Source organism: Pseudomonas veronii, assembly GCF_002028325.1.
In the GTDB taxonomy this organism is placed as follows: Bacteria; Pseudomonadota; Gammaproteobacteria; order Pseudomonadales; family Pseudomonadaceae; genus Aquipseudomonas; species Aquipseudomonas veronii.
In genome coordinates, this window is record NZ_CP018420.1 from 2,391,342 (window position 1) to 2,446,224 (window position 54,883).

Here is a 54,883-nt window from a genome sequence, read left to right on the forward strand (position 1 = left end):
ATGGCGTTCAGGCCATGTACGTCGAGAACTTCATCGATTCTAACTGGGGGTCTGGTTGCGGCCTGGGACAATGTGCCAGGTACTATGCTCAGAAATCCTGGATCAGGTTGGCCTTTGGCCTCAAGCTGGCAGAGCCTAGACAGCTCCTTGATTTCCCATTCGTTCAGTTGGCGCTTCGCATCGATCATCATGCGCGCAGCAGTCTGCAGCCACTTCGGACGACCATTTAGCCAAGACTCAAAGTCATCCAACACTACCGGTTCTTGTTCAATCGTCGACATGCTTCCTACCCCATGGCTAAATTTGTGAGTGTAGGTGTCGGATAGCTAATTGCCAGCATTCGGCTAGGGGCTTGGCAGCAAAATGTAACCTGGAGTATCGGGCCTTAAATTAAAGGGATATGTAAAGGGCCGATAGTCGCTACTTTAGCTCTGGCAGCAAGCCAACGTGCCCCCATGAAATTACTCCAGAGAGAGGCTCGGCCAACCCGCCTTGCATGATTAGGCTTGGTACCATTTCTGTCGCTGCAGCGCCTTAATCGCACGAGCCAGTTGCGTCGGCAGACGCCTCAGTATGTTTTGACATAGGCATACGGCTCGTGCCAATTGTTGCGAACTGACGCTTTCATTTTTGTGTTGAGTGGATCGATATCCTGGATATTGATGTCCTTGAAAAGACATTCGATATGGTTGCCTGTCAGGCCCTGGTTGGTATCTGCCAGCACGCAGCACGCAGCACGCAGCACGCAGCTTCGAGCTCCTGTGAACTGAAGGGGGGATCTGATTACTCATAGTTCTCTCCATCAACGGTTCTGTTAAGGCAATCCATGAGTCTGGACAGGACGGTAATTTTTAACCTGCGCGGCTGTCACCTTCGTCGCGTGTGTTCTACCCGTTTGGTGGTGGGGCATCAGTACAGCACCGGCCACTCCACAGCTTCCAGTCTTGCTTTTACCTCTCTGCCGTAGTCAGGCTCGATCTGAATGGCGTAGGCAGCGAGCCCCATCAGATGATTGCGCATGCCAGCAACTGCTGAAAAGCCTCGACGCTCTGCATGTTTCAAAGGCCCGACGTCCTTGCGCTCTAGGTAATGTAGGTGCATCCGGATTTTCATTCTGAATGCGCGGGTCAGCCTCGGTGTTTCCTGATGCACGTGTAGCCCCAGGACGATTTTTCGACTCCGTGGTGAGGCGATCGTAGTCTTGGCGAGATTCGGGTTGAGCCCAAATCGCTGGAGGATCCTGTAGACCTCATTCACTGTCCGACGAGCCTGCTCCCGATCGAATGTAACGTCGGTTGTAGAGAGGGTCAGGTCATCCGCGTAGCGCGTGTAGGTCAGCCCAAGCCGCTCGGCTAGCTCGGTCAGTAAAATGTCGGCTTCTCTCATCGCAAGGTTTGCGAGCATGGGACTCGTTGCGGCGCCTTGTGGCAGATGACCAATGTCGCGCGATGCGTAGTTGGGAATCTTTGACTTGGACAAGGATACTTTTCGGCGCCATTTGACCGTGCGGCGTATACGACTGAAGTTACCGGTGCGGGTGCAGAGGCGTGACAATTCAAAGGATACCAAGGGCTGGTAGCCGAGGCTGCGGAAGACCCGGTAACAGTCAATTTCAGAGATCGACTCGAAAAAGCGTTTCACATCGACCTTGATCAGCCAACGACTCGTGCAGTGAGGCGAGGCCGCGTCAATTAGCCGACAGTTCGGTGCAAAGGCTGTGCTGGCCGCATGAGGCTTGGCTTTAGCCAATACGTGTTGCGCGATCCACTGTTGGGCTACCGACAGGCTTGGAGGTGGAACGCAGATCACACGGAATGAAGTGGGCTGGCCCAGCCGGCCGCGCTTTCTAACGCGAAAAACCTTGTAGGACTCAACTTCGCGAGTAACGTAATCTCGCAGGTGCTTATAGGGCACTTGGGTAAGGTGGGCGAGGTGCTTGAGGGTCAATATTGGGGGCAGTGATGGGTGAACAGCGACCGTCTTCTGAGAGGTCACGATCGCAGCGTCCATCACCAGAGGGGCAATGCTACTTGCGCCTTGGGCTCGGCGGTAGTGTTGAGGCGTCCAATCCTTCATCTACTTTGACACCCGCAGGGTGAGTGCTCGCGCCGCGGGCAGAAGGCTACGCCACTAGGCTGTGGCGTGAGCGCTTAACCGTAAGCAGGAGCTAAGACATAGGGCAGCAGTATTCTGCGCCCGGTGATGAGTTGAGAATCCAACCCATCATGGCAGCAACATTCTAGGAACGTGCGCCGGAGCTAGAATCTAGATTGGATGCCTCAACGAGGAGGGATAGTACGGTTCTGGTATCGGATTGCCAACAGGTGTGGTTTTTTTAGCAAGATGCTCTTGTTTTCTGGCATGCGCGAGCTGGCCGTAACCCTGGTCGGTCAGTCTGCGTTGTGAGTCGATCCAGCCATATTGAGTCATTTTTCGGAGAAGATTCGTCAGCTCGTACGTTTTCAGGCCGGTTCGAGTGGCGAGTGCCCGGTCGTTCAAGCGGGAACGCTGCAACAGCGCACACAGCACCAGAAAAGCTTGTCCTGTGCCTATATCTGATTTCAAGATCGCCTTCGACTTGGCCAGGCTCTTATCGCCGAGGTTAGCCAAGCGAGCGCTGATGCTCTCGGCCGTCAAGTCAATCCCGAACACTTCCTTGCTGATACCGGCTGAAACCCGAGCAGGGAATAAAGGCGTCCAGGTTTTTTTCTTGTCTTTTGAGGCTTTGTGAAACATGAGTGGTACGTTGTTTGGCGCACCGTGTGCGAACACAAGCAGAGCTCCAGTGTTGCCGTAGCCAAGGCTTGGACCGCTCCAAAACCAAGGGCCGTGGCCTGGCTCTCCATCAGTGGGATCATAAATGGTGCAGAGCGTCTTCATCTGCTCGGCTTCTTTAAGGGAAAAACAGGTGTCGATGGTGGGGCAGGGCAGAACAATATGTATCGTCGGTTTGGACGGATGTCTGGCTACCGAGCGCTCGCCAGAATCAGTGGCGGAATACGCCATGACTGCAAACCTCATCAGTTTTCCTGACCACCAGCTGCGGACGGATCTGACAAGCCACGCCGCTTCAAGATAGTTCGATGCTCGATCACCGCTTCCAATCAGGTCCGTAACGACCCAGAAAGCCCGTGCACGTTTTCTGCGTATCTGCTCTGGGCCTGGATGGTTTAAGAATTTTTTTGGATACTCCTGGCAAAGCTGAGAAATCATCTGCGCGACTATGCCTTCGCTGCCAACCGAGGGGTCATAGGCTTTCGTTGGCTTCACCGCGTCAGGCCCTTTTGCGCCGGTGGCACGCTTGACGGAGCGTCGGGTTTCGCTGAATAAACGGTTCGGCTTACCTAGGCGATGCCTAAGCTCGCGCTCGGCATACACAGCAACGGTACCCTGTGTAGCTTCTGCTTCCCGCAGAAGCATGGCACGCATTTGATCGATGAAGTCATCTCGAGATACGAAGGCAAACGCCTCTAGCAGTTTTTGGGCGCGCGAGCGATCGCCAAGATTGAACTGCTCCAGCCAGGCGCGGGCGCGAGCATCACTGGCTATGGCGGTTGGCTTGTCCATTGTTCAATGTGATCCTATCGGCCGGCGTGGTCTGCACTGGTATGCGGGGTGTCACAGGTTTTGATCGAGTGAGAACATGGTGCTAAGCCCGTAGGCTGAAGCCCATCCGCACAAAGTGCATGCAGAACGCCGTCCTTCCTGTGGTTCACCATATCCGGCCTTGGTTGGAGAGTCGAGATCACTCCTGACAAACCTCGCGGTACTCTGTTCCTTCCACCACAGCGAGGCGCACACTCGACGCGACGCTCTCAGCAGAGCGGTTACAGGCCTTCAAGGCCGCCTGGGAGAGCACCGTCGAGAATCTTGACCGGCTGAGCGTCCATATACCCACCCAGGGGCATGGATGTCATTGGTGGTGCTTCAACCAACTCAGGCTGTTTGAAGTTGCACAGGATGTCGGGGTTGAGTTTGATCGGCTGGTGGAATTCGAGCAAGATCGAAGGTCTGGGTTTGTGCAGAGGATGGCCGGCAGGATAGCGCCGGTGCACGTTAGCTCTACCTTCACATGACTCAAATGCTGAGTGCTGTGATCGATGTGAGCAAGGTCAGACACTCACAGATGAGCTGGATCGGGCAAGCTGTCCAGCTGGATTGTTGAAGGGATTTCATTTTTGTACCAGGGTGGTTCAATCCAGTTATCAAGAAGCGTATGTATGATGTCAGACCTTACAAGGCGGGGCCGGTAGATGCGTTCTGTGACGACTCGGAAGAAAATTTGGAGGAGATCGTGCAGCCACCAGATTGATCGGTCGCAGCTACCTGGGTTTGTTGCCAATCAGGTGGCTGCGAGCATTTGGGACGATGCAATCCGGACTTAGTGCGAGCTTGATCGCAGGAACTGGGCGATGCTCCCCATGGCAGCGCCCATCCTTTTGATCCAGCGATAGGTAACAGCTGGGCTTGTGACCAGATGGTAGCGATCGTTGAGATCCTGGATGCGATTCAGGACAAGCTCGCGCTCCGAGGCACTCAGATCCTGCTTCAGTAGACGTGCTTGCAGGGGAGCCAGCTTGGCTTCGTACTCGCGAGCCCACTCTGGGCGTACGTAGTCCTGAATCCTCTCCAAATTGAGCAGAAGGACTGCAGAGGCGGACAATGTCATCGCGCTGGACACTATAGTCAAGTCACCTTGCTTCCATAACACGCCCAGTACCAGGCAAGGGGATATCGCTACCAATGACAAGTATAAAACGCGCTTGGGTGGGTCTTTGCGATCTATCGGAGCAGTACGGCTTAGAGCTGCAATCATGGGGGGCACCCGCCAATTAGTTCGACGCGGATCGTCTCACAGTGGATCATGGGCTGGGCTTAGAATTCGTTACCAGATTTGTAGATGCCAGGGGGGATGGGGTAACTACCCGGGTAGGCCTTACTGGACTCGACCTCGACCTGCGGAGAGGATTCGATATAAAAAGTGAAGAGTTTGATTAGTCTCGTTACCCATCACCAAGCGCGAGAAAAGGGTTATCTGACGGTATCGATTCTAAAAGTGACGTCGGCACCTCAATCAGATACCCCTTCAAGGTGGTTTTCCTCCTCGGGCCTTGCACTTGGCATACTCAGATGTTCTGCCCGTTGTCTCGCCTTTTGTGAACCTTCAGTTTCTCAAACTGCTTCTGCACTCGACGCCATTCTTCAATTTCGTGATCGGTACTCTGTGGGATACCAGGAAACTCCTGTGCGCAGCGTTGGAAGAGACCAGGCGTGACTAGAAATATGCTGCCACTCACCGTGTGGATTTTGGCTTTGCTGTCATTGATGATCAGCTTGTGGCTCAAGATGCCTTCCTTGACCCAATTCAGAAATGCCTGACCAGGGTTATCCGAAGGGAGCGTTGAAGTTTCGAGAGCGCTTTCTGACGGAGCATCACTGACGTCAGGTTCTTCCAATGTCCAGCAACGTGCCGAGGTAGTCGGCATGCTCCATCGCCCTGGGATCTGGCTGTGATGGGTTTTGAGTTGATCTTGTATTAACAGCCTTGAGAGCGGGTGGTGATACCGAAGCGTTGGTCTGGTTGTCAGGCCCGCGCTACAAACGCAGCTTGCGGCGGATTTTTTCTACTCGATCACTGTTCAGACTCTGTGACTCCTGACGCTCAAGCAAGGTTACGATGTAACTCTCGCGGGTTCGCAGAATATGCTGGCTAAGCAGCGTCGCCAGCGCACGATATTTTCCCGTCTCAGCCAGTTCGATCATCCGCCAATGATCTTTGAACGAGCGGTCCGGCTCGTGCCTGGCGCGCCGGGCTAAGTGCGTACGCAAGGCCGCGACACGCCCAAGATTACGTTCGTAAGCATCCACAAGATAACGATTGGCGCTGAACTTGAAAAAGCTCAAGTGAAACTCAGTGTCGGCGGCGCCATAGCTCAGCCTGTCATCCTGCTCTAAGGCACTGATCATCTGAGTCAGGGCGTCACGCAAAGCCTGCAAAGTGGCTTCAGGGTTGCGCTCAAGCGAACGGCGTGAAGCTTCGACTTCGAGCGTCACACGATGCTCGCAAAGCTCGACAATATCGTCTTCGGTAGGACTAAACACGTAGCTGCCGGACTTGGCCACCACGTTCACCAGCCCCTCGGTCTGCAGCAGTGCCAACGCCTCGCGCACGGGCGTGCGACTGACTTTAAAGGCGGCGGCCAAGCTTTCTTCGGAAAGCGCCTCGCCCAAATCCAGACGAGCCGAGACGATGGCCTCTCGGATGTTATTGGCCAAGCGCACGGCGAGGGATTTCTCTACGGATTTGCTCATCGGATCTACGCAGGTTTTCTTCGCCGAGGCATGGCTCAAGGCTGTGGGGCCGTCATGATAACGGAACGGTAGCTTTAAACTAGTATGCTAGTTGTTGTACCTTAGATTTCCCCCTAACAATAATATGGACGTTTTAATGGCCACTCACCATGCGCTTCAGTCCATGCCCACCCTGCTCGATGCCTTGCGCGAGTTGCTCGGTGAGCGATTAAGTACCAGCCGTGCCGAATGCGAGCAACACGGGCGCGGAGAGTCTTACCACCCGACTCTACCGCCGGACGCGGTGTGTTATGCCGAGTCCACGGCGGAGGTCGCGACCATCGTCAAATTATGCGTCGTACAGCGGGTGCCGATCATTGCTTTTGGAGGTGGCACGTCGCTGGAAGGGCATGTGGGCGCCACTCAGGGGGGCATCTGTATCGACCTGAGTCGTATGCAGCGAATCATCTCTGTGCGTCCCGACGATCTGGATGTGACTGTCGAGGCGGGCGTCACCCGCATGCAACTCAATGCCGAACTGCGCATCACGGGCTTGTTCTTTCCGGTCGATCCGGGGGGTGAAAGCACCTTAGGCGGCATGGCAGCAACCCGGGCTTCAGGCACCAATGCGGTGCGCTACGGGACGATGCGCGAGAACGTGTTGAACCTGACGGTAGTACTCGCCGATGGTCAGGTGATTAAGACCGGCGGGCGGGCGCGTAAGTCTGCCGCCGGCTACGACCTCACGCGTTTGTTCGTCGGATCGGAAGGCACACTAGGAATCATCACTGAAGTGACTCTGCGTCTATGTGGCATCCCGGAAATCACCTCGGCGGCAGTGTGTACGTTTGCGACGATTGCAGCGGCGGTAAGTTCGGTGGTGTCGATCATTCAATACGGTATTCCGGTATCGCGCGTTGAGTTGCTCGATTCGCGCACGATACAGGCGGTAAATCGCTTCTCGCACATGGGGCTAACGGAGACTCCGACTCTGTTTTTCGAGTTCGCCGGCTCCCCGGCCAGCGTTGCGGAACAGGTTGAGCTGACGCAGGAAATTGTCGAAAGCAACGGCGCACTGGGGTTTCAGGCGGCAGCCAATGCGGATGCCCGAAGTGCGCTATGGCGTGCCCGACACAATGTCCACTATGCGATGCAGTCCATGCGCCCGAATGCGCGGATCTGGAGTACCGACGTGTGCGTCCCGATTTCGGCATTGACCCAATGCATCACCGAAACCGCTGAAGATGTCGCCAAGGTCTCTTTTTTTGTTGGCGTAGTCGGGCATGTGGGCGATGGTAATTTCCACTTGGGGCTTGTGGTCGATCCGGATAACGACGCCGAAATGGCCGAGGCCGAAGCACTCAATGAGCGGGTTGTCGAGCGTGCTATTAGGCTGGAAGGCACGTGCACCGGAGAGCATGGCATTGGTTCGGGGAAGATAAAGTACATGGCACTGGAACATGGCGCCGCTGTAGGCGTCATGCGTTTAGTCAAGCAAGCGCTTGATCCCTTTGGATTGATGAATCCCGGCAAAATCCTTCCCGAGGCCTGAAGCACAGCGTGCTGGCCCACGCCTTCAGTGCAGGTCATGGCTGTACTGGAGGCTTTGGCTGCTTCCCGGCGACTGTGCTGGGTAGAATGCCCGTCCCATTCGATACAGAACGTCGTACGGATTCAATAGGCTGCGATGGAAATTTAAGCATTGACGATTTTAAGAAAAGGATTGTCGGCAGGCACAATGTTGAGCAACGACGCCGGTATTTCGAGCAAGTAACCGTTGAGATTTGCTTTCTTCCGAGGTCCTTCGACCTGACAGATCCATATGTTCAAGCCATCAGCGCGTTTTCTGTGGGCCTTCAGGTTCTCAAACTGCTTCTGCACCCAACGCCATTCTTCATTCTCTTGATTGGCCCCTTGAGAGATGCCAGGGAACTCCTGTACATAGCGTTGGAACAGACCCGGCGTAACAAGGAACACAGAGCCGTCCACCGTGTGGATTTTAGCCTTGCTGTCATTGATGATCAGCGTGTGGCTCAGGATGCCTTCCTTGACCCAATTCAGGAATGCCTGGCCTGGGTTATCCGATGGCGGTGTTGAAGTTTCGATAGCATTTTCTGAGGGGGCATCACTGGCCTCAGGCTCTTCCAACTCGAACATGTTCAGCAACGTGCCCAGGTAGTCGGCATCCTCCAGCGCCATGGGATCTGGCTGCGATGGGTTTTGAGTTGACTTTGTATTGACAGCTTTGGGGGCTGGAGGTGATACCGGAGCGTTGGGCTGATTGTCATCGACTGCAATGCTCACCGTTCCACTGAAAGCCTCGGGCCGGTCTTCGTTCCCCCAGATCAACGCCGGTTGAAGGCGCAGAAAGGTGAAACTCTGCTGCCAATTTCCCTGTGCCACAAGCGCGGTCCAGATAGCTTTGCCTTGCGGCGTGGACTCAACCAATCCATGCGACTGCAACTCGTCAAACACCGCTAGGTTGGACGAAGGAATGCCTTCAATCGATTGCGACAGCAAATAGGCTCGCAGCTTGTCCGTGACTGTCTTGCTGACCAGCCACAGGGCGTCCTGGGTTAGCCATCCTGCGGCACCTGGCTGGTTGAGTTTCAGCTCGTTCAGAACCAGATGACGCAGACCGCTGATCAAGTGATGTTGCAGCGAATGCATGGGCGCTTGTAATGCCTTGCTTGGGTTGCCACCGATGTTCTGCGCAGTGGAAACGCGGTCGGCCTGCATCACCAGCTCTCCGAGCACGCCGGCACGTTCATACTGGCCTGCCAAGACATACAGCAGACTGGCCCATAGTGACGGAAATCCACTGAGCCAATCGAGGATTGTGCGGTCGAGAATCCGGGTGTAGAGCAAGCCTGCAGCCGCGCCGTGCAGGTGGTAGTCGCGCCCCTTGAGGTAACGAAAACGGTAGGGCTGATCCAGGGAACCCTGCCAGGGATGCCAAACACCGCCATCCTGGCGCTCGACAAACAGGTCCACGGCAATCTTGCCGATGTCATGCAGCAGGGCACCATAAGCGATGCCGGCAGACCAAGCGTCAGTCTGGGCGGCTTGGTCTTCAGGTGCGGCGCCGGTGGGAAGCAGATACGACTGACGCAATTTCAAACTACAAGCGACCAGTTCCAACCCATGGTCTAGCATGCCGCCAAGATAAGCATGGTGGTGCGTCTCGCTGGCTGGAAGCTGCTGGACCAGCTCGGCGTATCGATGGATCGGATTTAAATAGAGCTGGCTGAATTGCGGATGGGAGAGGGCGGTGTACTGCCAAATGCGATCAAGCAACTGGCGGCGATGCTCGGCTGCTAACAAGCTCTGGGACGATTCGATGGACAGGTACCCATCGGCGACGTTTACGGTTGGTGGCGGAGGAGGCTTTTGCCTTTTGTGCCGAAACCGACTGAGCATCATGGTCCTCCCGGGAACTGGCAGAGTCAGTGGCCTTTTAGCCTTTTCGGATAGGGCTCTTACCCTTGACTCCCCATTCCCTTCCAACCCTTACCGGTCCTTTTGACGTGTTTCCCTTTGTGCGGCAATCGGAATATCGATTTGTCCTGGTGCCGTTTTGTTGGATGCGCATGCTGGTACGAAAAAGGAAAGTGCCGGTACACTGCGGTGCGAATTTTATCGGGTCTTGCCATGAACCTCACTGACGCCACGCTCATACTGCTGCTCGCGGCACGTATCCATGGAACAGACGAAGCCGTCAGGGCCTCGGCGAAGAGCGTGGTCAAGAAGTTACCGCGCAGCAAACGTGATCTGATCTACAAGGTGATCGACAGCCGAAGTCCACTCGATCTGGTGGGTTTTCTGGCGCAGCACCTGGATGAGTGATAGCTCGTTGTGGCCTGACCATCTATTGTTTTTGCGTTAAGTGGCTGGGGTATTGGGACTCTTCTCGGCAATGGGGGAAAGGAACCCAGCCGGCAATGAGTTCAAATGTCCTCTCAGTAGGGCGTAGCTAGCGACGTATAGGACAATCGGAAAGGCGACTACAACTGCTTCTGTCTGAATCGTTGAGTATAATGGGATGGCAGCTTCCCCATTTACGAGCAACCCGGCAACAAGCCTCATTGCCTATAACGTTTAAGCAAAATTATCGCGAATCGCGTGCATTACTCACACAGTAACCCTCACTAAGGGTTGGACAGCCTTCGATGCACACAATTGAAAGCGAAATCTATTCGCGAGTTGGCTTCGCTAGGATCTACCAAGGCCTGTCCTGTGAACTTGATACAACCGCGATCTGAGCTCAGCCTTGATTGCACACTTACCTTTCTGAGAATGTCTAGCGGGTAACTGACGATCAGACGGTTCTCATCGTAATCACTGGCGTTGAAATTGCGCCTAACGCTGGAATTTCGCCAACGAACAGATAAAGACTTGAGTGTTCCGCTCTGGACTACATAACCCAACTCCGATTCCCGTACCCACTCTGAACCATCATCGACATTTTTCAGCTCCACGTTGTCACCATGAACGTAACGCGTCATGAAACTCAAACCGGGAACACCGTAACCTACAAAATTGAGGTCATAGCGAACCTGCCAAGAGCGTTCACGGGGGTTGTCGAACGCATGGTTGAAGGTGTTGTTGGCCAGATAGATACCACCGGTCCCGCCGATGCGCATCCAGCCGGTATCCCCCGAGACATTTTGCAACCCCAGGCTGATCGCATGCTCAGCGATGTTGAGGCTCAACAGCGCTGAAGCGGTACGGTTATCCAGTTGACCTGCCTTGGCACTTCCTGAGTCTTTGCCCCAGAAAAAACCAAGGTTGGCGTTAACCGATACCCTTTCAGCCAGTGGCCATTTCTGGTTCAACCCGAGGTAATGCTGTTCATAGATGTCTTTCAATTCGCCAGACCAAAGCCGGACGGTTGTGTTTTTGGAAGTCGAGCGATAGTCCGCGCCGAGAAATTCGAAAGAGTCTGATCGAGCCGATCCAAACGAAAGGTCTTCCATGGAAGAGTCGTTTCGCAAGCTGGTTTTGCTCAACTCGCCAGCATAAAAGGACCAGTTTTTAATCTCTTGCGAAGAAATCTGGGCACCGCGAAATGTCTGCGGCAATGCACGAAAGTCATCCACCGTGACAATAGGAAAGTTGGGCATCCATTCGCCGACCTTAAATTCAGTATTCGAGAAATTCGCCTTGATCGCAACGCCAAGTCTCCCGAAACTTCCCGCAGGATCACCGTCGGCGTCCTTAGGCAGCAGCAGCGCGCCATACCTTCCTGCGCCGCCATCGAGCTTCACTGCGTATTTCCCAAGCACGTCAACGCCAAACCCCACGGTACCCTGAGTAAAGCCGGATTTGAGGTCGAAGATGAAACCTTGCGTCCACTCACGAGCCTGGCTTTGTGCGACACCAGGTGCAGTGAAATTTCGGTCGAAGAAGAAATTTCTGAAGTTCAGAGTAGAGGTAGTGTCATCCACGAAACCCTGAGCCAATGCATTGAAAGGTAAAACCAAAGCTGGAATGAAGAGCACACAAGTTGCGCGATTAGTCTGAATGTTCAAGACCTGTCCCCTGTTGTTTTTATTGAAGGGCAATGTCGGCCTGCTATCACCAGTTGAGTGGGCGCAATGCCGCTCTTCCGGGAAAACGGATCGTCAATCGGTGGAGAAATATCCGAATCGAGTGTTGCCAAGGACCTGATAAACAGGCCCTCGGGGTTTACTTCACCTGAAAGCCGGCACCTTCAGCGCACGGCACCGACTTGGCTCAGGATCAGATCAGGCCAGCGCTGCGCAGCGCGTCAGCGATTTCCTTGTCGGAGCCATCGGCCAGTGGTAGCAGCGGGGAACGCACGGTGGCATGATCGAGGATGCCACGGGCAACCAAACCATGTTTTAGGGCTACGGTGCCTTCCATGTGGGAACCACGGTGGTAGACGTTACGAGTGACCGGCAGCAGCTTGTCGTGAATGGCACGCGCAGCCGGGTAGTCGCGACGCTTACCAGCAGCGATCAGCTCGATCAGCGGCTCTGGAGTCAGGCTGCCGTAGCCAACCAGTGCGCCGTCCACGTCAAACATGGTGTGCAGCAGGTATTCGTCATGGCAGGTCAGGATTTGCAGCTCCGGAACTTCACGGCGAATAACCGGGATCTCGGTGTCCCAACGACGCATGTTACGAACACCGTTCTTCATGGCAAACACGCCAGGCTGCTGGGCAATCTCCAGTTGAGTTTCCAGGTCATAAGTGGCCTTGGTCACGTCTGGGTACTGGAACAGGATTAGTGGCATACCGCTTTCTTCATAGATCGCTTTATAACGGTCCTGAGCAGCACCTTTCTGGTAACCGAAACGCAGCCAGCCATGGGACGGATAAACCAGGCCAGCAGCCGCACCGTTGGCGACGGCGCGTTTGGCCTCTTCAGCGGCAACCTGGGTACCTTCGCCCGTGATCCCGGCGATGATTGGCAAACGGCCGCCTACCGATTCCTTAAAAGCCTGGATGACGCGGCCTTGTTCTGCCTGAGTCAAGAAGGTGCCTTCACCTGCGTGGCCCAGAACGACCAGCCCCTTAACGCCTTCAAAGCTGCCAAGCCAGGCACCCAGTTTCTGAATAGCTGCGTAATCAACCTCACCATCACGAGTGAACGGCGTGACCGGAGCAGGAACGAGGCCTTTAAGGTCGATAGTGTTTTTAGTGCTCATTTCATTACCTCTGGTTTAGTTAAATTTCGCAACTAACGCATGCGCGGGCGCAAAACACACACTGATGTGTTCTGGGTTTACTACTGAGTCAGGTACCGCTGTTTTAAACGTATCTACCGTGAAAATTTATGGCGAAAGTTCTTCCAGAATCCGGCCTTTGGTTTCAATGGCGAAAAAGGCAGTGATCACGGCTGTCATCAATAAAACGATCGCAAATATACCGAACACATATTGAACACCTACGCCGGAAACAGTGAACCCTACAATGATCGGTCCCAATGCCGAACCCAACCTTAGCCAGGCACTGCCTACACCCGTACCCAAGGCTCTTAGACGAGTAGGATAGAGTTCCGCCGAATACAGGTAGAGCGAGAAAGTCACTGTCTGGACCAACGCATATCCCAATCCTGCCAGCACCAATATCTTGATTGGCGCGGTTGCACCTGTCGTTGCCAATATTGCCAGTGGTATGGCTGCGAGGAACAAGGCGCCTATATACCAACGACGTCGACCCACTTTATCAATCAGCAGCGCACATATCACAGCGGCGACGACACCGGCGGCTGAGGTCATGAAGCCATAAGCCAGGCTGGTTTCAAGGGGCAGATGGAAGTGTTGACGATAGAGCGTTGGCAACCAGGTAATAAGTCCGTTAGCGACCATATAGGAGCCAAACCACATGGCCCAGATCACGAGTGAGCGCTTGAAATAGATGCCTTTGAAAAGTTCTTTCCAGCCGCCCTTGTTATTGATCCCATGCATCTGCGGCACTTCGACTGCAGGTTGCAGTGTCTTGCCGGCTTTAACGGCGCTGTTTTCCAGACGGGTGACAATCCGGTCAGCTTCGTCCAGACGTCCCTTGGACGCGAGCCAGCGCGGTGATTCGAACAGGAAGAAACGCAGCGGAATCAGCAGCATGGCGGGGACCAGGCCTACCGCGAACATCGCTTTCCAGCCGTAGATCGGTACGAGGAAGTAGCCAATAATCCCGGCCCCTACCAGGCCCAGCAAAAACATGACTTCGTACAGAAGAAAGAATTTTCCTCGCTTTTTGGACCCAATCAGCTCATTGATATAGGCGCTCGCCACTGGGACTTCCCCTCCCGTGCCGATGCCCTGTATGAACCTGAAAGCGATCATCATTGCGGCACTGGACGCAAACAGGCAGGCCACATCCATCGACACAAACAGCAAGATGGTGAACGTCAGGACCTTCATGCGTCCGATTCTTTCGGCCAGCCATCCAAAGAGCAAGGCACCGAACAGCTGCCCCAAATAACCGGCAGAGAGGATCATGCCGATCTGGGTGCCGCTAAGGCTCCACTCCTTGGCCAGAACCGGCATCGCGTAGGCAATGGCAATAACCGTGTAGCCATCGAAGAACGTTGCGGCGCCAATAATATTCCTAGCCCAAAACACTTGCCGTGTAATAGGGAGTCGTTCTAGGCGAGCACTAATATTCGCCTGACTATTTACTTTCTCTGGCAAGGGCTCAGTTTCAACTTGCTGCATCAACATGGCACTTCCTTTTATTATTGTTTGCGTTATTCGAGGCGAACGAAGCTGGCAGTGAGAAAAACAGTGCAATGGTGTAGCTGACTTGAGCTAATCAATATCAACTCAATTGTTTAATGCTAAGGCATCAACCCTTCGAAAAAGGGTGTTTGATAGATAACGACCAGAAGAGTGTTTGGATGATGAATCGAACGCGTCGCTCACGAGTGGGATTAAAAGCCCCGAACACGCACCACCGCGATGATCGAAGCAACGCGTTTCATGAAAGGAGTTCGCACTGTTGGATTGAGCGCAGATGAGAGCGGGCCGACGATACGAACCGGGCGCAATACGTGATCTCCATGAGCTGATCACAGAGAGACGAGCTTTAAAGCGAGCGCCTTGATCGTGAGCGGTGGCACCGGCGAAGCAGGCATATTGCTGAGCAGTGTGTTTCATGTTTATTCGCACCTTTTTTGTGTTTTCGGATTGCGAAAATTTTTTCTTCTTTTCAAATACACTACCACCAGTCTTCTTGAGAGCCCAACCTTTTTTTGGTTCATTCGCTATTTTTCTTTTTATACCTTCAGGCGACCTGAACCCGCGGTGGGACAAAGCGCCGTCGAGTGATATTCTCCTTTGATATTTTTTCGCATTCCGAAAAGCATAACCACATTAGGTAGAAATCGAGCATGGCTCCACGTATCCCAGTAAAAAACCAAGCCACGGACGCCGCTGGCGAAGATAAAAATCAACGCAGCACTGTTCAGTCACTAGCTAAGGGATTCCGCGTTCTGGAAGCCTTCACTGCGGAAAGCGATGAGCTTACGTTGAGCCAGATCGCTGACAAGGCGGATCTGGATCCAGGCACCACCTACCGCATGCTGAATACGCTGGTAGACCTCGGATATGTCTCTCGAATACCTGAAAGCAAGCGATTTTCCTTAACGCTTAAGATCCTCAACTTGGGCTTTCATGCAATCGCACACACAGACCTGCGCAGTCTGGTCCGTCCTGTGTTGAGGGGGCTCGTCAGCGAAACGAGTGAAGCGGCCAGTTTCGCCGTTCTGCAGGGCGCCGACGTGCTGTATCTGGAACGTGTAAGAGCCGGTATTACTCGGCTTGGCGTGGATATTCGTATTGGGACCACCGTCCCGGCTTGTCAGACAGCGATTGGCCAATCGATCCTGGCATTCCTATCCGAGCAAGAAGTCGCGCGCATTGAGGCGCTTACTCCCGCTATGCCCTTCATCAGCAAGACGCTCGCCAAGCCGCTTTCCGAGGTATTGGAGCAAATTCGAAAGGACGGGTACTTAATTACCGATTCGCTGTTCGCTGAAGGGCTTCGAATCCTGGCGGTTCCGGTGCTGGATATCGACGGCTTCCCTGTCGGGGCCATCAGTATCGCAGCGCCAGCAGTGAGATGCTCCATCGAGGAACTAGAGCGCCGAGCGCTGGCATTGACGATGGTAGCAGCGAAGAATATCGGTCGAGCGCTCCAGGCCAGCGGAAGCGTGAACTCAAGCCTTTGATCACTGCAAGCGATAGAGCCTCCCGCCAGCCCCCTCTTGGCTTAAAAAGGCTAGGCGCAGAAAAAAGGGCTCAACTCGCGTTGCGCCCTGTGAAGCGTTTACAGTGGTGAGGTAACAATTAAACTCCATCGCTCATGCAGAGTGAGTCACCCAAAACCGCTTGCTTCAGTTGCTGCTCCAGGTTGAGTACATACTCCGAGGCGTTTCGGGCGTGACCACTGGCGCGAAAGATTGCGCGCTTGTCAGCCTTGAGTAGGCTGAGCCAGGAGTCGATGTAGCCATCGTGCCGCAGCTCTCCCTGTGTACCTGCGTAGGCGCATAAAAACGCAGCGCCCATCTCGGCGATCAACTCCTCAAACGCGTAGCCTCGCGAGCCGAATGGGCAAGGTGAGATCACTCCCTGGCGCTGCAATCGAGAGTGGTGTCCGGTCCAGTGCGTCAGCTCATGAAGTGCGGTGGCGTAGTATCCACCTTGATCGTAAAATTGCGCTTTTGTTGGCAATTGGATGAGATCCCTGATCGGGTGGTAAAAGGCTTCGTCGGCAAATCGATGAATGATATTCGCGCCCGAACTTAGCAGCAGGCTTTCGGCAGCACTGTTGGGGAAGAAGGGATCGCTCGATTCCGTCTCGAGCACCGTTTCGTTGAGCGTTTCGAGCCCTCCGTTTGCTCGATCTTGAACAGAAAATGCGTCTTGAGAATCCCGAAATGAGCAGCCTTGGGCTGGCCGTTTTCATCGAGTACGGGTTGGCCTGATTCGGTCTGTTCCTCGCGCTCCATCGGTTTGTAGAGCACTGCCAGGGTGCTGTGCTCACCCTTGCGGATGTGCCCGCCGGCTTTTTTGGCTTGATTGAAGGTCAACCAGCGATCTTGAGTGAACCCCTGCAACCTGGCCTCGGCCCAGAGCAACGGTAAATTGATGCCCGAATAGGGACGCTGGGTGATGGCGTTGATGGGGTAGGATTCGTGATGACCGACGTCAGATGAGCCACTTGAGGACCAGGGTTTGATCCAGGGCGCTACGCCTTGGTCTAACGCGGTAACGATCTTGTCTGTCACGTCTTGGTAGATATTGCGCATGGCATTTCCCTCGAAAAACCGGAGGAACGTCTTGCCCGTCGGGGAGGGTTCCCCGGTGGGTGTTGATTGGATTGGTGCAGGACTGCGTATAGCCTGAGTTGGATCAGTGGTCGGGTATGGCCGTTTGCGTTCAGCGTTGCTGCTCTTCCGCAAGCGCTATCAGTAAGGCGTTAGGTTGGTCTGATGCCTGAAGTAGGCTGAGGCTCAGTCGCAGCAATGGTTCATGTTCTGCATCACTCACTGACCCGAGCTTGGCTACCTCAAACACCACGTAGGGTGCGTTTGGATCGGCCAGGTGAGCTTTGAAGGCTGCGCGTACGACGTTGCTCAGCCTATCGAGCTGCAGTTTTTCAGGATGATTTGAACCATCGAGCAATACCGCGTGGTGCCACGCGTCTGGAGTGAACACAACGGGCAAACGCAGAGTGTTCAGTGCTTCGCTTGTGAGTGAGTCGGACATGGTGTGCCTCCGTTGAAAGTGCGAAGAAACCTGTCCCATAGGGGAAAGAATTTCCCCGCGGTGGGTTGAAGAAAAGCAAGAGGGTTTGGGACGAGCCGAGCTCGAAAGACGCTCGGGAGAGCAGTAGACGTTCATCACCGTGTAGCGTGACCGTGCGAGCCACCGAACGCTAATCGCACTTGGGGGGGAACCATCACCGGAGTGACGTAGCTTTGAAGGCTCTGGCTACCTGGGAAGGTGCTGTCGATAACAGCGATCCGTACCCTCTATGTAGCTGGATGATATGGATGAGTCAACGGCCATAGAGGCGCTGGTGCACGAGCTGCGTCTTCTGTCTTCCAGTGAAGATTTTTCGGCTAGGTAAGCTGATAAACGGTCAGGCACGGACGGTTTTCGGTAGTAGGCTATTACTCCTTTCTCAACCATGAAAACGCTCAGAAGAGGGCGAGACCATGCCGACTCAAAACCGTGTTGAGGTTTCCCGCGTCCACCACTGGGCATATACCTGTGGAATGTCGATAAAACGCGGGTATCGCAAGTTGAAAGCTTTTGAATCCCGCACGGCTGAGCGTGCGGTGACGGCAGGTATGCCCGCAGGCAAGCTGCTTGTTCGCGGGAGTTTTTTAATCTTCAAGTTGGCAGTTGCTGCAGGACTGCTTCTAGTTAGCTTATGGCTCACAGTGTCGGTGATAATCCTTATCGCCTTGTGTTGGGCCATCGCGAATGGAACACCTATCAAACCTAAGGATGCTCTCCGTTACAAAGCATATGGCGATCCATATGGTGAGTATGAGTATGGTCGCGCACCCGGTCAGCCTGATTTAAAAGACCTATAGTCGAGCTCTTCACTCCCTACTTTAAGGCCTTTCCAGCAGACATCAGAGCTCCAGTGCCCCGTGCACCAGCGTCCTGCGCTTGAGCTGCTCCTTTGCTAAGCATGCCGTCGGCGATTGAGCCAACGCTATATCCTGCCCAGCTCATTGCAGCCAAAAACAACATCGGAAGGACGACGAACATTGTCCCCATCACATACTCAATCACCTGTGCCGTGACGGTCCCATCCATGAGGCCAGATGTGGGTAGCGACAAGAGCACCTGATTGGAGGCCGACACTTGGTTGTACAAAGTGTCGAGCATGCTGGAGTCGACCCAGCGGGCCAACTCCCACCAGAAGGTCAGCATGTGCAGCGTGAACAGCGCGAACGTGACCGTCATGACGGTTTTTAGCTGGTAGGTACTGACGAGTAGGATCAGTGGCAAGCTGATGATGACGCCCATGATCAGGAACGCTTGCACCATGGGCAGGGCGGCGCGTAATGCATTCATTGCCGGGAAGTTGCTGAACGAGCCAAGGGCCAGCCCGGTGTTGGTGGCCAGGTTATTGAGCCCCTGATTGATCGACCCACCGCGAGCACTGGAGCCGTAGTCCTGGTACACCTGTCCGGGTGACATGGACATTGATTGCTGGCGCGGGCTGACCAGCTCGCGCAGGGTGGCATCCTCAATCTCGTTACTCGAACGGCCAGTCAACCAACCTTTTAGCTGAGTCAGCAGCGAAGGATCGACTTGCTCGATCAAGCGCTCGCGCAACCCGACACCGTTGTCACTCCACCACTGTTTGCAGGTGGGATAGCCAGCGCCATTCTCCAGCCGTGGCAAGGAAACATCGCGGGTTTCGTCGTAGGGCCAACTGACTCGCGGTGTGCGTGAGCGATCGGTATCGTAGTAGCCCGGCGTGTCGAGAAAATAGCTTGAGCCAATCCAGGACGCATCATGACTTTGCGCTTTATCCAACTGCGGGCGATTGGTGAATAGTCGAGAACGGGAATAGCCGTAGCAGTCACGAGTGAAGTCGGCGACTTCCTGCAGCAGGACCTGACTGTCGATGCGGGAACTGTCGATCTCCATGCGCATCTGCCGGATATCCGGTGCGCAGGGAATAGAGGCGGTGGCCGCCGCGGTCACTCCTTTGCTCAAGGCGTGAACCAGAAACCACCAGACCGGCACGTTGGCGGAGCGCTCTCCGATGGTGTCGAAAGTGGTGCCCCAGGGGGTTTCCGTTGGCTTGGCCACACTGACACCGCATCGTTGGCTCGCTGCATCATCGAATGCCATTGAAGCGAGGTTTAGTGGAAAGACCGGCGCGCAGCCGAACAATACGATGATGTAGGCCAACCACAGCCGGTTCTCGATTCGAGGCACCGAGAGCAATCCCTTGTTGCCTTCATCCGCGCCTTGCTGACGGGCCGACAACCATTCTTGCAGGATGATCGCGCCGAAGGGGGCGGCGAACAGTCCGGTGTCGGACAGGACGCTCCAGATACCGTTGTTGATGATCCAGGCCAGCAGCGAGAGGTAAAACTCCAGGTAGCTGTTGGTGCTCATGAGCATGATGGCGACCTCATAATCGGATGAGCTCGACGACGGTCAAGAGCACAAGCCCTATTACCCCGATGCGCTTTACGCGCAGTCGATCCTGTGGTCGATGTCGGTAGCGCCGAAGCAGATCCCACCAGAGCGCGAAGATGGCGCCGTAGAGCAGGGCACGCCACCACCGCAGATAAGGTCGTACGGATTCGAATGCCTGCTGCCAGACCTCGAAACTACCCAGCGCAGTGCGGCCGATCCATGCGACCAGTGCGGCGGTCAGGATCATCCCAGCGTCAGTCACTAGACTTGAAAGCAAAGTGAATAGCGGTGAGCGCTTCATGGCTTATTTGCGCCTGACGTCAGCGTCATTGAGTCGCCCAGGTTCGGGGTCGCCTTGCTCGACGGTCCGCGAAGCATCGGCACCCCCTGCATGTCGATCGAGCACCAGGCTGGCGGTGTTGGTGGCGAGCATTTGCCGTACCTGCAGCTCGGTCTGTAGCAGACGTATTTCGCGCTCAAGGGTGTCGATGTTTTTCGTCAAGGCCGTCTGGGCCGGCTCCGCGGACGCGATATTCGGTTCGTGGCTTCCCGCCAGTAGCGTACGCAGTAGTAGGAGCGCCTTGTCGAGTACGCTGGACAAGGCCGTTTCACTGGCGAGGCGCCGCGCCAGGATTTCCTGATCAGGATCGTCGCGCAGGGCTTCGATCACACTCCGAGTCACCGGCAGCATCGGGCTGGAGGCTTTGCTCAGATTGTCAGGGTTCGGCGGCAGAGATCCGGACAGTAATCCTTGCAGGGTTTTGAGGTGTTCACTGTAGGCCTCCTGTATCAGTGGCGTCAGTCCGCTGCCAGCGGTAGCCCGCAGAGTTTCGCAGGTGTCGCAGGTCGCGACTTCGGTCTCGCCCAACACTCGAACAGCCCATTCGGATTCCTCTTGGGGTGAGGTCCATGCCTGGCAAATAGCGCCGCCCAGGCAATCACTGCTACTGATCGAGGCGCTGTCATCCACCGACCGGTCATGCAGAAGGTTGTAGCCCGCCCGCACCACATCGGAGGTTGCTCGGATGGGTGTTTGTCCGCTACCTCCAGCTTTTTGCCCGCCGACCCAAGACACCCCACTGTTACCGTTACGGGCCTCGGTGTTTTTCACTGCGGCCACCGCATCACCGCCGGTTTGTTCGAGGTTGCCCTGCATCTCCTGGTTCTTGGCCAACGCGCCCCAGCCGGCTTGACCGACCTTGTCCGCCATCTTCTCGGCCATGGCCTGGCAGGTCAGCTTGGAGCGATCGAAGTCGATGCGGCCCTGCATCACCCCGTTGCTCAACAACTCATAGAGGCCGGGATTGGCGCGCTGGATGATCAACGCTGGCAGCGACATCACCGCCTGGGTCGCGTTCTGCACAATGCTGCCCATGATCTGCTGGAAGCCTTCGGTGACGCCGTTCAGTTGGTTTTGCAGAGTATTGGTCAGGCTCATGTTTCCGCACATCATGTTTGCTCGCCATGAAGCGCCGACACCGAGCCCGTTGGGGCGATAGAGCGAACTTGGTGAGCCCGCTGCCGAGCCGCCACCAAGGGTGTACATCACCCGGTCGTCGAGCACTTCGCCTTGAGTGCCTAGACGGTAATCGTCCTCGGCGGCATGGGCATGCGTGGCCACGGCGAGCAGCCCGCAGAGCAACAAACTCATCGGGCCCAACCATGATCCTGCGAGAAGTCGACTCATGACGTACCACCTTCGAAGTCGATGCTGAACAGGAAGGTCTGTCCCTCACGCTTGCAGCAGCTATAGGGACGCCACAGCGACCAGGCGTAGCCGCCATCCGCGCTCTGCACCGGATCGCTGGGGAAGATGGCACATGTGGGTTGAACCATGGGGGAGAGCAATTGCCATTTGTGGGTGGAAGCGTCGTTTTCAACGATTGGGCCAGGCGGCCAATACCCATCGCGTGGTATGGGTATGAGCGGGAAATACACGTGCGGTTGCCAGTTGCGGGTAATGACATCACCCGCCCGCTGCGCCATCACCGCAGCGGCTTTGAAATCGTCGGGTTGCACCAAAAATCCTTGCCGGGGATAGACGTTGCCCCACATGTTTCCCGCGATCTGATGACCGATTTCCCGGACCCCCGGTATCAGCGACTCGGGGTAAAGGCTTTCAGGGATGCCATGACGCCAGGCCAGTGAGTCCAAAATGCTCAGGTAGTAGGGCATGAACGCAGTGGCACCGCTGGCGCAGGCATAGCCGGATTGCGAGGCAAGTTGTGTGGCGGCCCAGCCACCGGGATGGCCGATGCCATCAACGTTTTTGAAACGAGGCAGGTTATCGCGTTGCGTGTTCGGCGTGATCAGGTTACCACCACCTTCCGCACCTCTGATGGGAGAGGAGAGCGCGGCCATCTCGGTCCAAGGATTGGCACCGGTGGTGGCGTAGCTCGAAACCACCAGCTCAGGAATGAAATGACGCACCTTGGTCGAGGTTTTGACTGTGCAGCCGAAGGGTGTGCACAGGAGCCAGAAACAAATACCGACGACCCTGTATTCGAGACAGCTTGGCGAAAGTGCAGAGGACGTAATGCTGCCGGTGTCCAGCGCCATGCTTGGGCCGCACGCCAGCAGGACGCTCAGCGCCAATGGCCGTAGCTTTGTGGGCGGGATGGACGAGCAGGCAACGGGCATGATCCAGGCTCTCGGTGTATGGCCTGGGCAGGTTCGGTTAGGGACTGAAGAATGTCAGTGGGAATTATGAAGGCGGATCTGTCGGATTTGTGAGACGTGAGACTATTATTTGACGTGAAGGGTGCTGCGCAGGATATCGGGTTCTACAAGTAGCTGATCTGCGGTAACTTCGAAAATATTGGCGAGTTTGCATAGGACCAGCAGCGACGGATTGCCCGTGCATCGTTCGATTTGACTGACGTAGGTACGATCCAGCTCGGCCATGAGCGCCAGTTGCTCTTGAGTAAGGTTTTTCACGCGTCGCATCCAGCGGATGTTTTCCGCCAACTGCAGACGGAGCTGTTCGAAGTCTTGAGTCATGCGCGCAAATTGCGCCTTGAGGGACTCTCAATCCACGGGATATAGTCTACATTGGCATTGATCTAGGCTATTTGATGCCCTTGCCTGTTATCGAGCGTTCTGGTGTCGTTAAGATTTCGGGGCTGGACTGCGCGTCTAACAATAAATCAGAAATCTAGGGTGTGTATGGACGAAAACTACGTTTCAATTCCTGCAGCGGATGGTTGCTCGAGTCTTCTGACACCTTGGGGCAACGAATTTGCCCCAATGATCGAACGTGGCGTGCAATGCGCCCAGGCTTGGCTTGATACGTCCGGCGAGATTCCACTGTGGTGGGAATTGGCGCAAACGCGCAAAACCTTTCCTGTCGGTGATTGCCAGGATGCTTTTGAAGCTGGTTTTTTGTTGAGGATTCAGCAGCGGCTAAGCAGTGTGCCACCCAGCCCAAATCAAAGCTGAAAGAAACGTCGCTAAAGACGCGTTCAAACACATAGTTTGAAGGCTCCCAGAGTTCAGCCAGCGTTTCGGCTGCCGAAGCCCAATACCAGCGCTCCCGCAGAGTTGGTATTGGGTAATCGCCACCAGCGTCTAGTTAACCGCGTCTTTCAGCGATTTACCGGCTTTGAAGCTAGGCGTCTTCGAGGCTGCAATCTTGATGGTGGCGCCCGTTTGAGGGTTACGTCCGTCGCGCGCTGCACGCGCTTTGACCGCAAAGGTGCCAAAACCAACCAAGGTGACGTTCTCACCGCCTTTCAACGCAGTGGATATGATGGTTGTGAGGGCATCCAGTGCGCGTCCGGCAGTGGACTTCGAGAGGTCGGCGGAGCTCGCTATGGCCTCGATTAGATCGTTTTTATTCATGTGTGACTCCTTCCGCTTGGCTGAGTGTCGACGAGTAATCTACTCAGATAGTTCTTGGATATCTACCACAAAACCGCACTCCAGCCCTGCGCAGACGTAACGCTATCTGGTCTTCAAATCTATCCTAATGTCCCTATTCCTCGGGCCTGGTCAATACGCTCAGCTACCTTGAAAGCCGCTTCCAACTCCGAGCAACCATTCTCCTGCATCAACCTCCAGCGCTCGGCTTTTTCCTCCGGCTCCGTCATGGATAAGGCGAGATAGAGGCTGGGTGGTACGGCTCGAAACAGCGTTTCGAGTTTTTTCGACAGTACGACCCCCTCAGTGTATTTCCCAGGCTCCTTACTGGCGGAGAGCAACAAAGCTTTCTGTGCAGGCGTGAGCTTCTTGAAGCGGGCGATTTCTTCAATCTCCGCAGGTGGCATGTTCAAACAAATCCACCATTCGATCATGTTGAGCATGGTCTGCGCGACAGTGGGGAAGTCGGCGAGGTTTTGCGTCGCCAGCCAGAACCAGGCCCCGAGCTTGCGCCACATCTTCGTCCCCTTGACCACAAATGGCGCCAGTAGCGGGTTCTTGGTGATGATATGGCCTTCGTCGGTGACCATGATGATTGGTCGGCCCAAGTACTGGTCGCGCTCGGCAAGGTTGTTCACGGCGTTCATCAGGCTGATGTAGCTGATGGACATCTGGGCTTCGTAGCCTTCGCGAGCGTAAGTGGCTAGATCGACAACGGTCACATCGCTTTCGGGCCAAGGCGTGCCCTCGCGATCGAACAGTTCGCCCTCGAATCCCTGGCAAAACAGATCAATGGATTCGCCCATTTCCTGGGCCCGTTCACGACGCTTCTCCGGTAAGTGCAAGTCGGCGGCGGTGCGCAGCAAGGCGTCACGCACGTCGCAGGTCAGTACCTGGCGACCCGCCGCGACACAAGCCTGCGCCGCATCCAAAATGCACTCACGGATCAGGCTGCGATCGGCCCGGCTAAGACGAGCTTCTTCCTTGGCCTCGCCGCCAGTGATCATCAGCCGGGCGGTGATCTCCAATTCACCGAGCACATCACGCTGGTCTTCGCGACTGTCTACTGTTTCATTGTCCAGTTCATCGATCGACAGATTCGCCACCTGATCCGGTTGCTCGACCAGACGCCAAGCATCGGCGAACGGGGCGAGACTGACCGAAGCGCCAGGTCTCAATTGGACCTTGTTAACCGACAGGCCCTGTGTCGCTAAGTAGTCACCCTGCAAGCCGAATGAGTTGCCGGCCTCAATGATAAACAGGCGAGGACGGTACACCGCCATGACCTGCATCAGCAGGGTGACCAGGGTGGCCGACTTGCCAGCACCGGTCGGACCGAACAAGAGCAGATGACCGTTCATGGCCCGGTCCAGGCGTGACAATGGATCGAAGTTCAATGGCGAGCCGCCGCGGTTGAACAGGGTGATGCCAGGGTGGCCGGTGCCGGTGCTTCGGCCCCACACCGGGACGAGGTTCGCCAGGTGCTGGGCGAACATCAGGTGGGTGTACCAGTTGCGTGTGTCGCGGGCCGGATTATAGGCCATCGGCAACCAACGCAGGTAGCTGTTGCAGGCGGCAACTTCATCGCCTTCACGTACCGGTTGCAGCCCCGCGCCCAACAGCGCATTGGCCAGGCTGACCGAGCGCTGGTGCAGTTGCTGTTCATCGAAACCGCGCACGTAGAACGCCAGGGTGCCGCGGTACAGTTTGTGCTGACGACCAATGATCGCGCGAGCCTCTTCGACATCCTGGCGGGTCTGGGTCGAGGCCAGGTTTTCACCGATGGCTTTGCGCGCCAATCGGTTTAACTGATCTTCGAGCACATCCTGCGGCTTGACCACCAAGGTCAGACTCATCGCCGTGCCTTCGGGTAACTGGTCGAACAGGGCATTGATTGCATCACCCTTACGGGTTTCTCCGGTGAGTTGACCAATCGACGGTGCCCGTCGCAGTTTGTCCACCACCATGACCCGATGGGGTTGCCCATCGAAGTACCAGAGTCCCCGTTGCACATCCGAACACGGTTCGTTGAAGAACAACCGTTCGGCGAAGTCGTGATCGAAGGGCAATTCCAGCGACTCACCATCAGCAGGCTCAGGATAGGCAACACGTTTGTAAAAGTCCTCGGGCGCTTCATCGGTGAGCCTGGGCGCCGGATTGAACCAGGGCAATAACCAGGCATACAAACCGCGGCCATCAACGCGTGCCGATTGCACGCCGCACGCCTGCAACGAAGCCGCAATACGTTCGCAAGCCTGTTGCAGGAATTGCACAGGGGTGAGTCCCGTCTCCTCGGCGCCAGACTCAAGCCAGCGATAGACCACCAGGCGCACCCGGCGGTTATTGCCACGCCAGGGTAGGCGTGTCACCACCTTATCCTCGAACAGCCCGCCGGGCTTGGCGATGACCCGCAGATGACGGCGAGTGAGTTCCAAGTATGCCTCGGTGAAGATCGTGCCTCGGGCGCTGTCCTGAATATAATCGGTGAGACGCGTCAGGTAGGGGATGAAGTCGTTGTCGTCCTGGCAGAAAAATTGCGCCACCCAAGGCGCTTGATCCAGCTCGTCAAAGCTATCCTGTAGGGCGTCCTCAAGGGCATCGCGGGCGGCCATCAACCAATCGGGTTCGCGCCCTTCGGTGCCGATGGGCAGTAACTCGAACACCGCACCCACCGAGTGATTGTCATCGAGCAGAAAACACTGCTCGGTGTCGAGGTATTCGACCCAAGGCAGATGATCGGTGAAGCTGGGGCTGTGTGCATACAGTGCAGCTTCATCGGCCAAGGTGGCACGAGGGCGCAGTGGGTGGCGCCAGGCTTTCCACGCGGAAGTGCGGCTGCCCGAGTCGCCGCTACGCACTACAAGTCTTCCTGACGTTCACCCGGTAATGCGTACTGCACCCGTTGGTAGAACGGAAAGACGGTCGAGTAACCCGGAACCGGTGCCTGCTCGGTACCACTCAAATGCGGATACACGTACAGCACCAGGTCGGGATTGGGCAGGCGCGGGAACAGGTTGCGGATCTCGTTCGACGCGGTGCGCGTGTACGGTTCCTGGAGATACGCGGAGACATCTGCCTGGTCCAGCGGGCGGCGTAACTGCTGCCGAGCCTCTAGCAGTTGCTGCTGAGTACCTTGCGAACCGGAACCGTTCCAGATGTCCAGCATGGTTTGCTCGCCATGGGGCAGCAGCGTCTCCTTGTCGGTGGAGCACCCCGCCAGGACCCAGCAGAGCAAACTAATCCAGGTCAGGCAGAGAAGCTTGGTCTTTTTCATGGCGAACGCTCCGGCCCTTGGGCTCGTAGTCGATGGTGATCTCATGGTCGAGGTGCAGGGCGACCTGTGCGGCCGGTGGCACGTACACGGCAGCAAAGGCTTCGCCATACAGTTTGTTGACCCACTCGCGGATGTCGCTGACCCCACCGCTGAGAATTGAATTCAGCGCGCTGTTACCCGTGCTGTTAGTGACCCCGAAGGCACTGCCGCCCGAACTGATCACGCTGCTGTTGTTCTGCTCATCCCCGAGCAAGGCAGCGACACCGGCGCCGGCGGCAGTGATCAAGCTCTGGCTGCCGAGGTATTGCTGAGCGTTCGAGCGGCGCTCGCCGGCAATGCAAGGAATGCCATACGGATCGGACAGGTAACCGAGTCCACCGCGGATCTTGTCGGAGTTCGAACTCTGGGTAGTGGAGGCATTGCGGGTGGTCACCGCCTTCGGCTGAGGCACCGTGCGGATGGTGCCGTCGGTAAACACAAAGGTGATTGACTCGACTTGTCCGCGTACGCAGGACAGGGTCCAGTCACCGGACGCCGTGCCGCTCATCACGGCCCCCGCGACGTCCGGCAGGTCGATGCCGTTGGCCGTCAGGTTCTCGGGACCGACCAGCACCTTGAAGGGATAGGGATCATTCACGGTGCCGTTGACAGGGACTCGGCCGATCAACGCGGTCATGGCGACCGAACCCATCAATGTTGCATTTTCGGGAATGGTGTAGACCGGCTTTGCGCCTTCGGTACGATCAGCGGAGCGTGTCAGATCACGTTCACCCTTGGTGACCTCACGTAACTGCTTCTGGCTGCGGTCGATGGCATTGTCCTTCAAACCCTCCAGTGAGTTGAACGCAGTAGGCAGACTCAGGGCGGAGGCGGTCTTGGCTTTGCCCTGGGCGTCGGTGGGCGGAGCATCCGAGGGCTCAATCCACTGCAGCGCATTAGTAGCAGGACGACTCCCTTCGAACTGAGCCCCATCGCCCGGCTCAAGCCCCAATCCGATCGGCATGTCCTTGCCTTTGCCGGTCAGCCCCGACAACTGTTCCTGCAATTGCGTCAACAGACCGCGAGCCTGATGACTGTCTTGTTCTGCTTTGAGTCGGGCCTCGTTGGCTTGTCGGCGTCCTTCGTCGACCTGTTGGGTTACGCTGCCAAGCGCGGTCTGGATGCGCGAATCGACACTATTTTCCCGCTCACGAAGGCGGTTGTTCTCCGTCTGCAGCGAATCGTTGTGTTTTTTCAGGCCGAGCATGTCGCTGCGCATGGCCTTCACCTGGCCGACCAAGGTGGCAACCGTGTCGCGTGGGGTATCACCCGCAATGCCGAGCGACTTGGCCTGCTCGGCGGATAACTGGAGGTTGTCCTGAGCAGCCGGACTTTCTGACGAAGGCGAGGTACCACCCGCGACCCAAGTTTTCAGGATGATGAACACCACGCCTAACAGCACAGCCGGTACCAGCCATTTGAGCAAGGCGTTAGCTTTCATCGTCAGCACCTCGCGCAATGGGCGGAAGCAGCACGGCGCGTTCGAGGCCGGCACCGAGGGTGACGAGGTAGGCAATCGTGGTGTCTTCAGGGCTGCCGACAGGCCCGAGGAAAGCATGCTGGAAGGACGCGGCGAACAACTTGGCCTGAAGCTGACGCGGATCGAGTTGCACCGTCGCTACACCACGGTTGCGTAACTTCACCGCCGTCACCCAGTAATCACCGAGTCGCCAGGCGGCGATGGGCGTGCTGGACACGTTTTCAGTCGGCAGAAGGGTCGGCAGTTCGGTGCGCAGCTTGAGAGGTACGCGGCGTACGCCGGGTAGGGATTCTACGGTGCGCAGCGGCGCGTACACGCTCTGTGCGGCATAGCGCGTCAAAGCGACCGGGATCGGTGTACGTTCTGGAACAGGTACGGTGCTCGATTCAGCCTCGGTAGCTTGCACCGGAACATTCTTGAGAATACGCACGGGCTCCAACGGTTGATCACCAGGAGTGGCCGCGATATCCAGGAGGATAATCTCTCCCGTCGAGACCGATTGCAGTTGCAGGCGGGTCGGAGCAATGGCTTCCGACGCTCGCAGGTACAGCGTGCCGCCGGTTGATTGCACGCGCAGCTTGCCCGTCAGGGTTGGGGGCACACCGACTCGAACAGCCTCATCGACAAAGACCACTCGCTCCTGATTGATAACCAGCGGGACCGCAAGGGGAAGGCGTTCCCAGTGCATCAGCTCGACGGCCTGCGCTGCAACTCCCCATAGCATCAGTGCGATGATGATCCCCAGGGTAGAAATCCGCGTCATGGCTCACCTCCAGGCAGGGAAATTTTTTGCGGTGTGCCCTGATAACAATCCAGCGCCAGTCCCCACTTGTTGCGTTCGGGATCTAGGTCAAAACGCACCACGCGCAATGGATAGCGCACCACCACCCGTTTCACCGGTTCGGCGGCGTAATACTCATCGGCGTTGAGGTCGAGCTTGACCAGCCAGCTGTCGCGGTCGAGTTGCTTGACCCTGAGTTCCGGATCCTCGCTGTAGCCTCGGCCCAGGATTTCGTAGACGCCACGCACCCGCTGGCGCAATTCGCCGGCAGCCTTGCGGTACTCGTAGTCGCCGTCGAGGAAGGCCTTGCAGGCGGGTGTCAGGTAGGACTGCAAGCCATAGATGGCGCGGCGATAATCCTGCTCGCCATCCGAAGGCCAGCGGTTGAGTTGACCAAAGATGTACAGGGCAAAGGCATAGACATTCTCTGAGGGGATATCCCACCACTTGCGCGTGCTGCCCGAGCGCAGATCCGGGGGTACATGCACGGTCAGATCGGTCGGTGCCGAGCGCCAGCCATACCAGAGTCCGGCACAGATCAGGGCGAGGATCACTACCGCCAGGCGCAGGCTGAAGATGTGGGCCTGCTGGGCATCCACCTTGTTCCGAAAGCGGCTCATGACTGCCACCGAGATAGAGCAGGGCGTAGTCGACGCGAACGGCGAACTGTCCAGGCGCCGGAGTGACGGATCAAACTCCCGCGACCCAGGCCCCAACGGCTGGCGAGTATCCATTCGAGCTTGCGGTACAACCAGGTCTCGGGACGGGCGCGTTTAGCCCGACGCAGTAGCGTCCCACCGGCCAATAACACCACCGCCATGCCTCCGATCATGCTGGTCGGCGCCACGGCAATGGAGGAAGTGGCAATCGCCAGAGGAACACCCAGCACCAGGCCAATGACTGCGCCGACACCGAGCGCTACCCACATCTCATCATTGGTCAAGCCGCGCAGCACGGCGGGATCACGATTGAGTCGCTCAGGCAGAAAGACCAAGGTGCCGTCGGCAAGGCGTTCGATAGTGTCGTTCATGTCGACCTCACAGAATCGCGGCTGCCTTGGTCAGGAACCAGATGATGATCACCACCAGCAGCGCTCCAATGCCGACCACCGCACCCAAGTCCTTCCAGGTCTTGCGCTGGTTCTGTACGTCGGCATAGACGGTCAGCGAGTGCCAAGCTACGCCGAGGAAAGCGAGCAGAGCGATCAGCAGGCCGAGGAGAATGCCGCCGTCGTAGGCGTAGTTTTTGATCGTCTCGATCAACCCAGAACCTTCACCACGTGAAGGGGCTTCCATGGTGGGAAGCTCGGCAAAAGCCAGGCTTGGACCGAGCACCAGCAGCAGTCCAATCAAGCGCTGACTGGCACGATCACGCAGGTTGTTTTTCAGGGGGGCAAAGCACTTGAGCATGGCGGCGATCTCCTGGATTAGGACAGGGTGAAGAACATCAGTACGAGCAGGGCGAGCAAGACGCGCGCGGCGCTGCCGCCGAAGGCACCGAATCGCACACTGCCTGCGGCCCAACTTCGGTAAGCCGTCCACATCACCCAGGCACACCACAGCAAAGCCAGAACGAGAACCAGAGACAGCCACAGCGTGGAACTATTTTGTGCCGAGAAACCGGAGGCATTCTGGAACGCTGCGATCTGGGCGTCAGTCATGCTCATGGCGATGACTCCGTGGGCGGAGCTTCGAGGCGGTAGTCACCGATCAGCTCACCAGGATCGCGAGGTTGAGCGCGGGCGGGGGAGAGATAGCCCTGCACACCTTGGCGAATACGTTGGATGTCCTGAGATAGGTGGAAATAGTCGAAGCGATAGCGCTCAACTGATTTAGACGTATTGGCTGTATCAGTTCGTGCCGCAAGGCGCTCGATGGTGTCGAGTTGCTGCAAAATTAGACTTAATTGATCCTGTTCCTGAGCAGATGCAGCATAGCTGCCGCTATGGACCGTCATTAGTACGAGCAGTGGGCAGATTCGGAAAAATTTGGTTGGCATGTGGGAAGCCCATTTGGAGATGGAACCAGCATCCAACTAACCTCTAGGGCCCAGCAGTAAGAAACATGAAACACGCTGCGTCATTTATTTCGATACAGCTCTTTGGGGCATCGTATGGAAGGCTATAAACACGGAAAATGATGCGATTTACATTGCAAGCACTATCTCGATCGCTCATGAAAAACGATTGGTGGCCGTTAACGTTTGATTCCGCTAACAACGTCGCTAGCGGGGCGCAGATAAGCTCCAACGAAATCAGTTAACGAAGAGTGAGTGCAAGAGTGAACATTCAACAAGCAATTCGGCGGTATCGTATTCGGCAGGGCGTGGGCCTTTCCTTGATGGTCTTCGGTGCATTATTTTATTTTGTCTCGTTGTTGATTTCTCGTAACCGTCCGGCCAGCACCCTCTCCTGACAGCCCTCCAAATTAGCCAAGATAGTGGACACCATTTTTTAGTGGACACTATCTTGGATACCGTTGCCCTAGCCCGTCGAACCGGCCGCCGCCCCAACTTCCCGCTGGCGTTCAAACGCCAAGTCGTCGAGGCGACCCTCCAGCCTGGCGCCTCCGTGTCGTTGATCGCTCGTGAGCATGACGTCAATGCCAACCTGGTGTTTCGCTGGCGGCATCAATATCAGGAAGGGGTATTCGGCGCCGTCAGCCAGAGCGCAACGCTTCTGCCCGTCCAGGTGATGGAGGCGCCAATCGATCTGCCGCACGTCGTCCAGCCACAGGCGGAGTGTCATTCCGAGATCGCAGTTGAGGTCGGAAAAGCCAAGTTGCGTATCATGGGCGCACCCGATCCGCAGACGCTGCAATTCGTCTTGCAGCAGTTGCTGCGATGATTGCCCCGCCCGCTGGAACCCGTATCTGGATCGCCGCCGGCGTCACGGATATGCGCCGTGGCTTCGATGGTTTAGCGGCACTGGTGCAGACACAGTTGGAAGCCGACCCGTTTTCCGGTCAGATATTTGCCTTTCGCGGACGGCGCGGTGACCGGATCAAGCTGTTGTGGTGGGATGGCGACGGCTTGTGTCTGTTTTGCAAACGGTTGGAACAAGGGCGCTTCGTCTGGCCGCAAGCAACCAGCGGCAGCGTGTCGCTGACGCCTGCGCAGTTATCGATGCTGTTGGAAGGCATTGATTGGCGCAGGCCAATTCGTACAGCGCCTGTCCTCGCAGTCTGACTTGCCGCGCTGAAAAAATCCCCAGTAACATGCGGTCATGACTCTCGTGACCGACTCCCTGCCGAACGATCTTCAAGCCTTGAAGACTCTGGTCTCTGCCCAGCGGGCAGAGATTGAGCGCTTGAAAATGATGATCGCCAAGCTGCGTCGTACGCAGTTCGGTCGCAGCTCCGAGCAACTGGACGCGATGATCGATCAACTCCAGTTGAGCCTCGAAGAGCTGCAAGTCAGCCAAGCCGAAATGACAACGCCAGTCGAACCGGCACCTCGCGCAGTTTCGCGCCGCAAACCATTGCCCGAACACCTGCCTCGCGAAACTCACGTGCATCAGCCCGAGTCGCAATGCACGGGCTGCGGTGGGAAGCTTCGCTATTTGGGTGAGGATGTGTCCGAAGTGCTGGAGTATGTTCCGGCACGTTTCAAAGTGATCCGCCATGTCCGTCCGAAGTGGGTCTGTCGCTGCTGCGAGCACATCGCCCAGGTGCCGGCGCCGAGTCGTCCGATAGCCCGAGGCCTTGCAGGCCCGGGGTTGTTGGCCCATGTGCTGGTCTCCAAGTTTGTTGATCATTTGCCGTTGTATCGGCAGTCCGAGATCTACGCCCGTGAGGGCGTCGAGCTGGAGCGCTCAACCCTGGCCGACTGGGTGGGCCAGAGCAGTCAGTTGCTCAGGCCGCTGATCAACGCCCTTGAGCACCACGTCATGAGCGGTCACAAAGTCCATGCAGACGACACGCCGATTGGCGTGCTCGCGCCGGGCAACGGCAAGACCAAAACGGCTCGCCTGTGGACATACGTGCGGGACGACCGGCCTGCGGGTGACTCGACACCGGCGGCGGTCTGGTTTGCCTACTCGTCGGATCGCAAGGGGCAACATCCGCGCGCTCATCTCAAGGGCTTTAGCGGGATCTTGCAGGCTGACGGCTACGCCGGTTTTGCTCAGCTGTATGCGACGGGCACTATTGAGGAAGCTGCATGCTGGGCTCACGCCCGGCGCAAGTTTTACGATGTCTACAAAGACTTGGCTTCACCCCTTGCCGCCGAGGCGCTGCAACGGATTGCAGCCCTGTATGCCATCGAAAGCGAGATCCGAGGGCAGCCGCCTAACCTGCGAAAAACGGTTCGGCAAAGTCGGGCCAGTCCGCTGCTGGAGCACCTGCACACATGGCTTAATCAGACGCTGACTCAACTGTCGAAAAAGTCGGCATTGGGCGGTGCAATCCTCTATGCCCTAAACCGGTGGCAGGCCTTAACGCGCTACTGCAATGACGGCCGAATCGAAATCGACAACAACGCCGCCGAACGGGCGCTACGCGCCGTCGCGCTGGGCCGCAAAAACTACCTGTTTGCCGGTTCCGATGCCGGCGGAGAACGAGCCGCTGCGATTTACGCCTGGTGGGTACTGCCAAGCTAAACGGGTTAAACCCACAGGCCTATCTGGCCTACGTACTTGAGCACATTGCCGAACACTCGATCAATCGGGTGAGCGAGTTGCTGCCTTGGAACATTTCTTTGAATCACACTGAACACTGCGAGGCCACCTGATCCATGGTTAAAACTGTCCGTTTACCCAAACCCGCCCCCGACCTGTTACTGCTGCACATCGAGCTGAAGTGGATCACTCCGAAGATTTGGCGTCGGTTCGCGGTGCCTGAAAACATCACCTTGGGCAAGCTGCACCATGTCATCCAGGTCGTGATGGGCTGGAGTGATAGCCATCTGCATGAGTTTGAAATTGCTGGTGAGAATTACGGCATGCCCGACCCTGATGGTTGGGGGCCGACGGTGAACCCGGAAGCCCGTAAAACGCTGATCAAGGCGCTGAACGGAAAGCGGACATTCAATTATCTCTACGACTTTGGTGACAGCTGGCATCACAGTATCAAGGTCGAAAAAACGCTACCCGCTGTTGCCTGTCCTCAGGTGCCGTACTGCATCGACGGCGCCAATGCTTGCCCACCGGAAGACGTGGGTGGCGGGCCTGGTTACGAGGAGTTTCTGGAGGCGATGGGCAACCCCGATCATCCAGAGCATGACGCCATGGTTGAATGGCATGGCGATGTTTTTGATCCGGCGACATTTGAGTGCGAGCGCGTGAACCAGTGGTTTAAACGGATTAAGGTTTGAGTTGCAAGGCGGTGTAGCTCGGACGCTTACGATTTCTCTACACCGTCAAGCGGAGAGACTCGCGGAGTCAGAGATCTTTGGGCATCTGGGTGCGGTGATGCAAAACCTGGTAGCTGAGATTTATCAGATCACATCGCCTTTCATCGGTTTTGTATGGAGCAACGCGCCTACACTCAATCAGGAAAAACCACTCAGCTATGGGAATTTGCTATTTCTCGGGTTGCTGGGTGTGATGATTGTTGGAAAGCAATTGCTTCTTTCCGCTAAACATCTCAAAGGGCGTGTTCAGGTCCAGCTCGAACGTCTTGAGGAGGCTCAGTGGCGCAACTCAATGCAGAATGGGACCGCAACCCAAGTCAACGCAAACCAGATCGGCCACATCAATTTTTACCAGCAATCAATGCCGTCATCGTCCAACAGTGATTGGTGGCAGCGGCCGTGGGGTATCGTGGGCTTGTCTATCATTGGCGGTTATATCGTCGCGGTGTTGGCTAAATTTACTGGCATGGTTTAGCACGCCAGCAGTACGCTCTATCACATGTATTTTTTGAATGTCGCTGCGGTGATAGTAGTTGCTGTCCCAAGTAATACCGCACAAGGCAAAAAAACCGCCATTGGGTTGAGCGAAAAGGGCAGGGATAGGTAAATGATCCAAGGCACGACCAACAGTGGTAACACTGCCCGCTTAGCGCGGTGATAGACAAAGCTGCTTTCTCGCCCCGCGCCAAATTTGCGTAGGTCACGGCGCATCAAACCATCAATAAAACCGGTGAATGAGGCCAACAAAAATAGTGGTGTGGCCAGTACCAGAATGGTCAGGCGCACCACGAAGGTGAAGGTCACATATGCTGCAGCCAGCACGAAATCCTCGATGCTCACGTAGAGCTGATTGGTCCAACTCCAGAAGCCGTTGCCCTGGCTCACCACTCGCGCCTGTTGGGCAAAATCAGCAAAGCCGGTCTTGACCAGCAGCCACTGATTGAGGAACTCCAGCCAATGGCCAGTCGTTTGTCCAGGCTGTTGGAGGATGAGTGATGCTTTGAAGTGCTCGCTGAGCCAACTCAGTTCACTGGTTAGCATGGCCTGGCTGTGTCGCCAACCCTGATCACTCCAGAACAATAGCAGCCCGACGAATTCGATCAGGATCGAGAACAAGAGCGAGGCACTCAGCAATCCGATGATGCGCAAGACCAGACTGATCGCCGAAACGATTAATCCTGGATGCTGGACCGGTTGTGGCGGCGTGTTCTGGGTGGAAGCCGACATTGTTCACCCCATTGCGCGCTGCGGAGTTGATGTTTTCACAACGCCTTCTGGACCGTTTTCTGCAGAGTCAAAATTTGTAGTAGGGGCTACCCCACCTGATCCCAATCGAAGTTGGTTGTTGGGCCACCACCGCTCGCACTCCACCATTGGCCCGCTAGTTCGTTGTAAGTGGCCCGCATCCGCTGGGTGAGCTCCTGTAGGTCCTTGGGCATGGCATCGTCATTGGAGGGTTTCGGCAACGGCATGCGGACTTTCCAAAGCTGCCCACCGGCCTGGAAGGAGAACATTTGCCCCTTGGGTAAACTGACGATATGAGCGGGCTCGATCAGCGGCACACTGGTGCTGCTGACGTGATCCTGCGAGGACGAAGTGAAGTCTGTATTGGCCTCAGGGTCGGAGGTGTCTGTAGCGCCCGAGACCAGATTCTTGGTCAGAACGTTGACCTTGGGTAACTGCTGGGTGAGCAATTCGGCGGTGGCGGTCTCGCGCACACGGAGCATCTGCAGGGTGTTGAAATTGCCAATCACTTGGCCGGCCTTGGCCCGGTTGCCGATTCGCGCTTCGATGTCGCTGAGGGTTTGAGTGTAGGCCGTCACCTGGATGCCGGCGCCACCACCTTTGTTGATTAGCGGAATGAACTCATCGCCCATCAACTCGTTGAACTCATCGGCATGCAGGTTGATCGGGAGTTTGTCACTGCCGCTGCCTGATGCGGGCAGGCCGTGGTCTATACCATGTTTGTAGATGTGGCCCGCGACCGAGACCAAGTCGGCGAACATGGAATTGCCCACCGCGGCGGCCACCTCGGCGTCGGTCAGTGCATCCAGGCCGACATAGACGATGCCGCGTTTTCGGATGATCTGCATCCAGTCGAAGATTGGCCGTGGATCGTCCAGATCGGCGTAGTCGGGGGCCAGTAACTGGGCGGTCTTGCCGGTGGTGAGTTTTTCCAGCAGCGGCAGTAGCGAGGCAACGATTTTGTCGAAGTAAGTACGGTCATATCGTACCGCCGAACGCAGTCCGTCCAGTACCGGATCAAATACCCGTTTCACCGCCAGGTACTGCTCGACGGCCACCACGCGCTTTTCGCGCCCGACCATATGCCGGGGAATATTCTTTTCGGTCAGCTTGCCTTCAAGTTGGACGATCACTTCCCACGCTTTCGGATCGGTTCTGGCGAAAAACTGCTGTGCGTACTCAATGAACAATGCGTCGATGTTGACCACATGCCGTTGGATTTGCAGGTAGTCCGGACGTCGACCTAACTCAATCAGAGCCCGGGCGATGATGTTGACGAAACGCCAGGCGAACTCGCGAAACGCCGCCGAGTTACCTTCGCCACTGAGCTGCCCAGCGATACGCGACGCTACTTCCGAGATGCGCCCGAAACGTCCCACGGCGTTGTAGCGGGCGGAGATCTCCGGCCAGCCTAGATGGAAAACATAGAATTCCTTTTCTCGACCGGCGCGTTTGGCTTCGACGTACATGCGTTTGAGCAAATCGGCATCGCCCTTCGGATCGAAGACAATGACCACCTCGTGTTCAACGCGATGGATGTCTTGGGTGATGTACACCTCGGCGAGCCGCGTTTTGCCGACACGGGTAGTACCAAGCACCAGCGTGTGACCCACCCGTTCGCCCAGCGGCAGGCTGACCTCTGTTTCATCTGGCTCGACCCCATGCAGCAGTGGCGAGCCTCCTACCGGAGGCAAAGGGCGTAACGGATTAAAGGCGCTGTCCCAGGCCGTGACACGGGCCAGTGTCGAGAGCGGAAACGGTGCATGTTCTAGGCGTCGTTCGAGTTCACGTGCCAGGCGGTAACGGGTCGGTTGGTCGACGTATTGAGCGACGGCCGGATCCTGGGCCTCGACCAAGCGCTGGGTGTGCAGGCGGGTCCAGCGAAAGCCGCGGCCCATGAACAGACGTTTGCGGCTCACCGGAATCTGCCGGCTGGTCAGCTCGTAGCGAGGCAGCCGGCGGATATTGCACCGATAGCGCAACACCTCACAGGCTTGTCGGAGGCGGATCAAACCGAACAGGGCATAGGCCAGAGCCGCAATCAGACCGATCTCGGGTGATAGGGCCACGGCCCAGGGCGAGTACACGCATAACACCGCCGCGGCGATGCAGATCGCTACGGTGTACAGCTCCACTGCGGGTCGGAGCTTGGACTCCATCGCATGCTCGGCCATGACCCAGACTCACTGTTCCAGTGAGGTGGCTGTGATTAAGACAGGGTAGTGCTCAATTTTCAGGCGAGAGGCGATGTCGTTGCCGTTGACCGGCAGGATGGTGATGCCCGGCGCGGCTGCTCGAATTCGGGCCAGGGCTTCAGTATCGGTTACTTCGACGGCGAGGCCGGCCGCACCCATTTCTTGCAGTTCAGTCGCACGCTGATGCAGCCAAACCAACGATTGGGAATCCTCCCCGACCAGGAAAAATGGCTGCAAGCCCGGCATGTCCAGGGTGCGAGTTGTGATTTGACCTGGGCTCAAGTGAGAGCTGCGCACGGGCAGTATCCAGGTTTCATCGGCAAATGCAGATAGGTCTGCATGTATTGCCCGAGCAGGCTGGGTCTTGTTGTTTATTGGCGGGCTGGAGGCTTCAAACTGGGGGCGGGTGAAACCGCCAGGCTGAACTTCTGCAAACGACAGTCCCGGCTGGGCGAGCGCAGCCAAGAGCACGGCGAAGTAACACGCACTGGGAATTCGCTTCATGGTGGTGTGCCCTGTTTAAGGGAAACCTGCAGTCGTTCGAGTTGTTGAGAAAAGCCGGCGCGGTAATGTGCGGCCGGCGTTCCTCCTGCCGGGCGGTGATATCGACCAGCAGCTGACACCCAATCACCGGTGACGGCGTGATGCTCTTGCAGCAGCGCGGCAGTTACGGCCAGATTGCGGTAGGGTTCGAGGGCTTCGCAGGGACTGGAAAAATGCTGTCCGTGATAACCCAGGTTGATTTGCCCGAGCCCGGCATCGACCCGTTTGGCGTCATGCCGGGTGAGTGCTTGAAGCAAGGCGTGACAGGCGGCCGCTCGGGTGGCGAATCGGTAAGGTATTCCGGCAATGTTCAGGGTCCAGGGCCAGGGCAGCAGTTGATCACGGACGCGCATACCACTCTCCTGCAACGCAATCGCGAACAGCACCGTTGAAGGGATGCCGGCGTCATGCGCCGCTAGTTGATAGGCAGGCGGTGGAAGTTCGTCAGCCTGGGCTCCGAGCATCGTCAGCATGAGCGCAAGTCCATTCAGTCTAGGCGTTGCCATTGTCCGTTCACCTGCTGGAATGTGACGGGTAATGGTCCCGGGGCACCCAGGCTGAACCAGCGACCACGGTCATGGTTCAAGGTGATTTGCCGAGTTTGAACCTTGCTCGGATCAATGCCTGCTTGCCGGGCCCAGCCACGAACATGTTCATCCTCGCCTTGGCTGCCCACCAGGTAGATATCGAACGCCGTACCGCCGTTTTGCATTCGTTGTGCTTCAGCGGTGCATGCAGGGCAGTGGTCCTCCACAAACAGAGCTGGGCGTGGGGTGACCGATGAGCTGGTAGGGGACGAAGATGCCATACCCTGAATCGGCAACAGCTCCGGAAACAGCTTGGCCCAGGCCGTGTTGTAAGCGTTTTGGTAGGCCAACTCGCGCTCGGCGCGTTTGGCCTCCAGCGCTACCTGCAATTCGGCATAGCGCTGGCGCTCTTGGTTAGTCTCTGCCTCGACGCCGAGCGCAGTCAGCGGATCGAGGTTCGGGCTCCAGAAACCGCGCGGGCCGGTTTGAATCTTTTCGAAGCGTGTCCACTCCTGCTCCGTCAGACCCCAGTTTTTCGCCTGTTCGGAGTCAGAACGTCCCAGGGGAGCGGACTGTGTTTTCTGGGCCTGTGACGGTGCCGTGACAGGGTTGCTCATCGCAGCGCCCGTGCTAAGCAGTGAAACGAGACAGACGACGGCGGGCAGTAGCGCTCTGTTCATGATTGCGTCTCAAGGGAGTTGCACGGTCTGGTCTGGCTGAGCGGTCACCGCGAAGATGGCCGCGCTCTGCTCCAGCACCTTCAGCTGCCATGTGCCGAGCTGTTCGCCGTTGTGCAGCAACTGAATATCCTTGAGCGAGCGACTATCAGGAGGAGCTACCGCCAGAAAGCGCTCGCCACCGCGAGACTCGATACCGAGCACTGAGAAAGGCGGCGAGAGCAGGGCAGGCTTGGAGCGGGCGGCTTTTTTCGGCTTGGCCGAGGAAGGCGTCGGGGGTGGTGGCTGGGTCTTGAGTTCCAGGAGTTGCTGCTCGGCGTGCTCAAGTCGTGCGCGTAGCGCGATCATGTCGGCTGCGGTGGCACGGGCTGCCAGACCGTCGCGTAGCTCCTGTATCTCTTGGGCCCATTGATCCAACATCGGATCGAGGGTAATAGCCTGTTGCTCACCGGTATCGACCATCTGCTTCAGGTCTTTCAGTGCGTACTGCAGCTTCTCCTGTGCATCCTTGATAGCGCTTGAATCACGTTGCAGAGTGTCCAGGGTCTGTAGGCATTGGGTGTTCGCATTTTCCAGCTCGGTCACGCGTTGATACTGGTTATACAAACCACCGCTCAGCCCGGAGACCGCCAGGCAAAGTGAGCCGACAATGAGGGTTTGAAACGTCGAGGCTTTCATGGGCGCGCCTCCGACTGATGGGACGAGGTTGGTATGACCCGCACCTTGCCAGCATCATTTTTCACCCGTTCGAAGCAGACCGAACGGCTGACCACATCGGTCGTGAGTTGCCAGGCGGGGCCAGCCAGCACTTGTAGCGCGTTGCGTAGTGAGATCGGGCCGAGCCGGTAATGGGCGGCGGGCAGAGGCCGGGTAAACAGTATTTTTACTGGTTCGGCAGCAGGACAGAGCGAATAACCTGAGCGCTGCAGCACGTAGTGCATCGCTTCCTGTACCGAAGGATTCAGGTTGGACGGAATGCTCACGTCAACGATTTGAGCGAGAAGATTACGTTGTTCCGTGGTGGGCTCGGTGCTGACCAACGTATAGCGGCCATAGCGGAGTTCTGCCGGATGATCCGTCGAGAACTGGGTCCGATTGGAACTACTGTCGATTTCTGGATCGGTCGGCAATGTATTGGGGAGTTGCGCAGTGCAGGCACTCAGCAAACCCAGCAGGCAGACAGGCGTGAAAAAACGCTCCATGGAAAAAAACCTCATGTCAGATTCAGTGCAGAACCTGACATGAGGTGAAGGAGCGATTCAGTGAGTAAGTTGATTCAAGACGGGTCGTGTTTACGCAGAACACGTAGCTATTCTTCAAAAATGATGAGCCCATCCAAGACGGCAGCGTCGGGGTCGAAAATCAACAACCTCACATCCGCCAATGCCGCCAGATACAGTACGTTGACCAAGGCCTCTGGCGTACCGGCGTCGAGCTGCTCTTGCCTCAGCGAAGAGTAAGGATTGCCCTCGATTTTCACCAAGTTATCGTCGGTCCAGGGCGTGCCGATCAGTTTACAACCTACGCCATTGCAGTCTGGTAGGGCAAAGGGTTCAAACAGCAGTCCGGTTGGCTTGGAGTCAAAATTGCCAACCCGGCTTTGCAAGTGGCGCAGCGCTTCGTCAGCGAGGTGTGCGGTGCTGATCTCCCAGGCTCGACTGTAGTGTCCTGTGTCGAAGCTCAAACGATGGACCATGGCTTGGGCTTCTTCGAGGGAGTAAAGGTCACCGACATGCTATCGTTCGTTGAGCATTTCGCCAGTCACGGCATAGATCACTTGCCGCACCAGCCCGGTGGACTGGAAGTGTTCATCCAATTCATCCGGAATGGCCTGACCCTCGCTGATCAGAGCGAAGTCGTCGTTGAACAGGCAGGCGAACAGTTCCAGCGCATTGTCGAGTAGATGAGCTTGTGAGTCGTGTATGGAGCGAAAGCAGGGAGGGCAGTCGTTTGCGTAGGTGATCAGTAGCAGCCGTTCGATAGATAGATTGTCATAGCCGCGAACGAATGGGTTTGAAGCCCCCAGCATGTCTGGGGCTTCGGTAGTGGAGTTCATGAGTATTCTCCAGGATGAAAAATGAACAAGGCGCCCGAAGGCGCCTGTAAGGTTAAAGCCAACCGTATTCGGCAAGAGAAAGTGGGCGACCTTCACCTACGATGAAGTGATCCAGTACGTGAACCTCGATCAAGGCCAAGGCCTGCTTCAATCGTGCGGTCAAGACGCGGTCTGCCTGGCTGGGTTCCGTACATCCCGAGGGATGGTTATGAACAAAAATGGCTGCTGCTGCGTTATGTGCTAGGGAGCGCTTGACGATCTGGCGGGGATAAACACTGGCGCCATCGATGCTGCCGTGAAAGAGGATCTCGAACGCTAGAACGCGATGGCGGGCATCGAGAAAAATCACACCGAAAACTTCATGCTCTTGTTGCGCAAGATGAAGTTTCAGATATGAGGCCACGGCGTCAGGTGACGTCAGGTTGGGGCCGCGGGTGAACAGCCGACGATCCAGAATGTGCAGCGCTTCGTCGATCACCTGGTTTTCTTGGACGATACGATCCGCCTCGACATCCGAGCTTTCAATCAGGGTGAGTTGGGTGCTCATGGTAGTACCTCCGAAGGGAACTTTCAGGGGTACACACCCGTGGGGAGTGGTGGCCCCAAGGTGGTATAGAGTCACGGCTATTAGCCGATGACGTTCTGCTTACATCCGAGTGAATCGGTGGCGTTGTCCGTGCAGGTGTGAATCACAACCGTCACAAGGCAATGAGGAGAAGGTTCTTATTCCCCGGCCGGATTCGGGATCGAAGTCGGCACTGATGGGCATTAACCGAAGCAGCCCATGATGGAGACCGGCAATGCGTTTCTCGATCTCATCCGTCGTGTAGTAGAGCGATAACGTGCTGTAGTCCTCGTAAGCCGCGGCGAACAGGCAGTCGTCGCAAAGCCAGAAGAATTCCATGTTGGTTCTCCTGTGCGGATTGAAGGAAAGGCGCTCGATTGAGCGCCTTGATGTAAAACACAGTGGACTGTTCAGGCGGACTGAACAGCACGTATGGCGACACGGCGAGCCGTGCGGGGAGTGGGTGGAGATTTAGGTTCAATCCTGGATTCCGTTGGGTTGTCGGTATCCTCAGCATCGGCATCAGCTGACGTTGGGGATGACTCACCGTTTGGCGCTTGCTCAGCAGGTGCTGTTGCCTCCTGCCTGGCGGGCGCTTTGTACTCGAATACGCCGTTGACCTTTATCCAGTCGATGAACAGCAAACGACCTTTCAGGCTGGCGCCCGGTTGGCCTTGTTTAGCGCCTTTCTCATAGAGAAATGGGTCAATCCACAGGTCGCCGATACGGAATGACAGCAAGACCTTTTTCTCGGCGTTGACGGCATCTATATAGAGGCGGATCAAGCGTTCAGCTTCGCCTCCAGCGACTTTGCAGTCGAAGCGGGTGTACTCCACTGCATCGGTGGCACCGTGCAGAGCCGCGATATCGCAGGCCATGAACGGCTGGCCGCGACGGACTTGTACTTCACGGACACGGTTGAGGTAGCCGATACCGACGGTGTGCAGATTGAAGTAGGTGGTCGCTTCTTGGGATTGGTTGGCGTGGGCCATGGTGGTTCTCCTATTTCAAGGGAAAACGGCGACGCACAGCCCCTGACGGGGAGGTGAGCCCCGTCAGGGTGGGTAAGATGAAGGCGAGCGATGAGAGACACGCCACCGGCAAGCCGATGACCATCAGGTCGTTACGCCTGCAGGATAGCGGTGCAGCCGAGGAGAAATCCGCAGCAGGTCTGCGGACCTAGGGTAGTGGGCATTCATCACCGCTGAAGCGGTAATCGTGCGAGCCACCGAATGCTGATCGCACTTGGGTAAACCACCACATGCGTGGCGTAGCCTTGAAGGTTCAAGCTACCTGGGCTGGGCTGTCAACGACAGCGAACCACGCCCTTTGTATAAGCCTGTCGCAGGGGGGGCGTCAAGACGCCGTAAGCCGATTTTTTAAGGCCGGAATTCAGTGGCAATCACTGGACGGAAGAAAGTGAGGAGTAGGCCTGGCGGGGTGCCAGGCGAGGAATAAAAAAACCACCTTAGGCGGTCAGACGCAGTCGACAAGCTCCTCGCAAAACTTGATTTAACTGCGCCATGATTCGCCAACCGACCCTTATCGTGGCCTGGGTCGGAATACGCTGGCACGCATCCGCGCACAAAGGGTGCCCAGTGTTTCCCCGGCGGGCTCCGGGGCTGAATGCGATCGCCGTAGCGGATGACCGCTGATGCCTGGCAGAGGCAGCAGTGGTCATCCGCCACCACGATCAGGTCGAGCACAATAAGGGAACGGAATTCCGCAGAAGAGAAGGCTCCGAACTCAAGGAGTCCGACCGAGCTACCCGGAGCGCATCGGTCTTGGGTCGCCGTAAGCGATGATCCTGATGCACTACAGCAGAGCGGGTGGGATCACGTCAAGCCAGGGGGCGAAGAGGTTACTTGCTACTGAAATGAGAGGCCAATTGTTCGACGGTCGTCAGGATAAAGGCACGGTCACTTTCTTGAAGGCCGCTCAGCATGCCCGCGATCATCTGGCCCTGGTCGTTGGGGCGATTGCTCGACTCTGTCAGCAGTTCGTCCATCCGGCAGTCGAAGATGTCCGCCAGTTGCATCAGCTTGACCACGGAAAGCTCCACCACACCCCGCTCAAGGCGCGAAATGGCTTCGCTGCCGATCCCCAGGCGTTCAGCCACCTCTTCCTGGGTCAGATTACGCTGAGTGCGGTGCTTCGCGATCATGCGTCCGATTTGGACTTGGGTTGGATGTTTATGTGCCAAGTGATGAGTTCTCCAATTCAACCCGAATGGTTGAGCAAAGACCCATTGACATGAACATCCTTAACGGTTGAGTATCAACTTATAGGGTTGTTATTTTGACTGAAATAGCTGTTTGTCGCGACGTGACATCTATTCCTCCAGGAATCAGAGGCCGAAGCGACCAGCGAGACTGAGCGGTCTGATAGGGCCAAACGGAGGAAAGGTTGAGCATGGATGAGCAGCGCGAGAACGTCATGGGCCTGATCTGGGATCGAACACTGGAGCTGTTCATCAAGATCCATGACTGCCCTGATAACCCCGAACACCTCGACAGCCTTGTTCATTGGCTCAACGAAGATCCTGCTCACCTGGAAGCATTCAACGAACTGGGGCAGATATGGATTGCGACAGGTATCGCTTTGGCCCGTGAAATCGGACGACCGCTAGACGACTTGGAGAAGGATCAGCCGCCGCTGATGATGCACTGACCCTGTACATCAACCCTAAGATTTTGGGGGATCACCAATGGCGCGTCATGGTGGCCGCGTACCTTTGCTGATCGGCAGAGTGCCTTTGCAGTCCGGGTAGTGGGAGCATGACCAGAACGGCCCTGATTTTCCCTTCCGCCTGAGCATTGATGCGTTGCAAATGGGGCAGACAGGCCCGGCTTCGACCGGTACCGACAAGGTAAGCGCTCCGCATTTTGCGATCAGCTGCGTAATCCAGTGCGCCTGCTTGGCAACGAATGCATCCAAGGTCAGACGTCCCGCTTCGATTTCATCCAGCGCTTGCTCCCAGATCGCTGTCATACCCGGATCTGCGACTGCTGCGGGTACCGCTTCGATCAGGGTATGGGCCGCTGCGGAGGCCGTTAATGCACGTTTTTTCTTCAGCAAGTAACCGCGATCAATCAACCCCTTGATAATGCCGGCTCGCGTGGCTTCGGTGCCGATACCGGTGGTGTCCCGAAGTTTCTGTTTCAAACGCGGGTCGTTGACCAGCTTGGCCACATTTTTCATCGCCCTGATCAGATCACCCTCGGTGAGCGGTTTGGGCGCGGCGGTGCGCATGGACTTGAGTTCGACGTCGTCCACTGCGCACTGGCTACCCTGTTGTAGGGCGGGCAACACCTGGGTCTTTTGACCGGGTTCATCGTCTTCGGGGTTGTCGGAGAGTAAGCCTTTCCAGCCCAAAACCAGGATCTGTTTGCCCACAGCAGTCAAGCGCTCTGCACCGCACTCCAGCTCGACCTCGGTTCGATCAAACTCATGATGCGGTAGAAATTGCGCGAGATAATGGCTACGAATCAATTCGTAGACTTGGCGCTCTTGTTCAGACATCCGCCCAAGGTTCGCCGGCTCGGTGGTGGGGATGATGGCGTGGTGCGCGGTGATCTTGCTATCGTTCCATGCTCGTGAGCGCAATGATCGATCGATGCTTCCGAGCGCTGGGCGTAACGCGGGATCCATTTTGAGCAGGGCATCGAATACCGCGGCTACCTCGTTGAACATGCTCTCTGGCAAATAGCGGCAATCGCTGCGCGGATAGCTGGTGGCTTTGTGGGTTTCATACAAGGCTTGGGCGATGTTCAGGGTTTCCTGAGCGCCGAGTCCCAACTTGCGTGAACAGACTTCTTGCAGTGTGCCTAGGTCGAAGGGCAGGGGTGGCGCTTCGCGCAAGTGCTCAGTCTGCAGCGAGACTACGGTGGCGGTCTTGCTGCTGGAAATCGCTTGGACGGTCTGGCTGGCAAGCGCCTGCTGCAGGCAGCGACCGGCTTCGTCACGTCCTGAGCTTGGCGGTATCCACGACGCGATAAAGGATTGCCCCATTGAAGACAGGTGCACCTCCACCACCCAGTACGGCACAGAGACGAAGCTGGCAATCGCGCGGTCTTGTTCAACCACCAAGCGCAAAGTGGGCGTTTGGACGCGTCCAACCGACAGCACGCCGTCATAGCCCGCCCGCCGTCCTAGGAGGGTAAACAAACGACTGAGGTTCATACCAATCAGCCAATCGGCGCGGCTGCGGGCGAGGGCTGAGTGATAGAGCGGGAAGGTCTCCTGACTAGGCTTCAGCGAGGACAGTGCTTTGCGAATCGACGCCTCGTTGAGTGCGGATAACCAGAGGCGCTCAACAGAACCACGATAGTTGCAGAGCTCTAGTAACTCGCGGGCAATCATTTCACCTTCGCGATCGGCGTCGGTGGCGATGACGACGGTGGTAGCTTCGCTGAGCAGGTGTTTGATGACTTTGAACTGCGCGACAGTTTTGGGTTTGACCTCAACCCTCCACTGCGCGGGAATGATCGGTAGATGATCCAACGACCAGGTTTTGTACTGATCGCCATAGGCTTCAGGTGGGGCTGTCTCCAGGAGGTGACCGATACACCAGGTGACGGTCGTCTCGGGTCCGATCAAGCAACCATCGCCACGTCGGCTGGCTCCGAGTACCTTGGCGATGTCACGACCTTGGGAGGGTTTCTCGCAGAGAAAGAGACGCATAGAGCTGCTCCGGGTTGAGTTCGGAGCAGCGTTGTTGGAAACAGCAGTGGCGAGCTATGAGAAACCTGAATGGCAGGTTCCTCATATTAGTCGGTGAGGGCAGTCTTGGTTGGGGGCGAGGCTACTACCTTGTAGTCACGTGGACGACAGTGCTTCACGAGCAGCGAGTAATGACAAGCCAGGTACTTCGCGCAAAGGCGCAATTTTTATGCCTCAAATCCGTCATACCGATGGTGGCTACCCTCTGCTCTTTTTGGACTTCGACGCAGGCGAGTTGGCCTCGTCTGTAGCCTGCCCGACGGGAGCTGCAGACGAGGCTGATTCACCTGAGCGCTCCCGCATGACCACGTTCTGCACGCGATGAGGCAGGATGCCGACACGACGCGCCTCGATCTTGAAGGTCACCCGTGCGTTGTCTTCGCTGTCCTCCCACTCATCGCGCACGGTGCGGCCTTCGACCAACACGCGCATACCTTTCTGGTACAGCGTTCTCCAGTGTTCAGCTTCGCGGTGCCAGAGCTCGACCGGCGCCCAATAGCCGCCTCGATCTTCGTAGCTGCCATCGCGTGGCACGGGGTTGTCGAAGTACACATTCAGCCGCAGCAGACGCCGTGGCTCGTCATTGCCTGACGGGAACTCCTGGAAATCTGGCGCACTGCCGATGTTGCCTTCGCCGACGAAAAAAGTACTCATGGAGATATCTCCGCTGCTGGTGTGGACTGGCGCAGCAGCCGTTCGGCGCTGGCCATTTTGATCGCGCAGGTTGAAGCCTGACGGTAAAGCGAATGCATCACGCTCATCTGCAAGTTCAGTGCGATACGCTCGTTTTCGAAACGGTGCAATCCCTCGCGTACGGCTTGGGGTAAGGCCTTGTTGGAGACCTGTCGTTCCCAGACCGCAACGCCCATACGGGCAAAATCGCGGGTGCGCCATCGCAAAAAGGTGCTGCGCGCACTGGTGTTCTGCAGCACCAATCGAATATCCAGCAACGAGTAAGGCGGTTGTCCGGCCTGCTGCGCCACAGCCTCCATTAGGCGACATAACTGCGCCTCGGTTTCCCTCGCCACCTGCGCCAGGTATTCCAGCTCCCCCTTACCCTTAAAAGGTTTTAAAAGGCCTTTTAGGGAGGCAGCGTGTTCGAGCTGTCGATAGGAATCCGGTGTGAGTGTTTCGAGGGGGATTGGCTGAGTCGAGATAATGGACTTCATGCTTCGTCCTCCGACTCATCGACTGTCGCAGATGTCTCTACTGCGTTCTCCGCCAACGCGTCAGCGTCATCCACCGCCACAGCACCACGACGAACGATGGGTGGCGCGAACTGGGAGCGGCGATGCCCCTCAAGGATGTCCGTAGGGGGTAATCCAAACTTCTCCATGGCCGCTAGAGCACGAGCGTTATTCGCCGCCATGTCATCACGGGTGACGCCAGCAAGCCGATAGCGCTGTGCCTGGCCGAACAGGCTGCGGAGCAGATGTGCACCGTCGTCGATCCAGGCTTCCATGTCTCTGCGGCCAATCAAGGCGGTGTGATGGGCCAACAGGGTGTGGCGCACCAGCGTGTCGTAATCAGTTAGCAGGTAAACGGCAAGAAACCCAAGTTGGCTGCCGATGTACAAGGGCAAGGAGACGGGATGAATGTTGAGGTTATCGCTCATGTCGATCTGCGCCGGCAGGTCCTGTCTGATCCGGTCCAACTCCTGGGTCAGTTCCAGCATCCCAGCCTTGGCCTGCATCAATTTTTCTTCGAGCTGCACGATCGCCCAGTCGGCATAAGGATCGTCCTGCGCTGCGGCTTGTTTGATCAGGTTAGTGACGCTGATGTAGCCGGCCATACCCATGATCGAGTGGACGCCTTCGCGTGCGGTTCGGCCTTGCCAGATTCGGGCGGCGTGGTGGGTATGCAGTGTCAGGGTAATGCTGCTGCGCAACGAACCCAGGTTGAGCTGATAGTGATCGGCCACGGTGTTGTCCTCGCATAGGCTTGGACGGGGACGTTGCGACAGATGGGGGTCAAGGACAGTAGAAAAGCTGAATGCGGTGTGTTCGGTTTGGTGCGAAACGGATAATTTTCGACACGCTAGACAGTGATGCCAGTGGCATCAAATCTACTGACGTCCAGAGCGTTTGCTGCGCAGCTGGCGCAGTTCATCCAGACACGCTTGGGCGAGGGCAGAGGCGGGTTCGCCCTTTTTCCTAAGCTGGCGCGGGGGAGCGGGTGGCGGTTCTGCAATGGGTAACGATTCAGCCTGACCTGCCCATGGGCGGAAATCGCCTTTCAACGCCCGCTGTATCAGGCCCATCAGATACGCCGCCGGTTTGCGAACGCTTCCTGCCGCACATCGCGCCCCAGCTTCGTTGAGCACCGCCTGCCGATCCGCTGGTTCCAGCTTGTTCAGCGCCACGGTGACGGCCTGTCGCTCGCTCGGACTCAGGTGCAGCGGATCAGGCCAGTGCAGGTTATCCACTGCTGGGGTCGCGCGCGGTACCGTACAAATACTTTCTTTTAATACAGTACAGGGAGTGTTCGGATTCCGAACGCTGCCGGAAACCTTGGCGTTGAGACCCGGTTCGGAATCCGAACGAGGTCCCGCACGATTCCGAACGGGGTGGCCGCCACCCAGTTCGGAATCGTGTAACGCTTCATCGGTCGCCTGATCCAATCCTTGTTGTGTCCAATGTTCACTCCAACTGTCGAGCCGGGTGGGGAGTCGACCCAGATCGATATCGGTGTCTTGGCGGATTTCTTCCAAAACATGCTGAGCGACAATTCGCACAGCCTTGGTTGCATGATCGAGGGCGTGTCCGACTAGCTCCAGGTAATCCTGATCCAGCTCCATGGCTTCGGCGGGGGTTAACGGTTCATCGTGCAGGACGTACAGAGAACCTTGTAGGCGGCCGCTGAGCTGATCGCGGCCACGACTCACCAAGCTAAGCCAGCGCGTCAATCTAAGCATCATCAAGACGCGAGCGATGGTCTCACGGGAGGCTGACGCACCGTAGGGTACGCTCGACAAGTAAGGTTGCAGATCTTCATAGCGGGGTGTGACCACGCCCTGGCCTTGTAGCATGAGTCGAAATACTTGCCATGCATTACGCTCCAATGGCGTCAGCCGACAATCCAGCAGCAAGCGACGCGGCACGACTTCGTGTGATTGGCCGCTGAACAGAAATCCAGCCTGAAGAGCCTGATTGGAGGGTGGTTCGGTGGTAGGGCGTGCGGGCCAGCGCTCATTTAACTGCTGGCTGCATTGCTGCAGAACACGTTGCCAGCGACTGGACGGGGCAGTGTTCATGTTCCGTTGCTGTAATGGTCGATCTGCTGCCAAACGATGGTCAAGCTGATCTGTTGCTCCTCTGCCAACATCATCATGGCATCGAGCTGATCCTCAGCACCGTCCTCAGCGCGTAGTTGGCACCAACGCTGCCAGAGCGCATGTTCCTGCGCTTCGCTCAAGTTCTGGGGGCGGCCCTTACGGGTTTCTATCTTGAGCAGACGTCGACGCAGGGCGGTTTCCGAGTGCGCCAAGCCGAAGCACTGATACATGATGGTACTGCTAGCACCGAGCTTGAGAGCTCGATTGATCAAACGCTCGTTCTGTTCGTCGCGTTCGGCCTGGTCGATCAACCGATGCAACACCGGCGAATCAATCTTGACCTCAACCCAGGGGACGGTGGCATGGGCCAGGCGTGACAGTGTGGTCGGCGGTAATGATTGCAGCAGGTAGATGTCGTCTTCACCCAGTCCTAGTGCTTTGCAGCGTTGCAGATTACCCAGGCGCAACTCGTGAAGGACCTGGGTCAGCATGGCCTGGTTGAGCACATTGAAGGACAGGTTCATGGCAGCTCCCTTGGTGAATCGTCTTCATGGGTTAGCGTTAAGTCGATCAGGCGCCGGGCTAAGCGAATGAGGCGATACAGTTTGATTAACAAATAGTCGGGCAGTCGCTCCAGTCCTACGTCCACGGCGGGACGATCGGCCAGCGGGAGTTGATAGACCCCCAATAGCAGTTGCCCGAACAGGGCTGAGGGCAATTGCTTGCGATCCTCCCAGCTCACTTCGTCTTGGGCACGCAGCAGGGCCAAGAGCAGTAGGTGAACGCCGGCCGCACGAGGCGCTGCAAGATCAAGTTGCTCGATGCTGAGGGCGAAGCCCAGGCCATGCTTCTGGTCGAAGATGCTCTCGGGATGTCCGGCATAGGCCGCCATTTCCCGAGCCAGGCCGGCAATGGCTAAACGCAGTTGTTCGGGGGTGTCCAGTGTTGGTGCGATAATCCAGATGTCGTCGATCGAACAGGTTGCGACGGTCTTTGCTGATTCGGATGCAGTGGCGCGATCTATCTGTTCGCGGATCTGCTGGACACGTGACGGAGGGCGAGCTGCTGATACGACCTTCTTTTCGGGAAGCGTGAGCTGCTCCTCTCGCTCTGTTTCGGCCTGCGTCCTGGTTTCAGTTGATTTGGAATGCGGCTCGGTGGGGTGAGGCTCGGCCGTGGGCTCATTGACGCTCGGCAGAGAGTTGTTCTCCGGAGGCGTGACGACCACGCCGGGCGTCTGGATAACCCGTTGGGTATCACCCATCTCCAGGGCCAACATGCGGTATGACTGTCCGAGTAAGCGACTCATGCGTTCGAGCAGTTCATCCTGGATTCGCTCAAGGTCGAAGGACTCTGGGTCGGCATCAAATTGCCCTAAGGTGTCGAGCCAAAACTCGGGAAAAGCGATGGCGTCGGTTGGATAACGATTCCAGGTTCGTTCAGCCTGGCTACGCAGACCAATCAGGCGTTCAATTTTTGGTTTTCCCAACCCGGCATACAAGGTTTGTGGAATGGCGGGCAGTAGATGTTCGAGAGTGTCGAGCATCCGACTGATATGCGACTGGGAAATCGGATAGCCTCCAGCGGCAAGACGTCGTGCCAACTCACGTTGCGAGAGTGTTGCTCCCTCTGATTCGAGCATGGTCTTGAGTTTGGTCACTGCCAGAGCACGTTCGATGAAGGTGAGCTGGCCGTGCAGATCGCTTTCAGCAATATGGCCGAGTAGAGCGCTGATTTCATCGGTCCAGGGTCGGAACAGGCAATGGATTCGGAAGAAACGCTCGTCGCGGGTTTCGTGCCACAGCTCGCCAAGAATTGCCAAGCGTGTATTACCGCCGTTGCGGATGATGAAATGGGTTTCACCAGGGCGGCGGGTAATCGGCGGCGGTTGATCCAGCCCGCGCTCACGGATTGAGGCCTTGATGTCGTCATAAAGCGGGTTACGGATGAACCGCGGGTTGTGTTCGTAGGGCCGCAACTGCTCCAGAGTGATCAGCATAGGCGTATCAGTGAGTGGATCGGACAACCGCTCCATTTCTGGACCGTGGGGGAAGTGGTCCTGGTGCAGTTTGCCGGTGATTTCCTCCTGACTGGGCTTCTTCATTGGAAAAGCCTCAGTTAACGCCGGTTACGCAAATGGTCACCGACCTCGAACTTAACGATCTCGGCTGTTGCCGAATCTTCGAAATACCGAGACAGTTCCGCGAGAAACCAACGCATGACCGATCGCCCACGTTGCAGGCGAAACACCACGGTGCAGTATTCCTCGCTAGGTGGATGATCTTGTCGAATGCATGGCTGAACGATGATGGGAAACTGATCCAACATCAAAAGACTCCTCGCCAAACGCTGTTGGCCTCAAGGTTGAACAGTCAAAATGACTTGGCGATAAATACCGTCTTCGGAAATCGTCTCATCGAACCTCTGCACATCTGCTCACCTTAGAGATCGCTTCGCGCCATTCCGGAAACAGTTCAATAGCCAGCGCTTGCATGGTTTCCAAAGGTGAGGGCGAATGTCTTTCACGTGACCGACGCGTTTCGATTCGGTGGACTGGTAGGCCGAGGGAGGCGGCATTCAGATACGCGACTCGATCGGGAATTACGGTATTTAGGACCAAAATGTGAGTAGCCCCAGCGAACGCTTCATGCAGGCCACGGATGATCATACGGGTGTCCACCCGAATGACATTCACCTGGTTCAGCAGTAATCGCAAAGGAGGCGGAGTAATGCCCAGGTGACGAAACGGTTCGAGTTCACTGAGCAGCTTCAAGGTGCCGCGGCCCAGTTCGCGAGCGGCGAGCATTTCCGGCGTGATGGGCGATACAGCGAGATCGGAGGCCAGTAGCGCCATCTCCAGCAGCACGCTACGTGCACCCTGAGTGTCGATCAAAAGCAGGTCATAACGGGAGCGGAAATTGTCCAGCAAATTGCGCAGCCGTAATCGCCCGTCAGGGGCGTGCAGCAGTAATGTACTTAACCGGCCCTGACCGTCGTTGGAGATGATCAGGTCGAGCCCGGCAATCACGGTCCTGGAAACAATCTGTACAGGCGTTGTTAAGTTGAGTGCAATGAGCTCGTACGCGCCAGCGACAGCTTTCTGGTGTAAGGCGTAATAGCTGGAGAGGGTGGGTTGGCTATCTAGGTCGAGCAGTAGGACGCGTAGACCAGCATCCGCCAGCAGACCGCCGAGATTGGCGGCTACTGTGGTTTTGCCTACGCCACCTTTAGTGGAAACCACCGATACCACGCGCATAGCATCAGCTCTGCTGCGCCAAGCGCTCAGTGATCCACTGTTCGATCTCCAGCGAGTCCCAGCCTACGGCGCGCAGTCCAATGCGTTTGGCTTGAGGGAATTGACCTTCCTTCATCAAGTTGTAGATATGCGCACGCTTGAAGCCGGTTTTTCGCTCCACCTCCTCGCGTCGCATGATGTGACGATCGGACGATTGCTGTGGTTGAGACGCGGTCGGAAGGGCTTGCGTTTGCATGGTTGTCACTCCTTGGCACCGGATGGCGCATGGTGGGAAACGACCTGAATTGAATAGCAGAAAAGTGGGGGAGTCATTGCATTGCAATCGATGGGACTGCAGTGCAATGGCTACTGTTTAGCTTGTGAAAGACTACGTCTACCTGCCGCGAATTTTTCGTCTAGTGAGCGCTTGCTCAGCCCTGCAACACCGTCATAGTGCGCGGTGATAGAGTCAACAATGGATGCTTGGCTGTCGAATATTGAATGCCGTCTTCCCGATTTAGACGATCCCAGCAAGGTATTAATAAGTGCACCAATGACATTCAGAAAGCTCACTTTGCTTTGATCACTGAGATGTTTTTTATTGTCGACCAGTATGCGTAAGCTTTCACGCTCCAGTCCTGCTTCGGCGAGTTCGGTTGTTAGAGTTTGAAGTGCCGCTTCGGTTGCTTTTAGCTGCACCTGCAGCGCATCCCTGTCCGCCTGCAATACGAGATAAGTCCCATATCGGATATATTCCTTGTCGGATAGCGCCAAGCTAAAGAGAAACGAGGGGCGCTGGTCTGGATGGTGATGAATCATCCACCACTTTAAGTCAGAATGTCTGATTGTCAGCACCCGGAGGTCAACAGGGGTACCGGATGCGACTGAGGTACCGAAGGCACCATAACGCAGCTCATGATTGCGTATAGCATCCAGAATTTTTTCAGTGTTGGAATGTAAACACGGCCACTGGGGGAATGTGACCGCAAGTAGATCAGGGCGGTCCCAGGCTGCCTCGAGTATCTGAGTTTCGAACGCCATTAAATTGCACCAGCGTATCGCTACATCAATGGGACGGTAGAACAATTTTGCATGTGGATTAAAACTATTCTGAATATCCATAGG

Annotated in this window: 57 protein-coding genes and 4 pseudogenes (1 of these 61 running past the window's edge); 11 read left to right on the forward strand and 50 right to left on the reverse strand. The window is 56.6% G+C overall.

The features are described 5' to 3' along the window. The 7 genes and pseudogenes from PverR02_RS11135 to PverR02_RS11165 form a co-directional block, all read right to left on the reverse strand. Positions 1 to 281, reverse strand: the 5' portion of a protein-coding gene (locus PverR02_RS11135; RefSeq protein ID WP_079443321.1) for an AAA family ATPase. 2,314 nt of this gene lie to the left of the window's left edge; only the first 281 of its 2,595 coding nucleotides appear in the window; its start codon is at positions 279 to 281; its stop codon lies beyond the left edge, outside the window. Between the two features lie 287 nt (positions 282 to 568). Further along, the gene (locus PverR02_RS32195; protein WP_161493717.1) at positions 569 to 745 is read right to left on the reverse strand and encodes a hypothetical protein; all 177 of its coding nucleotides are present in this window, start codon (positions 743 to 745) and stop codon (positions 569 to 571) included. A gap of 164 nt (positions 746 to 909) precedes the next feature. After that, positions 910 to 2,076 carry a reverse transcriptase family protein gene (locus PverR02_RS11140; protein WP_079443322.1) on the reverse strand — a complete coding sequence of 389 codons (1,167 nt, stop codon included), beginning with the start codon at positions 2,074 to 2,076 and terminating at the stop codon, positions 910 to 912. A gap of 189 nt (positions 2,077 to 2,265) precedes the next feature. Further along, positions 2,266 to 3,567: a phosphoribosyltransferase-like protein gene (locus PverR02_RS11145; protein ID WP_079443323.1), complete on the reverse strand. Its 1,302-nt coding sequence runs from the start codon at positions 3,565 to 3,567 to the stop codon at positions 2,266 to 2,268. A gap of 260 nt (positions 3,568 to 3,827) precedes the next feature. Then, positions 3,828 to 4,055 (reverse strand): hypothetical protein, encoded by a 228-nt coding sequence (locus tag PverR02_RS11150; RefSeq protein ID WP_079443324.1) that lies wholly within the window; start codon positions 4,053 to 4,055, stop codon positions 3,828 to 3,830. A gap of 948 nt (positions 4,056 to 5,003) precedes the next feature. Then, positions 5,004 to 5,577: pseudogene (locus PverR02_RS11160) on the reverse strand (conjugal transfer nickase/helicase domain-containing protein); the annotation flags it as partial. 18 nt (positions 5,578 to 5,595) lie between these two features. After that, positions 5,596 to 6,312 carry a GntR family transcriptional regulator gene (locus PverR02_RS11165; protein WP_079443326.1) on the reverse strand — a complete coding sequence of 239 codons (717 nt, stop codon included), beginning with the start codon at positions 6,310 to 6,312 and terminating at the stop codon, positions 5,596 to 5,598. A gap of 136 nt (positions 6,313 to 6,448) precedes the next feature. Between PverR02_RS11165 and PverR02_RS11170 the strand changes: the two genes are divergently transcribed. Then, complete coding sequence (locus PverR02_RS11170; RefSeq protein WP_079443327.1) at positions 6,449 to 7,843, forward strand: FAD-binding oxidoreductase; 1,395 nt, start codon at positions 6,449 to 6,451, stop codon at positions 7,841 to 7,843. A gap of 143 nt (positions 7,844 to 7,986) precedes the next feature. On the opposite strand, the gene mobH is transcribed toward PverR02_RS11170, so the two are convergent. After that, entirely contained in the window at positions 7,987 to 9,711 is a 1,725-nt protein-coding gene (gene mobH, locus PverR02_RS11175; RefSeq protein WP_079443328.1) for a MobH family relaxase, read from the reverse strand. 231 nt (positions 9,712 to 9,942) lie between these two features. On the opposite strand from mobH, the gene PverR02_RS11180 reads away from it, so the two are divergent. Then, entirely contained in the window at positions 9,943 to 10,137 is a 195-nt protein-coding gene (locus tag PverR02_RS11180) for a DUF7740 domain-containing protein (protein WP_079443329.1), read from the forward strand. 302 nt (positions 10,138 to 10,439) lie between these two features. On the opposite strand, the gene PverR02_RS11185 is transcribed toward PverR02_RS11180, so the two are convergent. The 3 genes from PverR02_RS11185 to PverR02_RS11195 form a co-directional block, all read right to left on the reverse strand. Next, positions 10,440 to 11,822, reverse strand: a complete 1,383-nt coding sequence (locus PverR02_RS11185; RefSeq protein ID WP_227778824.1) for an OprD family porin — start codon at positions 11,820 to 11,822, stop codon at positions 10,440 to 10,442. Positions 11,823 to 12,033: 211 nt separating this feature from the next. Then, positions 12,034 to 12,963, reverse strand: a complete 930-nt coding sequence (locus tag PverR02_RS11190; protein ID WP_079443330.1) for a dihydrodipicolinate synthase family protein — start codon at positions 12,961 to 12,963, stop codon at positions 12,034 to 12,036. Between the two features lie 126 nt (positions 12,964 to 13,089). Then, entirely contained in the window at positions 13,090 to 14,481 is a 1,392-nt protein-coding gene (locus PverR02_RS11195; RefSeq protein WP_079443331.1) for an MFS transporter, read from the reverse strand. Positions 14,482 to 15,149: 668 nt separating this feature from the next. On the opposite strand from PverR02_RS11195, the gene PverR02_RS11200 reads away from it, so the two are divergent. Further along, positions 15,150 to 15,989 (forward strand): IclR family transcriptional regulator, encoded by an 840-nt coding sequence (locus PverR02_RS11200; RefSeq protein ID WP_079443332.1) that lies wholly within the window; start codon positions 15,150 to 15,152, stop codon positions 15,987 to 15,989. A gap of 118 nt (positions 15,990 to 16,107) precedes the next feature. Here the strand turns inward: PverR02_RS11200 and PverR02_RS11205 are convergent. Both PverR02_RS11205 and PverR02_RS11210 read right to left on the reverse strand, forming a co-directional pair. Beyond that, a pseudogene (locus PverR02_RS11205) lies at positions 16,108 to 17,069 on the reverse strand (ArdC family protein). A gap of 130 nt (positions 17,070 to 17,199) precedes the next feature. Then, on the reverse strand, positions 17,200 to 17,529 hold the full coding sequence (locus tag PverR02_RS11210; RefSeq protein WP_079443333.1) for a hypothetical protein: 330 nt from the start codon (positions 17,527 to 17,529) through the stop codon (positions 17,200 to 17,202). Between the two features lie 452 nt (positions 17,530 to 17,981). Here PverR02_RS11210 and PverR02_RS11215 point away from each other — a divergent pair, with 452 nt between their 5' ends. Next, the gene (locus PverR02_RS11215) at positions 17,982 to 18,365 is read left to right on the forward strand and encodes a DUF3742 family protein (RefSeq protein WP_054070013.1); all 384 of its coding nucleotides are present in this window, start codon (positions 17,982 to 17,984) and stop codon (positions 18,363 to 18,365) included. Positions 18,366 to 18,381: 16 nt separating this feature from the next. Here the strand turns inward: PverR02_RS11215 and PverR02_RS11220 are convergent, their stop codons facing one another. The 5 genes from PverR02_RS11220 to PverR02_RS11240 form a co-directional block, all read right to left on the reverse strand. Beyond that, positions 18,382 to 19,920: a conjugal transfer protein TraG N-terminal domain-containing protein gene (locus tag PverR02_RS11220; protein WP_079443334.1), complete on the reverse strand. Its 1,539-nt coding sequence runs from the start codon at positions 19,918 to 19,920 to the stop codon at positions 18,382 to 18,384. Between the two features lie 10 nt (positions 19,921 to 19,930). After that, positions 19,931 to 20,239, reverse strand: a complete 309-nt coding sequence (locus tag PverR02_RS11225; RefSeq protein ID WP_079443335.1) for a hypothetical protein — start codon at positions 20,237 to 20,239, stop codon at positions 19,931 to 19,933. 3 nt (positions 20,240 to 20,242) lie between these two features. Beyond that, positions 20,243 to 21,625, reverse strand: a complete 1,383-nt coding sequence (locus tag PverR02_RS11230) for an integrating conjugative element protein (protein WP_079443336.1) — start codon at positions 21,623 to 21,625, stop codon at positions 20,243 to 20,245. Beyond that, positions 21,622 to 22,578: a TIGR03756 family integrating conjugative element protein gene (locus PverR02_RS11235; RefSeq protein ID WP_079443337.1), complete on the reverse strand. Its 957-nt coding sequence runs from the start codon at positions 22,576 to 22,578 to the stop codon at positions 21,622 to 21,624. The genes PverR02_RS11230 and PverR02_RS11235 overlap by 4 nt, the downstream gene beginning before the upstream one ends. 105 nt (positions 22,579 to 22,683) lie before the next feature. Continuing rightward, on the reverse strand, positions 22,684 to 22,938 hold the full coding sequence (locus PverR02_RS11240) for a helix-turn-helix domain-containing protein (protein WP_079443338.1): 255 nt from the start codon (positions 22,936 to 22,938) through the stop codon (positions 22,684 to 22,686). A gap of 165 nt (positions 22,939 to 23,103) precedes the next feature. Between PverR02_RS11240 and PverR02_RS11245 the strand changes: the two genes are divergently transcribed. Continuing rightward, positions 23,104 to 23,376 (forward strand): LasR-specific antiactivator QslA, encoded by a 273-nt coding sequence (locus PverR02_RS11245; RefSeq protein ID WP_079443339.1) that lies wholly within the window; start codon positions 23,104 to 23,106, stop codon positions 23,374 to 23,376. A gap of 129 nt (positions 23,377 to 23,505) precedes the next feature. On the opposite strand, the gene PverR02_RS11250 is transcribed toward PverR02_RS11245, so the two are convergent. The 10 genes from PverR02_RS11250 to PverR02_RS11295 form a co-directional block, all read right to left on the reverse strand. After that, positions 23,506 to 23,778, reverse strand: coding sequence for an HU family DNA-binding protein (locus tag PverR02_RS11250; RefSeq protein WP_079443340.1), 273 nt, complete (start codon positions 23,776 to 23,778; stop codon positions 23,506 to 23,508). 119 nt (positions 23,779 to 23,897) lie between these two features. After that, positions 23,898 to 26,654 (reverse strand): conjugative transfer ATPase, encoded by a 2,757-nt coding sequence (locus PverR02_RS11255; RefSeq protein ID WP_079443341.1) that lies wholly within the window; start codon positions 26,652 to 26,654, stop codon positions 23,898 to 23,900. After that, a complete protein-coding gene (locus PverR02_RS11260) occupies positions 26,654 to 27,070 on the reverse strand; it encodes a TIGR03751 family conjugal transfer lipoprotein (protein WP_079443342.1) in 417 nt (138 codons plus the stop codon). The genes PverR02_RS11255 and PverR02_RS11260 overlap by 1 nt, the downstream gene beginning before the upstream one ends. Then, positions 27,033 to 28,550 carry a TIGR03752 family integrating conjugative element protein gene (locus tag PverR02_RS11265; protein ID WP_079443343.1) on the reverse strand — a complete coding sequence of 506 codons (1,518 nt, stop codon included), beginning with the start codon at positions 28,548 to 28,550 and terminating at the stop codon, positions 27,033 to 27,035. The genes PverR02_RS11260 and PverR02_RS11265 overlap by 38 nt, the downstream gene beginning before the upstream one ends. Then, positions 28,540 to 29,352, reverse strand: coding sequence for a TIGR03749 family integrating conjugative element protein (locus tag PverR02_RS11270; RefSeq protein ID WP_079443344.1), 813 nt, complete (start codon positions 29,350 to 29,352; stop codon positions 28,540 to 28,542). Before PverR02_RS11270 ends, PverR02_RS11265 begins: the two co-directional genes overlap by 11 nt. After that, on the reverse strand, positions 29,349 to 29,990 hold the full coding sequence (locus PverR02_RS11275) for a PFL_4703 family integrating conjugative element protein (protein WP_079443345.1): 642 nt from the start codon (positions 29,988 to 29,990) through the stop codon (positions 29,349 to 29,351). Before PverR02_RS11275 ends, PverR02_RS11270 begins: the two co-directional genes overlap by 4 nt. Next, positions 29,987 to 30,400 carry a TIGR03750 family conjugal transfer protein gene (locus PverR02_RS11280; protein WP_079443346.1) on the reverse strand — a complete coding sequence of 138 codons (414 nt, stop codon included), beginning with the start codon at positions 30,398 to 30,400 and terminating at the stop codon, positions 29,987 to 29,989. The genes PverR02_RS11275 and PverR02_RS11280 overlap by 4 nt, the downstream gene beginning before the upstream one ends. 7 nt (positions 30,401 to 30,407) lie before the next feature. Next, positions 30,408 to 30,779, reverse strand: coding sequence for a TIGR03745 family integrating conjugative element membrane protein (locus PverR02_RS11285; RefSeq protein WP_046509162.1), 372 nt, complete (start codon positions 30,777 to 30,779; stop codon positions 30,408 to 30,410). A 17-nt stretch (positions 30,780 to 30,796) separates the two neighbouring features. Next, complete coding sequence (locus PverR02_RS11290) at positions 30,797 to 31,036, reverse strand: TIGR03758 family integrating conjugative element protein (RefSeq protein ID WP_079443347.1); 240 nt, start codon at positions 31,034 to 31,036, stop codon at positions 30,797 to 30,799. Continuing rightward, positions 31,033 to 31,368 (reverse strand): integrative conjugative element protein, RAQPRD family, encoded by a 336-nt coding sequence (locus tag PverR02_RS11295; protein ID WP_079443348.1) that lies wholly within the window; start codon positions 31,366 to 31,368, stop codon positions 31,033 to 31,035. The genes PverR02_RS11290 and PverR02_RS11295 overlap by 4 nt, the downstream gene beginning before the upstream one ends. Positions 31,369 to 31,837: 469 nt before the next feature. Here PverR02_RS11295 and tnpA point away from each other — a divergent pair, with 469 nt between their 5' ends. From tnpA to PverR02_RS11320, 5 genes and pseudogenes are all read left to right on the forward strand, one after another. Further along, on the forward strand, positions 31,838 to 32,215 hold the full coding sequence (gene tnpA, locus PverR02_RS33095) for an IS66-like element accessory protein TnpA (RefSeq protein ID WP_158636783.1): 378 nt from the start codon (positions 31,838 to 31,840) through the stop codon (positions 32,213 to 32,215). Then, positions 32,212 to 32,556 carry an IS66 family insertion sequence element accessory protein TnpB gene (tnpB, locus tag PverR02_RS11305; RefSeq protein WP_034138746.1) on the forward strand — a complete coding sequence of 115 codons (345 nt, stop codon included), beginning with the start codon at positions 32,212 to 32,214 and terminating at the stop codon, positions 32,554 to 32,556. Before tnpA ends, tnpB begins: the two co-directional genes overlap by 4 nt. Positions 32,557 to 32,593: 37 nt before the next feature. After that, positions 32,594 to 34,098, forward strand: a pseudogene (gene tnpC, locus PverR02_RS11310) (IS66 family transposase). Positions 34,099 to 34,101: 3 nt separating this feature from the next. Further along, the gene (locus PverR02_RS11315) at positions 34,102 to 34,680 is read left to right on the forward strand and encodes a plasmid pRiA4b ORF-3 family protein (protein WP_079443350.1); all 579 of its coding nucleotides are present in this window, start codon (positions 34,102 to 34,104) and stop codon (positions 34,678 to 34,680) included. 97 nt (positions 34,681 to 34,777) lie between these two features. Then, positions 34,778 to 35,194, forward strand: coding sequence for a hypothetical protein (locus PverR02_RS11320; RefSeq protein WP_227778830.1), 417 nt, complete (start codon positions 34,778 to 34,780; stop codon positions 35,192 to 35,194). A 20-nt stretch (positions 35,195 to 35,214) separates the two neighbouring features. Here PverR02_RS11320 and PverR02_RS11325 read toward each other — a convergent pair whose 3' ends face one another. From PverR02_RS11325 to PverR02_RS11380, 12 genes and pseudogenes are all read right to left on the reverse strand, one after another. Further along, on the reverse strand, positions 35,215 to 35,946 hold the full coding sequence (locus tag PverR02_RS11325) for a TIGR03747 family integrating conjugative element membrane protein (protein ID WP_079443351.1): 732 nt from the start codon (positions 35,944 to 35,946) through the stop codon (positions 35,215 to 35,217). Positions 35,947 to 36,032: 86 nt separating this feature from the next. Next, a complete protein-coding gene (gene traD / locus PverR02_RS11330; protein WP_079443352.1) occupies positions 36,033 to 38,138 on the reverse strand; it encodes a type IV conjugative transfer system coupling protein TraD in 2,106 nt (701 codons plus the stop codon). A 9-nt stretch (positions 38,139 to 38,147) separates the two neighbouring features. Next, on the reverse strand, positions 38,148 to 38,663 hold the full coding sequence (locus tag PverR02_RS11335; protein WP_079443353.1) for an integrating conjugative element protein: 516 nt from the start codon (positions 38,661 to 38,663) through the stop codon (positions 38,148 to 38,150). Then, entirely contained in the window at positions 38,660 to 39,208 is a 549-nt protein-coding gene (locus tag PverR02_RS11340; protein WP_079443354.1) for a lysozyme family protein, read from the reverse strand. The genes PverR02_RS11335 and PverR02_RS11340 overlap by 4 nt, the downstream gene beginning before the upstream one ends. Continuing rightward, the gene (locus PverR02_RS11345; protein ID WP_079443355.1) at positions 39,190 to 39,909 is read right to left on the reverse strand and encodes a TIGR03759 family integrating conjugative element protein; all 720 of its coding nucleotides are present in this window, start codon (positions 39,907 to 39,909) and stop codon (positions 39,190 to 39,192) included. Before PverR02_RS11345 ends, PverR02_RS11340 begins: the two co-directional genes overlap by 19 nt. A 9-nt stretch (positions 39,910 to 39,918) precedes the next feature. Further along, entirely contained in the window at positions 39,919 to 40,584 is a 666-nt protein-coding gene (locus PverR02_RS11350) for a chemotaxis protein (RefSeq protein ID WP_079443356.1), read from the reverse strand. Continuing rightward, positions 40,581 to 41,108, reverse strand: coding sequence for a PFGI-1 class ICE element type IV pilus protein PilL2 (pilL2, locus tag PverR02_RS11355; protein ID WP_079443357.1), 528 nt, complete (start codon positions 41,106 to 41,108; stop codon positions 40,581 to 40,583). Before pilL2 ends, PverR02_RS11350 begins: the two co-directional genes overlap by 4 nt. Positions 41,109 to 41,215: 107 nt before the next feature. Continuing rightward, positions 41,216 to 41,962 (reverse strand): annotated as a pseudogene (locus PverR02_RS11360) (DUF5983 family protein). Between the two features lie 52 nt (positions 41,963 to 42,014). Further along, positions 42,015 to 42,509 carry a RadC family protein gene (radC, locus tag PverR02_RS11365; RefSeq protein WP_079443358.1) on the reverse strand — a complete coding sequence of 165 codons (495 nt, stop codon included), beginning with the start codon at positions 42,507 to 42,509 and terminating at the stop codon, positions 42,015 to 42,017. A gap of 99 nt (positions 42,510 to 42,608) precedes the next feature. After that, complete coding sequence (locus tag PverR02_RS11370) at positions 42,609 to 42,866, reverse strand: hypothetical protein (protein ID WP_079443359.1); 258 nt, start codon at positions 42,864 to 42,866, stop codon at positions 42,609 to 42,611. A 71-nt stretch (positions 42,867 to 42,937) separates the two neighbouring features. Then, the gene (locus tag PverR02_RS11375) at positions 42,938 to 43,519 is read right to left on the reverse strand and encodes an STY4534 family ICE replication protein (RefSeq protein ID WP_079443360.1); all 582 of its coding nucleotides are present in this window, start codon (positions 43,517 to 43,519) and stop codon (positions 42,938 to 42,940) included. A gap of 869 nt (positions 43,520 to 44,388) precedes the next feature. After that, complete coding sequence (locus tag PverR02_RS11380; protein WP_079443361.1) at positions 44,389 to 44,730, reverse strand: helix-turn-helix domain-containing protein; 342 nt, start codon at positions 44,728 to 44,730, stop codon at positions 44,389 to 44,391. A gap of 209 nt (positions 44,731 to 44,939) precedes the next feature. On the opposite strand from PverR02_RS11380, the gene PverR02_RS11385 reads away from it, so the two are divergent. Continuing rightward, positions 44,940 to 45,197, forward strand: a complete 258-nt coding sequence (locus tag PverR02_RS11385) for a hypothetical protein (protein WP_079443362.1) — start codon at positions 44,940 to 44,942, stop codon at positions 45,195 to 45,197. A gap of 45 nt (positions 45,198 to 45,242) precedes the next feature. Here the strand turns inward: PverR02_RS11385 and PverR02_RS11390 are convergent, their stop codons facing one another. The 10 genes from PverR02_RS11390 to PverR02_RS32290 all read right to left on the reverse strand — a co-directional run bounded on the left by PverR02_RS11390 (position 45,243) and on the right by PverR02_RS32290 (position 54,880). Beyond that, a complete protein-coding gene (locus tag PverR02_RS11390) occupies positions 45,243 to 47,210 on the reverse strand; it encodes a DNA topoisomerase III (protein ID WP_079443363.1) in 1,968 nt (655 codons plus the stop codon). 237 nt (positions 47,211 to 47,447) lie between these two features. After that, the gene (locus tag PverR02_RS11395; protein WP_079443364.1) at positions 47,448 to 47,903 is read right to left on the reverse strand and encodes a single-stranded DNA-binding protein; all 456 of its coding nucleotides are present in this window, start codon (positions 47,901 to 47,903) and stop codon (positions 47,448 to 47,450) included. Next, entirely contained in the window at positions 47,900 to 48,418 is a 519-nt protein-coding gene (locus PverR02_RS11400) for a DUF3158 family protein (protein ID WP_079443365.1), read from the reverse strand. The genes PverR02_RS11395 and PverR02_RS11400 overlap by 4 nt, the downstream gene beginning before the upstream one ends. Beyond that, entirely contained in the window at positions 48,415 to 49,170 is a 756-nt protein-coding gene (locus PverR02_RS11405; protein ID WP_079443366.1) for a PFL_4669 family integrating conjugative element protein, read from the reverse strand. Before PverR02_RS11405 ends, PverR02_RS11400 begins: the two co-directional genes overlap by 4 nt. Positions 49,171 to 49,314: 144 nt before the next feature. Continuing rightward, positions 49,315 to 50,502 (reverse strand): STY4528 family pathogenicity island replication protein, encoded by a 1,188-nt coding sequence (locus PverR02_RS11410; RefSeq protein WP_079443367.1) that lies wholly within the window; start codon positions 50,500 to 50,502, stop codon positions 49,315 to 49,317. After that, positions 50,499 to 51,047, reverse strand: a complete 549-nt coding sequence (locus tag PverR02_RS11415) for a DUF2857 domain-containing protein (protein ID WP_079443368.1) — start codon at positions 51,045 to 51,047, stop codon at positions 50,499 to 50,501. The genes PverR02_RS11410 and PverR02_RS11415 overlap by 4 nt, the downstream gene beginning before the upstream one ends. Further along, on the reverse strand, positions 51,044 to 52,627 hold the full coding sequence (locus tag PverR02_RS11420) for a ParB family protein (RefSeq protein ID WP_079443369.1): 1,584 nt from the start codon (positions 52,625 to 52,627) through the stop codon (positions 51,044 to 51,046). Before PverR02_RS11420 ends, PverR02_RS11415 begins: the two co-directional genes overlap by 4 nt. A gap of 309 nt (positions 52,628 to 52,936) precedes the next feature. After that, the gene (locus PverR02_RS11430; protein WP_079443371.1) at positions 52,937 to 53,779 is read right to left on the reverse strand and encodes a ParA family protein; all 843 of its coding nucleotides are present in this window, start codon (positions 53,777 to 53,779) and stop codon (positions 52,937 to 52,939) included. A 4-nt stretch (positions 53,780 to 53,783) separates the two neighbouring features. After that, positions 53,784 to 54,014: an AlpA family transcriptional regulator gene (locus PverR02_RS11435; RefSeq protein WP_079443372.1), complete on the reverse strand. Its 231-nt coding sequence runs from the start codon at positions 54,012 to 54,014 to the stop codon at positions 53,784 to 53,786. Positions 54,015 to 54,124: 110 nt separating this feature from the next. Next, a complete protein-coding gene (locus tag PverR02_RS32290) occupies positions 54,125 to 54,880 on the reverse strand; it encodes a hypothetical protein (RefSeq protein WP_167379482.1) in 756 nt (251 codons plus the stop codon). Positions 54,881 to 54,883: the final 3 nt, after the last annotated feature.

What these genes read in the sequence shown, in the direction of transcription:
- PverR02_RS11140 (WP_079443322.1), bottom strand. Translation starts at nt 2,076, where the DNA reads ATGAAGGATTGGACGCCTCAACACTACCGCCGAGCCCAAGGCGCAAGT.
- PverR02_RS11145 (WP_079443323.1), bottom strand. Translation starts at nt 3,567, where the DNA reads ATGGACAAGCCAACCGCCATAGCCAGTGATGCTCGCGCCCGCGCCTGG.
- PverR02_RS11165 (WP_079443326.1), bottom strand. Translation starts at nt 6,312, where the DNA reads ATGAGCAAATCCGTAGAGAAATCCCTCGCCGTGCGCTTGGCCAATAAC.
- PverR02_RS11170 (WP_079443327.1), top strand. Translation starts at nt 6,449, where the DNA reads ATGGCCACTCACCATGCGCTTCAGTCCATGCCCACCCTGCTCGATGCC.
- mobH (WP_079443328.1), bottom strand. Translation starts at nt 9,711, where the DNA reads ATGCTCAGTCGGTTTCGGCACAAAAGGCAAAAGCCTCCTCCGCCACCA.
- PverR02_RS11180 (WP_079443329.1), top strand. Translation starts at nt 9,943, where the DNA reads ATGAACCTCACTGACGCCACGCTCATACTGCTGCTCGCGGCACGTATC.
- PverR02_RS11190 (WP_079443330.1), bottom strand. Translation starts at nt 12,963, where the DNA reads ATGAGCACTAAAAACACTATCGACCTTAAAGGCCTCGTTCCTGCTCCG.
- PverR02_RS11195 (WP_079443331.1), bottom strand. Translation starts at nt 14,481, where the DNA reads ATGTTGATGCAGCAAGTTGAAACTGAGCCCTTGCCAGAGAAAGTAAAT.
- PverR02_RS11200 (WP_079443332.1), top strand. Translation starts at nt 15,150, where the DNA reads ATGGCTCCACGTATCCCAGTAAAAAACCAAGCCACGGACGCCGCTGGC.
- PverR02_RS11210 (WP_079443333.1), bottom strand. Translation starts at nt 17,529, where the DNA reads ATGTCCGACTCACTCACAAGCGAAGCACTGAACACTCTGCGTTTGCCC.
- PverR02_RS11215 (WP_054070013.1), top strand. Translation starts at nt 17,982, where the DNA reads ATGCCGACTCAAAACCGTGTTGAGGTTTCCCGCGTCCACCACTGGGCA.
- PverR02_RS11220 (WP_079443334.1), bottom strand. Translation starts at nt 19,920, where the DNA reads ATGCTCATGAGCACCAACAGCTACCTGGAGTTTTACCTCTCGCTGCTG.
- PverR02_RS11225 (WP_079443335.1), bottom strand. Translation starts at nt 20,239, where the DNA reads ATGAAGCGCTCACCGCTATTCACTTTGCTTTCAAGTCTAGTGACTGAC.
- PverR02_RS11230 (WP_079443336.1), bottom strand. Translation starts at nt 21,625, where the DNA reads ATGAGTCGACTTCTCGCAGGATCATGGTTGGGCCCGATGAGTTTGTTG.
- PverR02_RS11235 (WP_079443337.1), bottom strand. Translation starts at nt 22,578, where the DNA reads ATGCCCGTTGCCTGCTCGTCCATCCCGCCCACAAAGCTACGGCCATTG.
- PverR02_RS11240 (WP_079443338.1), bottom strand. Translation starts at nt 22,938, where the DNA reads ATGACTCAAGACTTCGAACAGCTCCGTCTGCAGTTGGCGGAAAACATC.
- PverR02_RS11245 (WP_079443339.1), top strand. Translation starts at nt 23,104, where the DNA reads ATGGACGAAAACTACGTTTCAATTCCTGCAGCGGATGGTTGCTCGAGT.
- PverR02_RS11250 (WP_079443340.1), bottom strand. Translation starts at nt 23,778, where the DNA reads ATGAATAAAAACGATCTAATCGAGGCCATAGCGAGCTCCGCCGACCTC.
- PverR02_RS11260 (WP_079443342.1), bottom strand. Translation starts at nt 27,070, where the DNA reads ATGAAAAAGACCAAGCTTCTCTGCCTGACCTGGATTAGTTTGCTCTGC.
- PverR02_RS11265 (WP_079443343.1), bottom strand. Translation starts at nt 28,550, where the DNA reads ATGAAAGCTAACGCCTTGCTCAAATGGCTGGTACCGGCTGTGCTGTTA.
- PverR02_RS11270 (WP_079443344.1), bottom strand. Translation starts at nt 29,352, where the DNA reads ATGACGCGGATTTCTACCCTGGGGATCATCATCGCACTGATGCTATGG.
- PverR02_RS11275 (WP_079443345.1), bottom strand. Translation starts at nt 29,990, where the DNA reads ATGAGCCGCTTTCGGAACAAGGTGGATGCCCAGCAGGCCCACATCTTC.
- PverR02_RS11280 (WP_079443346.1), bottom strand. Translation starts at nt 30,400, where the DNA reads ATGAACGACACTATCGAACGCCTTGCCGACGGCACCTTGGTCTTTCTG.
- PverR02_RS11285 (WP_046509162.1), bottom strand. Translation starts at nt 30,779, where the DNA reads ATGCTCAAGTGCTTTGCCCCCCTGAAAAACAACCTGCGTGATCGTGCC.
- PverR02_RS11290 (WP_079443347.1), bottom strand. Translation starts at nt 31,036, where the DNA reads ATGAGCATGACTGACGCCCAGATCGCAGCGTTCCAGAATGCCTCCGGT.
- PverR02_RS11295 (WP_079443348.1), bottom strand. Translation starts at nt 31,368, where the DNA reads ATGCCAACCAAATTTTTCCGAATCTGCCCACTGCTCGTACTAATGACG.
- tnpB (WP_034138746.1), top strand. Translation starts at nt 32,212, where the DNA reads ATGATTGCCCCGCCCGCTGGAACCCGTATCTGGATCGCCGCCGGCGTC.
- PverR02_RS11315 (WP_079443350.1), top strand. Translation starts at nt 34,102, where the DNA reads ATGGTTAAAACTGTCCGTTTACCCAAACCCGCCCCCGACCTGTTACTG.
- PverR02_RS11320 (WP_227778830.1), top strand. Translation starts at nt 34,778, where the DNA reads ATGCAAAACCTGGTAGCTGAGATTTATCAGATCACATCGCCTTTCATC.
- PverR02_RS11325 (WP_079443351.1), bottom strand. Translation starts at nt 35,946, where the DNA reads ATGTCGGCTTCCACCCAGAACACGCCGCCACAACCGGTCCAGCATCCA.
- traD (WP_079443352.1), bottom strand. Translation starts at nt 38,138, where the DNA reads ATGGCCGAGCATGCGATGGAGTCCAAGCTCCGACCCGCAGTGGAGCTG.
- PverR02_RS11335 (WP_079443353.1), bottom strand. Translation starts at nt 38,663, where the DNA reads ATGAAGCGAATTCCCAGTGCGTGTTACTTCGCCGTGCTCTTGGCTGCG.
- PverR02_RS11340 (WP_079443354.1), bottom strand. Translation starts at nt 39,208, where the DNA reads ATGGCAACGCCTAGACTGAATGGACTTGCGCTCATGCTGACGATGCTC.
- PverR02_RS11345 (WP_079443355.1), bottom strand. Translation starts at nt 39,909, where the DNA reads ATGAACAGAGCGCTACTGCCCGCCGTCGTCTGTCTCGTTTCACTGCTT.
- PverR02_RS11350 (WP_079443356.1), bottom strand. Translation starts at nt 40,584, where the DNA reads ATGAAAGCCTCGACGTTTCAAACCCTCATTGTCGGCTCACTTTGCCTG.
- pilL2 (WP_079443357.1), bottom strand. Translation starts at nt 41,108, where the DNA reads ATGGAGCGTTTTTTCACGCCTGTCTGCCTGCTGGGTTTGCTGAGTGCC.
- radC (WP_079443358.1), bottom strand. Translation starts at nt 42,509, where the DNA reads ATGAGCACCCAACTCACCCTGATTGAAAGCTCGGATGTCGAGGCGGAT.
- PverR02_RS11370 (WP_079443359.1), bottom strand. Translation starts at nt 42,866, where the DNA reads ATGGAATTCTTCTGGCTTTGCGACGACTGCCTGTTCGCCGCGGCTTAC.
- PverR02_RS11375 (WP_079443360.1), bottom strand. Translation starts at nt 43,519, where the DNA reads ATGGCCCACGCCAACCAATCCCAAGAAGCGACCACCTACTTCAATCTG.
- PverR02_RS11385 (WP_079443362.1), top strand. Translation starts at nt 44,940, where the DNA reads ATGGATGAGCAGCGCGAGAACGTCATGGGCCTGATCTGGGATCGAACA.
- PverR02_RS11390 (WP_079443363.1), bottom strand. Translation starts at nt 47,210, where the DNA reads ATGCGTCTCTTTCTCTGCGAGAAACCCTCCCAAGGTCGTGACATCGCC.
- PverR02_RS11395 (WP_079443364.1), bottom strand. Translation starts at nt 47,903, where the DNA reads ATGAGTACTTTTTTCGTCGGCGAAGGCAACATCGGCAGTGCGCCAGAT.
- PverR02_RS11400 (WP_079443365.1), bottom strand. Translation starts at nt 48,418, where the DNA reads ATGAAGTCCATTATCTCGACTCAGCCAATCCCCCTCGAAACACTCACA.
- PverR02_RS11410 (WP_079443367.1), bottom strand. Translation starts at nt 50,502, where the DNA reads ATGAACACTGCCCCGTCCAGTCGCTGGCAACGTGTTCTGCAGCAATGC.
- PverR02_RS11415 (WP_079443368.1), bottom strand. Translation starts at nt 51,047, where the DNA reads ATGAACCTGTCCTTCAATGTGCTCAACCAGGCCATGCTGACCCAGGTC.
- PverR02_RS11420 (WP_079443369.1), bottom strand. Translation starts at nt 52,627, where the DNA reads ATGAAGAAGCCCAGTCAGGAGGAAATCACCGGCAAACTGCACCAGGAC.
- PverR02_RS11430 (WP_079443371.1), bottom strand. Translation starts at nt 53,779, where the DNA reads ATGCGCGTGGTATCGGTGGTTTCCACTAAAGGTGGCGTAGGCAAAACC.
- PverR02_RS11435 (WP_079443372.1), bottom strand. Translation starts at nt 54,014, where the DNA reads ATGCAAACGCAAGCCCTTCCGACCGCGTCTCAACCACAGCAATCGTCC.
- PverR02_RS32290 (WP_167379482.1), bottom strand. Translation starts at nt 54,880, where the DNA reads ATGGATATTCAGAATAGTTTTAATCCACATGCAAAATTGTTCTACCGT.